Here is a 46,793-nt window from a genome sequence, read left to right on the forward strand (position 1 = left end):
GGCCCAGGCGGCCGCCGCCCCGCTCCGACCGGCCCCCACCCGGGCCCGTCCCGGAGGGATCCGGGCGCGCGGCCGACCTCCCCAAGGTAGATGCGAAAACCATGACCCTCACCGTCATCATCATCGCCATCGTCGTCGTGCTGGCCGTGCTGCTGCTCCTGCTGCTGGGCATGCGCGCGCTCAACCTGGGATCGCGCGACGACGGCTACGAGGACGACTACGACTACGACGAGGACGGCGGGGACGACGCGGATCCGGGGGACGGCGGGGACGACGACCGCGGCGCCCCGCGGGGGCGCGGCCGCGGGCAGCGCCCGGCCGGGCGGGCGGAGCGGCGCCCCAGGCCCAAACCCCGGCGGGGCAAGCGCGAGGACGACTGGGACGACGACGAGGACGGCGGCTTCTGGTCGAGCCTGGGCGACGACGACGAACGCGGGGACCGGGGCGGCCGCGACGACCGGGACGAGCGGGACGAGCGCGGGGACGACCGGGCGCCCAGCGTGACGCAGTACGAGTACGAGGACGACTACGAGGACTACGAGGACGAACCGGTCGGCGCCCCCGGGGCCACCACGGTGCTGCCGCGCGCCACCGGCGCCTCGGACCCGTCCGCCGACCTCGCGGTGCTGGCCAGCCTGGGCCGCAACGACGACCTTCCGGCGCCCGACGACGGACGGGCCCTGCCGCCGCGCCCCGAGCGCGCCGAGCTGCCGCCGCCCGTCCGCGAGCCCGCCCCGTCCTCCCCCGCCGCGCCCGCGGCGCGGGAGGACGACCCCCTCAGCTCCAGTTCCTGGAACGTGCGGACCACCCCGTCCCCGGACTCCCCGTCCCTGGCCGACCGGCTGACCGCGCCCCGCACCGACCCGCTCGGCGCCCCCCTGGGCTCCGGCGGCCCGACGCGCGACCCGCTGGGCGCGCCGTCGGCGGGCGGCGCGGCCCCGGGCGGTGCGCCCTACACGCCGGCGCCGTCCTCCCCGTCCCCCTACGACGGCGGCACGGGCGGTCGCGGGCGCCTCGACGACCCGGACCCGTTGGGCGGCGGGTACCGCGCGCCCTCTTCCGGCTCCGACGTGGGATCGCCGATCTGGTCGAGCCTGGACACCGGCTCCCACCAGCGCCCGGCGGGCGGCTACGGCGCCGGCCCGGGCGTGTCCGGCGACCCGCTGGGCGGCGGCCTCCCCGCCCCGGGGCGGCCCGACCCGCTGGCGGGCCCGGGGGCGCACGGTCTCCCGGACCGCCCCTCCTACGACAGCGGCACGCACGCGCGATCGGACTACGGCGCGCCCCGGCGGCCCGAGTACGAGACCGGCGAACACGCCCGCCCCGCCTACGACACCGGGTCCTACACCCGCCCCGAATACGACACCGGCACCCACGGCCGACCCGAGTACGACAGCGGCGCCCACACCCGCCCCGCCTACCCCGGCCCCGCCTACGACACCGGAACCCACTCCTACGACACCGGCACGTCGCCCTACGACAGCGGCACGCACGCGCGGCCGGACTACGGCGCGCCCCGGCGGCCCGAGTACGAGACCGGCGAACACACCCGCCCCGCCTACGACACCGGGTCCTACACCCGCCCCGAATACGACACCGGCACCCACGGCCGACCCGAGTACGACAGCGGCGCCCACACCCGCCCCGCCTACCCCGGCCCCGCCTACGACACCGGCACGTCGCCCTACGACAGCGGCACGCACGCGCGGCCCTCGGGCAGTGAGCCGCTGTGGGGCGCGGGAGAGGGCCCCGGCCCCGTCACGCCGTCCGGCTATGGCGGCCCGGCCCCGGCGGGGCGGCCCGACCGGTTCGACGCGCCCTCCGGCGCACCCGGCTACGGCGGCGGGTACGGCGGCCCCCTCGGACCGGGCGCACCGGCCGGCACCCCCGGCGCCGACCCGCTGCTCGGCGGCCCAGGGGCGGGCCACGCCCCCTCCGGCCCGGCCCCCTCCTTCGGCGGCCGGCCGGGCGACGGCTACGACGGCATGCCCGGCGGCTACCCGCCGCGGCAGGCGGAGCCGGAGTACGACGGCTACCTCCCGCTGGAGGAGTGGCACCGCGGCGGAACGCCCGACCCCTACCGGGGCGCGCCGCCCTACGACCGCCGCGAGCAGGAGCACCGGGGCTACGACGAGGGCCACGGCGACGGCCGCTTCCGGTGACCGGGCACCGAACGTGACCGGTGCGCCCGGCCCCCGCTGAGGGCGGGCCGGGGGACGATCAGGGGTTCACAACGCCGAGGTGGCGGGTTCACGCCCGCCACCTCGGTTTTTGTTCTGTCCGGATTCGCGACCGCCTCATGTGAACACGGGAAAATGGTTACCGAAACCACAACAGCCCGTAACACAGAGCCACTCCCATTGACTACAGTTGGTGACTGACACGGCACCCTTCGAGACATCTCGAAGGCCGGACGCCGTGCGCGCCCCCCGGTCCGGACGCCTCAAGTCCCCGTGCGCCTACGCATCGTCCGCCCGTACAGAACAGGAGCCGCCTTGCGCAACGACGCCCAGGGAACACCGCCCGCACCGCCCGCCGACCAGGAGCCCGCCCCACGGTCCGACCGCAGGGGGATCGCGGCCGACGTCGGCGCCTCCCTCGTCGTCTTCCTCGTCGCCGTCCCCCTGGCCCTCGGCATCGCCGTCGCCGCCGGGGCGCCGCTCACCGCCGGGATCATCGCCGCCGCCGTCGGGGGCATCGTCGCGGGCCTCGTCGGCGGCTCCGCCGTCCAGGTCAGCGGTCCCTCCGTCGGCCTGACCATCATCGTGGCCGACCTCATCGCCACGTACGGGTGGCAGGTCACCTGCCTCATCACCCTGCTGGCCGGGCTCGTCCAGCTCGCCCTGGGCGCCTTCCGGATCGCCCGCGCGGCCCTGGCCGTCTCCCCCGCGGTCGTCCACGGCATGCTCGCCGGCGTCGGGATCACCATCGCCCTGGCCCAGCTGCACGTCGTCCTGGGCGGCGAACCGCAGAGCTCGGCCCTGGCCAACCTCACCGACCTGCCCGACCAGATCGTCCACAACCACACGCCGGCCGTCGCGGTCGGCGTCGTGACCATCGCCGTGATGTTCTGCTGGGCCCGGCTGCCCGGGTTCGGGCGGTTCCGGCCCGCCCTCGTCCCGGCCGCGCTGGTCGCGGTCGGCGCCGCCACGCTCATCGCCACCCTGGGGCGCTGGGAGGTCGAGACGATCTCCCTCACGGACTCCCTCTCCCAGGGCTGGATCGGCCCCGCGCTCCCCGCCGCGGGCCAGTGGAACGGCGTCATGCTCGCCGTGGTCACCGTCGCCATGGTGGCCAGCGTCGAGACCCTGCTCTCCGCCATCGCCGTGGACCGGCTGCACAGCGGCCGCCGGGTGATGCTCAACCGCGAGCTGTGCGGCCAGGGCGCCGCCAACGCCGTCAGCGGGGCCCTGGGCGGGCTGCCCATCGCCGGGGGGATGGTGCGCAGCACCGCGGGTGTGCGGGCGGGCGGCCACAGCCCACTGTTCACCATCCTGCACGGGGTGTGGGTCCTGGTGTTCGTCGCCCTGTTCGCGCACGTGGTCGAGCTGATCCCGATGGCGGCGCTGGCGGCGCTGCTGGTGTTCATCGGCGTGCAGATGGTCTCCGTGGCCCACCTGCGCGACCTGCGCCGCCACCACGAGGCCGGGGTGTACCTGGTGACCCTGTCCGGCGTGGTGCTGCTGGGGCTGCTGGAAGGGGTGTTCCTGGGGTTCGCGCTGGCCATGGTCGTGTCCCTGCGCCGCCTGACCCGGCTCACCGTCACCACCGAGGAGCGCGGCGGCCGCGTCCACATCACCGTGCACGGGTCCCTGACGTTCCTGGGGGTGCCCCGGCTCGCGCACGTGCTGCGCACCGTCCCGGCCGGCGCCGCCGTGGACCTGGACCTGCACGTGGACTTCATGGACCACGCGGCGTTCGAGGCCATCCACGCCTGGCGCGTGGACCACGAGCGCACCGGCGGCTCGGTCGACATCGACGAGGTGCACGAACGCTGGTACGAGCGCAGCACCCTGCGGTCGGCCCCGGCCGCCAAGACCGCGCCGCGGGGCCTGGCCCGCTGGTGGGCGCCCTGGGGGATGCGAGGCGGCGCCGGGCCCGAGGAGGTGAACCCCCTCGGGCTGCTCGCGGCGGGGGCGCGCGAGTACCACGCCAGCACCGCCGACCGGATGCGGTCGGTCATGAGCCGGCTGTCCCACGGGCAGAACCCCACCGCCCTGTTCATCACCTGCGCCGACTCGCGCGTGGTGCCCAACCTCATCACGGCCAGCGGCCCGGGCGACCTGTTCACGGTGCGCAACGTCGGCAACCTGGTGCCGCCCCCGGACAGCCCCGGCGACGACTCGGTGGGCGCCGCCGTCGAGTACGCGGTCGCGCTGCTGCGGGTGCCCTCGATCGTCGTGTGCGGGCACTCCCACTGCGGGGCGATGAAGGCACTGCTGGAGGGCGCCCACCTGGACCCCGACTCCACCGACACCTCGCACATGCGCCGCTGGCTCTCCCACGGTTCCGCCGGCCTGGTCCGGGCGGGCGAACGCGCCGGGGAGCTGGCGGGGCTGCCCACCGCGGAGGCGCTGCGCCGCCTGGCCCAGGCCAACGTCCGCCAGCAGCTCGCCCACCTCATGCTGCACCCCCTGGTGCGCGAACGGGTGGAGTCCGGGGAGCTGGAGCTGACCGGGATGTACTACGACCTGGAGACGGCCCGGGTGCACCTGCTGGACGCCGCGACCGGGGAGTTCACCCCGGTCCAGGGTGTGCACGACGTGGCCGACCCGGTGCCGCGGCCGCGCCCTGCGGACGACCCGGGTCAGCCGCTGGAGGAGTCTTCGGGCGCGTCGTCGCGCCCGTCCTCCTGAACCCCTGAGGCCTGGTAGGTGGCGAGCAGCACGATCGCCACGATCGCCAGGAACGGCAGGCCGAAGAGGACCACCCAGAAGAGGGTCGAGTCGAACAAGAGTCACCCATTCCGTGGACGCCGTCGCCCGCGGCCACCGGCCCCGGCGGTCGCGGGTGCCCGCCGCCGCGGTCGCGGTGGCGGAGCGCTCCGCCCAATCTATCGGTGCCCCCGCCCGTCGACCATCACCACGGGGATGTACACACCTGTCCCCGTGCGCACCGGCGGCCGGAGGCCCGCGGGGACGGGGGCGGACACGTCCGGCCCGCGCCGCGCGGCGCGGGCCGGAGGGCCGGAAGGAGGGGAGTCGGCCGGTAAGCCGGATTCAACCAGCCGCTTCCCGCTGACCTGCCCCGACACCCGAAGAAGCCGCGCCACCTGCACCAACAGGTTGCGCGGCTTCTCACTGTTCCCCGCCGTTCCCCGCCCCACTCCGGAACACAGCCGGAACAGAGCAGGAAGAATTACATATAAGCATTCTTCCATTAGCACTACCTGGGAGGCTTTAAGTTGCCAAAAAACCAGTCCGCCACTTCAATAGCGCTATCGTATAACTGCAAGGCCCTGCGGTCATTAAGACCCTCATTTAGCCCGTGCGCTATTTTATGCCTCCTGTCGACCAAGAGATGCATTTCACGAAGAAGATGCTGATCGTCTTTTTCAAGGTGCCCGCGAAGACTCTCCTCAAAGCTCCCCCCAAGTCTCCCAACCAGGCCAAGCATGTTGTCGGGAGAGGGGTTTCTACTCCGCGCCATCCAAGAATGCGCAAACTCTCTAACAGGACCCCCAGAGCAAGCATCGATATAAGCCTTCACGGTCTCGTGAACCACCTGCTCCAAATAGCCACAAGTCCGCACCACAAAAAACCTGACAAGCCATACCGACTCATCGACACTTCGCTCCCTCGGCCTCTCCCTGATAGATTCGGCAAGTTGATCAATGGAGGCCCTGAGACTTGACAAAACATAAGGAGGCCACGAATTTGCCACTAACTCACCTAAATCTCAAAAAATGCAGCACTAGCCAACTCTATCCTTCGCTTTACATACTCTTCAGTAGCAGTGGATCCAGAAATCGTAACTGCCGCATTCCGATTTTCCCTAAAGTTCTCTAGCGCACGATAGACATCTTCATCGCTCGGCTCGGGAGAGTTTTCAAGCCGCCTTAGGAGTCCAACGTATATAGCTTCAGTCAAAGCAGCGTTCACCTGGGAGCTTTGATACCGGAGAGCCGCCCTACCGGGACCCCTGAGGAGAGTTTCCGATATTTTTCGGAACCTGGATTTAATATCCCCCTCCTCAATGCCCTCCATATTCCTGTGCTTCCCCAAAAATTCATTCAGGAACTTTTTCTGGGGCCTAAAATAGCCATCGATATTGATGTACAAGGCAATAATTCTAAGAATCAACTCCTGGTCGCGAAGACGCGGCGACCGGGCACCATAAAGCCCCCTCCAGGCCGGGAGCTGATTGAGATCCTCCAAGAAATCAACAAGCATGCCCGGGTAGAGCGCTATTCTGATTTCATGGGGCGTCAACTGAGTCCCGCCAGAATTTAGCCTCTCGAAGACTTGATAGATCGCCTCAAGAGATTCCTGGGTCCCATCGGTTTTGACAATCGTCGCCTGAATGAAAGTATTGTCCATTTGACGCCTCTGTTCAGGCCTGAGCGTCTTGTATTTAAGACCCTTGAACTCCGCGGCAACATTATCGAGAACAAATTCCCTTCCCGCGTGAACTCCTTCGTAAAAGGCAGCCATCGTGCGCAGCCGTTGCTGACCATCAAGAACAAGATAGCGCCGGTCTGTTTGCTCAACAAGCATGATTCCAGGAATTGGATAGCCCATCAACAGAGATTCAATGAAGCGATCCATCTGGGGCCTCCTCCAAACAAATCCCCTCTGAAAACCCGCAGTTTCCAAACTGGGGTCTCCATGGCCAAAAGTCGGGATTACAATATCTCCCCTACCAAGCCTTCTAACAAGGCCCTCGACATCGAAATCGGTTCCCGTATAGGTCACCGGCTTAGCCTCAGCCTCAGCCTCAGTAAGTTCAACTTCTTCTTCCGAGGTGAGCACGAATCCATCCAGCTCAAGCTGCTCTTCGCTCATAAGAGACAACATATCGCAGCAAGTAGAACAACGAAAGAAGTCTGCGACCACTAGTTCACCAAGGAGGCGAGTCTTAGACGCCAACTGAGCCCATACTGCATCAGCTGATGCTTCGGTGTGGGGCACATCAGAGGAAGCTCAAGCACTCCGGCTTCTGGGTGCGTGGTTTTAGAGTGGAAGTTTCGCGAGTCATGCGACTGCACACCGTCTGGTGATCTGCCTGATGGCTCTTGCAGGTTCTGGACTGTTGTAGCCCCTGGTTCGCTTCCCCTAGTGAACGAACGCCGTGCCCTACTCCTTGGGCTCGGCGGGGCGCGCTGGGGGCGCGCCGCGCGGAACGCAGGCGGAAGCGCCCCCGGGCGCGCCTACCGCCGGACACCCGTCAGGGTGTCCCGCAACCGCGCAACGCGCACTCCTGGTTGCCCGCGTACTCCAACACGCAGCACTCGCCCTCTCCGAGGAAACCCCTCCCGGGCCGCGATGCTCCCACGCCACCCCCGGCCCCGGCCTGCCCCGCGTCCTCTCCCCTCGCGCCCACTGCCCCGACACTCCTGATCGCCCCCGACCCCCGCGGCTTCCCGCGTGCCGGCCAAATCTCCGTGTTCGTCACCTCAGCGCTTCAACCCGCCCGGGTCGAGTCTGCAAAGGAACCAGGCCCTCCCACCCCCCTGCCACCCCGTTCCCGACGCCTCCCCTTGGCCCCTCTTCCCGTCACCCTTCGTCCGCGCCCCGCGCGACCGCGCTGCCCAGGGGCCACAAGATGGAGCGCCCCACTGTCCGAACGATCTTGTGGCCCCTGGGCAGTGTGGTAGGTCCCTGACCGGACGACGGGTGGCAGGAAGAGGGCCCACCACCACAGACCACCCCGCCGTTCCCCGCCTTACCCCCACTTCCTGGATCCCCGAGTCCCCGCCGGAGGCACTCCCACCACCCGCCCGCACTCGGCCGGGAACCCTGGCCCCTGCCTGCCCCGGCCCGAAGGGGCGGGCTTGAAGACGTAAGGAAACTTCTCATCACCCCGACTCCGAGCATGCAAAAGCCCGGAAGACCCTCACGTCCTCCGGGCTCTGTCGGCTCAGACCAGATTCGTTCCGTCATGACACCGGATGAACGGTCCGTCGTCACGCAAGGCATCCAGCACACGCACCAACCGCGCTTCCGGCATCCGTTCACGGGCTTCCTCGATACTGATCCATCCGGCAACTACGGCCTCATCCGACGGATGCGGTTCCCCCGACTCGGCTGTGCACTCGATGGCCAGACTGACCACACCGAGCGGCATGTTCTTATAGATCCCGATCAACCGCCCCGGCTTCACCTTCACGCCGGTCTCCTCGAAGACTTCGCGCACGACTCCGTCCCGCGGGTCCTCGTGAAGTTCGAGAACTCCCCCGGGCGGTACCCATCGCCCGTCGTCTTCGCGCTTGATCGCGAGAACGCGCCCCTCGCCGTTGAACACCACACCGGTGACGCTGACCGAGTGCCTGGGAGTCTCAGCCATCCTGGTTCTCCTCCCACTCGTACACGAGGGACCAGGCGTAAGCGTCCAAGACGTTGACCGTCGCTTCGACCGGGACGTCTTCTGCGTCAATGGCAGTCCGGGTCACCTCTACAACCGGGAAACCGCCCTCGACTCCGAGGAATTCGCTCTCCTGCTGCGTGGGCCTGCGCACCGTGATCTCCTCGGAGAACCGGACCGGCCGGTGCCCCCGCTCCGCCAAGCGCTCGTACATCACCGTGGGGCGGGCGTCCGGGAAGGCGATGTCGATGCTCCCCGCAACCCTCATCGGGATGTGCGAGGTGGCCAACTGGACCGGGCGTCCGGAAGCGGTCATGTGCCGCTGTCTCACCAAGACCTCTTCGCCCGCGGCAAGCCCGAGCACCCGCGCGATGTCGGCGCCGGAGGGCTCGACTTCGCACTTCACGAGTCGGGCGCTGGGCTCGCGGCCGAGCTTCTTCATCTCCTCCGCGAAGGTGCTCCCCGTGCTCTTGCCTCGCTCGAAGGGGATGCGTCGCACCCGCTGCGCGCGCTTCTTGGAACTGACGAAGGTGCCCTTGCCCTGGCGCCCGTAGATGTCGCCGGCCGTCTTGAGCATCTGGATGGCGCTCTTGATGACGGTCGATGACACGTCGTACTCAGCTGCGATCTCAGCGAAGGAGGGCAGCTTGTCTCCGGGCTTCAAGTCCCCGCGCTCGATCTTGGCGCGGATGTCCTCGGCGATACGCCGGTAGAAGACCTCGTCCTCAGCGAACTTCATGTTCCTCCAGTTCAGTATGCGCGGGACAGCTTTCGCATGTAGGCGTCGTAAGCGTGGACCTCACCGCCCTTACGTACCTGCACAACGAGCTTGCGGACTCCTTCTGAACTCCCGGCAAGCGGGGCGCATCCCCGCGTGCGCGGGGAGTACACCGCCTGACCTGGAGCTTAGTGCACTTAGCCCACCAAGGTTCTTCCGACTCTGCGTGATCGCTTGCCAACCCGCTCCAACTTGGTGTACAAAGTAGCCACAACTTAGAACACCAAGTACACCAAGGAGATTCCAAGATGCGCAATATCCCCGTCGACACCTCGCAGATGACGTTCATCGCGGCCGGGTCGCCGCGTCCGAAGCTGAAGGACCGCACCACCGGCGAGATCAAGTACAACGCCGACGGCTCCCCGATGTGGCAGCTCAAGGTGCTGGCGCAGGTGGAGGACAACGACGCCGAGACGGTGCTGATCAGCTTCCCGGCCGCGCACGCGATCACCGCCCGCCTGGGCACGCCGCTGACGGTGCAGGGGCTCAGCGCCATGGCGTGGGAGGCCAACGGCCGCCACGGGGTGGCGTTCTCGGCCTCCTCGGTCTCTCCGATCGAGATGCGCAAGGGCTGACCTGCGGTGGCCCTCTGCAAGACCCGTGAGGGTTCGGGGAGGTCCGGCACATGCCGAACTTCCGCCTGACCCTGTGCCCCACCTGCAAAGGCAAAGGAGAAAAGGAATGAAGCGATCGACCACGGGGCCGGTACACGCGCTGGCCCGCCTGCGGCTGGAAGACCGGCCCGGAGACGAGCTGCGGAATCTGCTGGCCTACCTGTCCGGGTTCGCGCCCGAGGCCGTGCACCACGCTATCGACGAGATCGAGGGGGCCGGTAGATGTTGCCGGAGATCCTGTGGGCGGTGCCCCCGGCCGCTGCCGCGGTGCCGCTGTCGGCCGCCGCCTGGCACCACTGGTCGCCCACCACGTGGTCTTACGGTCCGGGCCTCGTGGGCTCGGGACTGCGTGTGTACCTGACCTGGGAGCGGGTCGCGCAGGGGTGCGGCCTCTCGCACACCCGCCACAAGGTGAAGGTCAAGGGCGGGGTGCGCCGCGTGAACGTGGAGAAGAAGCCCAAGCTTCGCCGGTTCCGCCCGACCGCGTACGGATTCCGGGTCCGTGCCCGCCTGCACGACGGACAGACCCCGGACGACTACCGTGACGCGCTCGTCCGGCTGGCGCACGCCTGGCGGGTGGACTCCGTGCGCATCCGCACCTCCGGCCCCGGGTGGGTGGAACTGGTGGCGGCCCGAACGGACCCGTTGAACACGGTGACCGAGGCCCCGCCGCTGGGAGCGGAGGGCTGGGAGCTGTTGAAGGTCCGGATGGGCACGCTGGAGACCGGCGACCCGTGGGTGATCGACTTCCGGCAGGTGCCGCACTGGCTGATCATGGGCGCGACCCAGTCGGGCAAGTCCACGGACATCAACGCCCTGGTGTACGGGCTGGCCCCGCAGCCTGTGGCACTGGTGGGGCTGGACCTCAAGGGCGGTGTGGAGCTGACCCCCTACGCCGATCGGATGTCCCGGCTGGCGACGACCCGGCCGGAGTGCACCGACCTGCTCAGTGGGCTGATGGACATCCTCACCGACCGGATGACCCTGTGCCGTGAGGCGGGGGTACGCAACATCTGGCAGCTCCCCGAAGCGGTGCGGCCGATGCCGATCGTGATCCTGGTCGATGAGGTCGCGGAGCTGTACCTGATGGCGGACAAGTCCGAGAAGGACGAGATCGCCCGCACCTCGACTCTGCTGCTGCGCAACGCCCAGCTCGGCCGCGCCTTCGGCCTGTATCTGGTGGTGGCCGGTCAGCGGGTCGGCTCGGACCTGGGGCCGGGCGTGACGGCGCTGCGCTCGCAGATCACCGGCCGGATCTGCCACCGGGTCAACGACGCCGAGACGGCCAAGATGGCGCTCGGTGACCTGGCCCCGGACTCGCTGTCGGCCGCGATGAAGATCCCCGCCGAGATGCCCGGCGTAGCGGTGACCGTCGGGGCGGACGGCCGGTGGTACCGGGGCCGCTCGGACCTGACCACGGAGGAGATGGCCAAGGAGGCCGCCGCCGCATACGCCGACCTCACACCGCCTTGGGAGCTGCTGGTCTCGGGCGGGATCAAGGAGAAGGAAACCGTCCCGGCCGCAGAGATCGACTGGGACCGACTGGAAGAGGAGATGTCCTGATGACCTGCGAGTTCTGCTCCAAGAAGGCGACGACCCGCGCGATGTCGGGCGGACAGTCGTCCTGGGTGTGCAACGAGCACTACGCCGACATGGAGGCCAACTTCGACGGGGACCTGCGCGGGTTCCGCTCCTGGCTGGGGTGAGCGGTCGTGAAGTACTGGTGCGCCCGGTGCACGAACACGGCCTACACCAAGACCGCCGGCACCGGCGAATGGGTCTGCGAGGCCCATTACAGCGAGATCGAGAGGGGGTGGTGATGCGGTGAAGCGCTTGCTGTCGGTGTCGGCGGACTGGGGTCCGATCCTGGTCCTGGCTACCATCGCCGCCGCCGGATCGTTCACCCACATCCGGGACCTGGCGGAGAAGTCCGGCCAACACGGATGGATGGCGTGGGCAGTGGCCGTGTCCATCGACCTCACCTGTGTCATGGCCGCCCGTGAGCGCCAGCGCGACGCTGCCCGGGATGTCACCGGGCTGACGTGGCCGACCGTGGTCCTGGTCGGGGCGGTGGTGCTGACTCTGGCTGCGAACCTGGCGACGGCTCAGCCCACGGTGTGGGGGTGGATCGTGGCCGCGGTGCCGGCCGCCGCGTTCCTTGTGGCGGTGTCCATGCTGGAGCGCCGCGCAGCCCACACCACCCCCGCGTCCCAGACGGAATCCGCGCCCTCGGAGCCTGCTCCGGCACCCCCGGCCCCGCCGGTGTCGGTGTCGCAGGAGCGGGAGGAGTACACGGTGCGGGAGGTGCACTGGAGCCACACTCCGGCCCCGGCTGAGGCCGTGGCTCCGGTGGCGTCCCCCGCTCCCGGACCGGCTTCCGTGCCAGCACCCGTGTCGGCCCCGGCCGCTGTGGAGCAGGGGCACCCGCTGGCCTCCTACGCCTCCCAGCTCGCAGCCGACTACCGCATCACCCACGGCAGGGAGATCACGGTGACCGCGCTGCGGTCCCGGCTGGGGGTCTCCGAAGAGGTCGCGGCGTCGCTGCGACAGCAGATCACCGAAGGGAGCTGACATGGGCGCCAAGACGTGGGAGTGCCTGGACTGCGACGGGCAGGGCCGTCGCCTGATCAAGAAGAGGCCGCTGTTCCGCCGGTACGGGCCGTGCGACACCTGCGATGGGACCGGCCGCGTCGAGGCGGTGGCCCCGTGAAGGAATGCCGCACCTGCAACGGCGAAGGCGTCCGGGTGGCCGCTTCCACGACCTATCGGGAGCTGGTCGGTCAGCAGAGCTTCTGCCTGGACTGCATGGGCACCGGCAAGGCCCCCACTGACGAGAACTGACACGAGGAAAGGGCGAACACCATGGCGAAGCGCGAGTACGAGACCTGCACCATCTGCAACGGCACGGGCCGGGTCCTGGTCGAGAAGCTGGGAATCCTCGGAGGGCGCCGGTACGGGACCTGCGGGAAGTGCGACGGCTCCGGCAAGACGGTCGTGTTCCGGTACCCCCGCTGATGCAGGACAGCCGCCTGTGCGCCACCTGCTACGGCCTCGGCGTCCTGAGCGAGGGCGACACCTGCAAGGCCTGCCAAGGCCATGGTCACCGCTGATGAATCACCGGACGGGCTGCTTCCACACACCGACCGTCCACCGCCGCACCTGACCAACGAACCCAACAGGAACCCGAAAGGAGGAGGCCGCTATGGGCTGCTGGGACAACCCCGCCAAGAAGGGCGACGACACCACGACCAAGATCACCGTGGGCAAGCCGACCCGCTGACCCGCTCGGCTCCCGGGGGCGTGGGGCTGCTTCCACACACCACCCGCTCCCGGGGCCACCTGCCCGAATCACACGATCACGGCCAAGGAAGGAACGCTCATGGGATGGCGGCTGGAGACCTGCGAAAACTGCGGAGAACTGGTCAGCTACAGCGGCCCGCTCGACTCGGTGCCCGCCCGCTGCTTCAAGTGCCCCGACACCCCGAACTGACACCCGCCCGGCCGTCCGGTTGATGGCCATGCCGCCCTACGGGGCGGTGTGGGGACCAACCGGGTCCACTGAACACGAGAGGAATCCCGCCATGGAGTGCCCGGACTGCGGAACCACTGATGTCCGCTACAGCAAGGCAGACGGGGTCTGGTTGTGCTTCCACTGCGAGAGCGCGTGGACCTGACCGGACACCCCGGGGTGCGGCGCTGCTTCCACACACCGACCGCACCCCGGGTTCACCTGTCCAACGAACCCAACAGGAACGAAGGAGGCGTCACCAGCCTATGACATGCCCGAAGTGCCGTGGTGGCGATATCACCGAGTACAGCTATGACGGCGGCAAGACCGTGACCGGCTACGAGTGCCGCGACTGCGAGCACACATGGTGACCCCCGGCCGCACGATCCGGGTCCGCCTCGAAGGCGCCCCCGGCGACATCGCCGCACTGGCCGACCGCATCACCGGCCTACCCGGTATGCGCGCCGTCCGACGTACCGGCCTGTACCCGAACCGCGGGGACTCCCGAGTCCGCCTCTATCTGGACCTGGCTCCCGCCGACCTCTGAACCTTCGGCCCCGGAGCGGTGCTGCTTCCACACACCCGCCGCCTCGGGGCCTTTCCTCACCTGCCCACAAGGAAGGCTCTGCTTCGCCATGCCCGAACCCGAACCGCTCGCCAACCTGCTCGGCCCCGCCCTGGAACGCATCACCGCCGCCGACGAGAACCACCTTGACCGGTGGATCCAGCGAGCCCGCGCCCTGCGGGGCTGCTCCTGCCCCGTCCGCCTGACCGGTGAGACGGTCAAGGTCGATGACGCCACCGGAGAAGTCCTCTCCCACTACAGCACCGCCACCGAACCGGCCAACGAGCTGCTGATGCGCTGCAAGAACCGCCGCGCCTCGCGCTGCCCCTCATGCTCGGAGGAGTACCGGGCCGATACCTTCCATCTGGTCCGGGCCGGGCTCGTCGGCGGGGACAAGGGCGTCCCGGCCTCGGTCGGCGTCCACCCCCGGGTGTTCGTCACGCTGACTGCCCCGTCCTTCGGGGCCGTCCACCGGGGGCCGGGTAAAGACGGTCGTACCCGCGTGTGCCACCCCCGTCGGAAGGGGGCCGCGTGCTTCAAACACCACCGCGCTGGTGACCCGCTCATCGGGCAACCGCTCGATCACACCGCCTACGACTACCTCGGGCACGTGCTCTGGCACGCGCACACCGGGGAGCTGTGGCGGCGCTTCACCCTGTACCTGCGCAACCACCTCGCCTCGGCCGCCGGGCTGTCACGCACCGAGTTCAACCGGCGGGTCCGGGTGTCCTTCGCCAAGGTGGCCGAGTTCCAGGTCCGGGGCGCGGTCCACTTCCACGCGGTCATCCGCCTCGACGGCTACACCCGCGACCCCGGCGAGTGGCCGCCCCCGCCGGTGTGGGCGGGTCTGGACATGCTCACCGCCGCCGTGGCCTCGGCCGCCCGGACGGTGTCGGTCGCCTCCCCGGTGGTGAACGGCCGCATGTGGGATCTGGCCTGGGGTGAACAGGTGGACGTGCGCCCGATCGAGAACTTCGGCCCCGGCGAAGGGCTGAGCGAGGCAGCGGTGGCGGCCTACATCGCCAAGTACGCCACCAAGGCGGCAGAGGACACCGGCACCCCGGACCGGCGCATCCACGACATCGACCAGGTGGACATGTCGCAGGTGCGCCCGCACATCGGGCGGCTCATCTACACCTGCTGGCGGTTGGGCAATGCCCGCCTGTACCCCCAGCTCGAAGACCTCAAGCTGCGCACGTGGGCGCACATGCTGGGCTTCCGGGGCCACTTCTCCACCAAGTCCCGCCGCTACTCGACGACCCTGGGCAAGCTCCGGCAGGTCCGGGCCGACTTCGCCGCCGGCCGCCCCTGGGACATGGACGCCTTCACCCCGATCGCCCCGGCCGGGCAGGAGACCACGCTGACGCTGACGCTGACGAACTGGAACTATCTCGGGCAGGGCCTCACCCTCGGGGAACTCGCCCTGGCGTCGATGGTGGCCGGTATGGGCCGCGACCGGGACGGGGGCACGCGATGAAGACCCTGGAACGGCTGTGGACCCCGGAGGAGACCGCCTCCTACCTCGGCGTCCCCCTCAAGACCCTGTACCAGTGGCGCTACCGGCGCACCGGTCCCCCGTCGCACCGGGTCGGCCGCCATGTCCGCTACGAGCCGACCGAGGTCCGCGCCTGGGTCCTGGAACAGGGCTGAGGTGACTGATGGGGCGTGTACGCGACCTGTGGTGGCGCAGGGTCAAGCACCCCGACGGGACGGTGACCAAGGAGAAGACGACCCGGCACGGTAGCGGGAAACGCTACCTCGCGGTGTGGGCGGACCCGACCGGGGAGGAGGTGTCCCGGGCGTTCCCGCGCAAGATCGACGCCGAGAACCACGTGGCGCTGATGGAGGCCGACCGGCTGCGCGGGTCCTACGTGGACCCCCGGGCGGGGAAGGTGTCCCTGCGGGAGTACGCAGAGACCCGTTGGCTGCCCCAGCTCGTCCACGTGGCCGAGAGCACCCGGGAGACCTACGAACGGCATCTGCGGCACCGCGTCTACCCGGCCTTCGGGGGCCGCGAGATCGGGAGCATCACCCGGGCCGACGCCAAGTCCTTCGTGGCCAAGCTCAACGGCGACCCCGGCCTGTCGGCCAGTACGGTGCACATCGCCTTCGCGACCCTGCGCATCGTCATGCAGGCCGCCGTCGATGACGAGGTCATCACCTCCAACCCGTGCTCCCGGATCAAGCTGCCCCGCCTGGGTGACCGGGTCATCGACCCGCTCCCGGTGGAAGCGGTCCGGGACATGGCCGACGCCATCACCCCGCGCTACCGGATCGCGGTCTTCCTCGGCGCGGGTGCCGGCCTTCGCCGCGGGGAGGCCCTGGGGCTCACGCTCCCCCGGGTGGTGTTCGCCAAGCGGCACTTGGACATCCGCATGCAGGCACAGAAGGGCAGGCTTGTGGAGCTGAAGACGAAGTACTCCCGGCGCATCGTGCCCGTCGATGACCTGGTGCTCGAAGAGATCGAGCGGCACATGGAGCTGTACGAACCGGCCCCCGGGGACGTGCTGATCAGCAACACGTGGAAGGCCGTGGCCAAGCCCTCGGCGTTCAACTCGGCGTGGTCCCGGGCGGTCAAGAAGGTCGGCCTGCCCGAGGGCACCCGCTTCCACGACCTGCGACACTTCTACGCCTCGGCGCTCATCGCCGCCGGGGTGAACCCCAAGGCCATTCAGCGCCGGATGGGCCACGCCTCCATCACGGAGACGTTCGATACCTACGGGCACCTGTTCCCCGACCACGAGGAACTCGGGCGGGGAGCGATCGACCTGCTCCTGCGCTCCCCCGGCTGATCCGGAATCCGGAACAGGGCCGGAACACGGTCGGCTCCCCCGGCCTGCACCGCAGGTCAAAAGGCTGAAAGGAGGGGAGTCGGCCGGTAAGCCGGATTCTGTCGGTCCGCGAACGGACCGGGCGGTCATCCATCTGGGATCGCCGTTGCCGACGACCTCGGTGCGGTCTACCCGCGGACTCGGGCGGGCCGCCCTCGAACATCCGCGCGGGGATCCTGGGATCCCCTTTTTGACCTTGCTCCGGGTGGGGTTTACCGAGCCGGCCGGATCGCTCCGGCCGCTGGTGGTCTCTTACACCACCGTTTCACCCTTACCACCGCGAGCGGTGGCGGTCTGCTTTCTGTGGCACTGTCCCGCGGGTCGCCCCGGGTCGGTGTTACCGACCACCCTGCCCTGTGGAGTCCGGACTTTCCTCGGATCCGCGCACCCGGCGCGGTCCGCGACCGCCTGGCCGACTCCCCTCGACCACGAAGTCTACCGCCGGTGGCCCGGGCCCGGGCCACCGGCGGTTCAGGCCAGGTGGGAGGTGTCGTTGAACGCGCGCATCACCATGGGGCCGTCGGCGTAGACGTCCACCTCGGTGAGGCTCGCGGTGTCCAGGTGCATCCGGTACAGGGCCTGCACCGGCGCCAGCAGGGCCTGCTGGACCAGCGTCTTGATCGGGGTGACGTGGGTGACGACCAGGACGGTGCGTCCCCGGTACCGCTCCACCAGGGCGTCGCGGGCCGCACCGACGCGCAGCGACACCGCGGCGAAGGCCTCGCCGCCGGGCGGGGCGGCCCGCGGGTCGGACACCCACCGGTCGACCGCCACCGGGTCGTGCTCGCGCGCCTCGGCGAAGGTCATCCCCTCCCAGGCGCCGAAGTCGGTCTCCACGAACCCGTCGTCGACCTCGACCGGGAGCCCCAGGGCCTCGGCGGCGTACTCGGCGGTGCCCCGGGTCCGCAGCAGCGGCGAGGAGACGATGGCGTCGACCCCGCGGCCGGCCAGCCGCCGGGCCGCCGCCGCGGCCTGGGCGCGCCCCGCCTCGGTGAGCGGGACGTCGCCCCGGCCGGCGAAGCGGCGCTCCACCGACAGCGGGGTCTGGCCGTGGCGCAGCAGCAGCAACCGGGTCGGCGAGGTGTCGGGGGCACCCCACCCGGTGCTCACTGGGCCTCCGGCTCCGCAACACGGACCAGGATGCGGCGGCACTCCTCGCAGCGCACCACGTCGTCGGGGGCGGCGGCGCGGATCTCGCCGATCTCGGCCGGGCTCAGCACCAGCTTGCAGCCCTCGCAGCGGCCGTGGCGCAGCGGTGCGGCCGCGACGCCGCCGTACTGGACGCGCAGCTTGTCGTACAGCGACAGCAGCGCTTCGGGGACCTCCTCGGACACCCGCTGCCGGTTCTCGACGACGCGGGCCCGGTCGAGCCCGATCCCGGCGACGGCGGTGTCGCGGCGGGCGACCACCGTCGTGTAGTCGACGCGGGCCTGCTCGGCGGCGGCCGTCAGCCGGACCACCTCCGCCGACAGGGTCTCGACCTGCTCCATCGCCGCCAGGACGACCTCCTCCAGCTCGCCCTGGCGGCGGCCCAGCGAGGCGATCTCGGACTGGAGGTTCTGCAGCTCCTTGCCGCTGGTGATGCGCCCCGACTCCAGGCGCTCGGTGTCGCGGGCGGCGCGGGCGCGCACCTGGTCGACGTCGCTCTCGGCCTTGCGCTGGGCGCGCTCGGCGTCCGACAGGCGGGTCTGGGCGGCGATCAGCTCGCCGTCGAGGCGGTCGGCGAGCTCGGCGAGCCGGGTCGCCTCGGCGACCTCGGGCAGGGTCGCGGCGCGGTGGTCCAGGCGCTGGACCTCCAGGTCCAGTTCCTGGAGGTCGAGCAGTCTGGCCTGAGCGGCGGGTTCGGCTTTCACTTGTTTCTCCTGGGGTGGTCGGAAAAGGCTGGTACGCCGTCCGCGCTCTCAACTCTGTGCAGTTCGATGACACCGTGCAGTTCGATCGGGATGCCCGGCGGCGTGCGGATGTCAGGCCGACGGGAACGCCTGTGACCAGGCGTCCGTCACCGTGGTGGACACACGGGCCTCCACGTTAGCCCCATCGGGGCCCAGGCGCCGAACGAGGGAGTCGGCCAGGGCCGCGGCCCCGTCCGCCAGCCACGGCCACTCACTTGCGAAGTGGGGCGTGTCGACGAGCGCGGGCGCGCCGGGCCGCTCTGCGAACTCCGAGGCGGGGTGGTGGCGCAGGTCGGAGGTGACGAAGGCGTCGACCCCTGCGGCGAGGGCGGCGTCGAGCAGGGAGTCCCCCGCGCCGCCCGACACCGCGACGGTGGTGACGATGCGGTCCGGGTCTCCGGTGGCGCGGACGCCGGGCGCGGTGGCGGGCAGGCCCGCGGCGACCCGGGCGGCGAAGTCGCGCAGCGTCATCGGGGTGTCCAGGGCTCCGACGCGGCCGATGCCGCGGCGGCCGTCGGGGTCGGTGGTGTCGGGCTCCAGGGGGCGCAGCGGGCCGGTGAGCCCGACCGCGCGGGCCAGCGCGTCGGACACCCCCGGGGCGGCGGTGTCGGCGTTGGTGTGAGCGGTGTACAGGGCGATCCCGGCGCGGATGAGCCGGTGCACGATACGCCCCTTGGGGGTGTCGGCGGCGACGCTGTGCACGCCCCGCAGCATGAGCGGGTGGTGGGTGACGATCAGGTCCGCCCCCCAGGTGACCGCCTCGTCGACGACGGCCTCGACGGGGTCGACGGCGAACAGGACCTTGGCGACCCGGTCCGCGGGGTCGCCCACCACCAGTCCCACCCGGTCCCAGGAGGCGGCCCAGGAGGTCGGGTAGACGTCCTCGAAGGCGGCGGTGACGTCGGCCAGCGCGGGGTGTTCGTTCTGCGTGCTCACGGGCACGAGAGTAGCGCCCCTCCGGCCCGGCGCAGGTGCCCGGCGATCTCGGCGGTGACCTGTTCCACGGTGACCCGGGCGTCCAGGCACAGCACGGCCGCGGTGTACTGCGCGACCAGGTGCGGGGAGTCGGCGCTGACGCGGACCCGGCACCGGTCCTCGCCGTCGGGTTCGATGCGCCCGGGGAACGGCCCGTACAGGCGGCCGCGCACCTCCCGCGCGGGCAGGTCCACGGCCAGGTGCACGGTGTGGGCGTAGGTCGCCTCGGCGAACCCGCCGAGCAGGTGGCCGGCCGGGTCGGGCAGGTCGCGCGGGGCGAACCGGCCGTGGGCGGCCCGGACGCCCCCGACCCGGTCCACCCGGAAGGTCCGCCAGCCGTCCCGGTCCAGGTCGTGGGCGATGAGGTACCAGTGGCCGCCGTGCGAGACCAGGTGGTGCGGCTCCACCCGCCGCTCGCCGGGCTCCCCCGACCGGGGCCGGTAGGCGAAGGCGGTGACGACCCGGTCGCGGCAGTGCGCGGCGAGCCGCCCCAGGGTCGCCGGGTCGGTGTCGTCCCGCCCGGCCGGCACGGCGGAGGCGCTGCCGCGGACCGCCGCCAGGCGGGGGCGCAGCCGGGCGGGCAGGATCCGCTCCAGTTTGGCCAGGGCGCTCAGCGCGCCCTCCCGGGCGCCGTCGGCGCTGACCAGCGCGAGCGCTAGGGATACGGCCTCCTCGTCGTCCAGCAGCAGCGGGGGCAGGCCGTGCCCCGAGGCGAGCCGGTACCCGCCCGCGACACCGGGGACCCCCTCGACCCGGTAGTCGAGGCCGCGCAGCCGGTCGACGTCGCGGCGCAGGGTGCGGGCGCTGACGCCGAGCCGGTCGGCGAGGTCGGCCCCGCTCCATTCGCGGCGGGCCTGGAGCAGGGACAGCAGGCGCAGGAGCCGTTGCGGCAGCCCCGCCCGGACGGATTCGCTCATGTCCCCCAGAATGCCGTCCATTGCGGCCGTGATGTGGCCGCATGGGCTCCTACGGTGGCCGGGACCGCACGGGAACGACTTCCGGAGGGCTCCATGACGGATGCGACGAACACCACGAACACGACGAACACGGTGGGCACCGCGGGCACCGCGGCGCGCGACCTGGCCGCCCGGCTGAGGGGGGCCGTGCACGCCCCCGGATCTCCCGGCCACGAACGGGCGGGCACCGGAGTCCAGCTCCTGAACCCCCACCGGCCGGCCGCCGTGGTCGAGGCGGCCGGCGCCGACGACGTGCGCGCGGCCGTGGCGTGGGCGGCCGGGCACGGCCTCCCGGTGGCCGTCCAGGCCACCGGACACGGCCGCGGCACCGGCCTGGCGGGCGGGGTGCTCGTCGCCACGCACCGGATGGACGGGGTGCGGGTGGACCCCGCCCGCCGCACCGCCCGGATCGGGGCGGGCGCCACCTGGCGGCGGGTGATCGGGGCCGCGGCGCCCCACGGGCTGGCGCCGCTGTCGGGCAGCGCCCCGTCCGTGGGCGCGGTGGGCTACACCCTGGGCGGCGGCGTGGGGCTGCTCGCCCGCCGGTACGGGTTCGCCGCCGACCACGTGCGCCGCGTCGACCTGGTCACGGCCGACGGCACGGCCCGGACGGTGACCGCCGACACCGACCCCGAGCTCTTCTGGGCCCTGCGCGGCGGGGGCGGGGACCTGGGGATCGTGACCGCGATGGAGGTCGACCTGTTCCCGGTGGAGCGCCTGTACGGCGGCGGGCTGCTCTTCGACCTGGGCGGGGACCCCGCCCGGGTCCTGGGCGCCTGGTGGGACTGGGCCCGGGACCTGCCCGAGGAGATGACCTCGGGGGTGTCCCTGATCGCCTACCCCGACCTGCCCGGACTCCCCCCGCACCTGCGGGGGCGCCACCTGGCCCGGGTGGCGGTCTCCTGGTCGGGCCCCGTCGACGCGGGCCCCCTCCTGGTGGAACCCCTGCGGTCCGCCGGTCCGCTGCTGGAGGACACCACGGGGGTCCTCCCCTACACCCGCTCGGGGGAGGTGTTCGCCGACCCCGACGAACCGGCGGCCTTCCGCGGCGAGGGCCTGCTCCTGGACGACCTGCCGGTGGAGGACGCCGCCGCTGCCGCCGTGCGGGCGGCGGAGGCCCCCTTCATGTCCGTCATGTCGCTGCGCCACCTGGGCGGTGCCCTGTCCCGCCCGCCCCGGGTCCCCGGCGCCGTCGGCCACCGCGGCGCCACCGCCGCCCTTACCCTGCTGACCCTGGACGGGTCGCGGGACACGCCCGCCATGGCCGACCTGCGCGCGTCGACCACCCGGGCGCTGGCCGGCCGCACCCTGGGGCGCTCGCTGACCCTGTCCTTCGGGGAGATGGACCCCGGCCTCGTCCGCACCGCCTTCTCCCCAGCGGACCACGCCCGCCTGGTCGGGCTGCGCGGGCGGCTCGACCCGCGGGGCCTGGTCCACTCCCACCGGCCGCTGCGGTGACCGCCCGTCCCCGTGGGTGAGCGGGGCCACCGGCCGTCCGGGACAGGGGCCGCGGGAAACGCTCTAGGCTGGTCGGAGCATGAGTACAACGCAGCGCACCCGCTCCCCGCGGCCCCCGTCCCCGGTCGGCGCACACGTCCCGGTCGCCGGCGGCATGGCCGACAAGGGCCTGGCCTACGCGGCCGAGATCGACGCCGAGACCGTCCAGGTGTTCGTGTCCAACCCGCGCGGCTGGGCGACCAACGGGGGCGACCCGGCCCAGGACGCGCGGATGCGCGAACGGGCCGGAGCCGGGCTGCCGGTGTTCGTCCACGCGCCCTACCTGATCAACCCGGGCACCCCCGACGAGCAGGTCGCCGAGAAGTCGGTGGCCTCCCTGGAGCACGCGCTGCGCCGGTCCGCCGAGATCGGGGCGCTGGGCGTGGTCGTGCACACCGGCTCGGCGGTGTCGGGCGGCCGGGAGGCAGGGCTGGCCCGCATGCGGGAACGGCTGCTGCCGCTGCTGGAGCGCCTGGGCGAGGACGTCCCTCCGGTGCTGCTGGAGCCGATGGCCGGGCAGGGCCAGGTACTGTGCGCGACCGTGGACGACCTGGTGCCCTACTTCGAGGCGCTGGAGTGGCACCCGAACGCGGGCGTGTGCCTGGACACCGCCCACCTGTTCGCCGCCGGGCACGACATCTCCACCCGGGAGGGGATGCGCACCGCGCTGGACCGGTTCGGCGAGGTGGTGGGCGCCGACCGGCTGCGGGTGATCCACGGCAACGACTCCAAGGCCCCGTGCGGCAGCAACAGGGACCGGCACGAGAACATCGGGGCCGGGTTCATCGGCGCCGACGCGTTCGGGGAGCTGTTCGTCCACCCGGTGAGCGCGGGGGTGCCGATCGTGGTCGAGACCCCCGGCCCGGCCGGGCCGCACGCCGCCGACGTGGCGGCCCTCAAGAAGCTCCGCGACGGCTAGGAGCCCCCGTCCCGCTCCGGCCGCTCCCGCAGCGGCGGCAGCACGGGGAAGATGTTGACCTGCACCTCGACGCTCTCGGTGTCGGGGTGGTCCCCGGGGGTGCGGCCCTCGAAACGGCGCCCGTAGTCGCGCAGGAAGCCGTACAGCGCCGCGGCGAACTCCCGCGCCTCCTCCGGCGTCATCCGCGCGTGCGACAGGGAGTCGGTCGCCGCGTCCTTCCAGCGGCGCACGTCCGGGTCGTCCGGCCGTTCGCCCACCAGTTCCCGCCAGTCCCGGAAGTGCTCCTCGCGCTGGTGGTAGTAGCGGCCCAGGACCGCCTCGGCGGCCGCCCGGGTGCGCGGGTCGGCGAGGAACTCGTGGCCCTTCATGTTCCAGCCGCCGGGCCGGATGCGCCACCACCGCTCCCGGCCCCCGGAGCGGCCGGGGGCGGCGTCGATGAACCCGAACCGGGACAGCTGGCGCAGGTGGTAGCTGGTGGCGCCGCTGCTCTCCCCCAGGCGCCGGCCCAGGATGGTGGCGGTGGCGGGGCCGTTGCGGGTCAGCTCCTCCAGGAGGCGTCCGCGCAGCGGGTGGGCCAGGCCGCGCAGGGCGCTCGCGTCCACCTGCAGCTGCTCGCCCTCCTCGGGGAAGGCGTCCTCGTCGTCGGTCCGGGGTGCGTCGGGCATGGGTTCACCGTAGCGGTCGAACGCGTGCCGCACCGTCCCCCTCAACGGTCGGCCCCGGCCAGGCGGGCGGCGGCCTCGTCGCACAGCCGGGCGCACTCGGCGATGGTGCGCCGGAAGACCAGGACCGTGGCGACCATGAGCAGGCCGCCGGCCAGGTAGGGCAGCGCGAGGTCGATCCGGCCCAGCAGCCCGCCGACGAACGCGCCCGCCGGGGCCGTGCCCCACCCGACCGTGCGGAAGGCCGCGGAGACCCGGCCGCGCAGGTGGTCGGGGACGACGGTCTGGAAGAACACCGATCCGGCGATGTTGGAGGTGGTCATGGACACGCCGACCAGCGCCCAGGCCGCGGCTGCCGGAACGGCGTGGGTGGTGAACGCCATGGCGGCCAGCCCCAGCCCCATGCCCAGGTAGCCGGCCGTCATCACGGTCCGGCGCCCGACGGCGAGCACCAGCCGGGCGGCCACCGCCGCCCCGAGGATCCCGCCGACCGCGACGGCGGCCAGGAACACGCCGTAGAGGGCCGCCGGGACCTCCAGCACCTGCCGGACGTGCAGCACCATCACGGCGGTGCCCATCTGGATGCCGGCCATGGTCCCGGCGTTGGTGAACATCATGCGGCGGATGAGGCGGTCGCCGAACGCGTGGCCCAGCCCCTCGCGCAGGGAGGCCAGCACCCCCGGCCCCGGGGCCGGCCCGTCCGCGGCCGCGTCGCCGTCGAGGTCCGGGCGCCGGCGCAGCAGCCGGACGACGGTGAACACGAGCACGGCGCACAGGGCGTAGGAGAGGGCGACCCCGGCCACCGGCAGCAGGGCCGCGACCGCGAACAGCAGCCCGGCGACCGGTTTGGCCAGGCAGTCCTGGGCCACCAGGTGCATGCCCTCCTGCCTGCCGTTGGCCCGGTCCAGCAGCCGCCCCGGCACCAGCCGGGCCACGCTGATCCGGGCGGCCGGGTCCGAGACGGTCTCACAGGTGATCACCACGAACAGGACCGCGTACAGGACCCACATCTCGACGCGGCCCGAGGCGACGACCGCGGCCAGTACCGCGACGGCCGCGGCGGCGACCGCGTTGGCCGCCGCCATGGCGCGCAGGCGGTCGACCCGGTCCAGCAGCACCCCGGCGAAGGGGGCGACCAGCAGCCAGGGCAGGAACCGGACGACCAGCAGCCCGGCGACGGCCAGCGGGTCGTGGGTGAGGGTCGCGGCGATCAGCGGCAGCGCGGTGGCGAGCATGCCGTCGCCGAGGTTGGTCAGCCCGGAGGCGGCCAGCAGGCGGTGGAAGGCGCCGCCGAGGCGGTCGGCGCGGGCGGGTGTCCCGGGGTGTGGGGAGGTCATCGCGGCTCCTTTCGGGGATACCGCGAACCTATCCCAAAGATTTCTTTGCAAAGGTATGTGTGCAAATATTTCTTGGCCGTACTCTCCGTGGTCACGGCGACACACCCTCCCGGGGAACCCGCGCGGGGGCCCGGTCGTCCCACAGGACGATGGGTCACAATGGGACGAGGGCCCCGCGCGCGGGGCCGCGGGTCGAGAGAAGGGGTGGCGGCGAATGGATCCGTTCTCCATGGTGTTCGGTGCGGCGATCGCTCTGGGCGGCTTCGTCGTCGGCCGCGTCGTCACGAGACGCCAGGCCCGGGAGGCCGTCGCCGAGCAGCGCAAACAGGAGCAGGCCCGGGCCCTGAACCCCGGCGACCGCGCCCCCCAGCCCCTGTGCGGCTGCGGCCACCACCTCGTCTTCCACGACCAGCAGACCAAGAAGTGCCAGACCCAGGTGGTCATCCCCGGCCGCTGGACCGGCTCGCAGAGCTCCACCTACCGCCAGTGCATGTGCCAGGGCTACCGCGGCCCGGTCCCCCTGGACGAGTACTACGCCCCGGACTACCTCGGCGGAGAGGGCTGACCGCCCGGCTCCGGCGCCCCGCCCCCGTCGACACCCCGTCCCCGCCCCGGACCCCGCCGCGCGCATCGTCCGCCTTCGCCCCGAACCGTCCGCTCCCGGGCCCGGCGGCCCGCGCCGCCGGTGGGCGCGGCCGAAATGACAATGTCCGCCCGCGACAGCAGAATGGGCCCGCACCGAACACCCGACGAGTGGACACACACCAGTGACGACCCCTGCGACACCCACGATCGACCAGCGCATCGCCGAGGAGCTCGGCGTCGGCGCACACCAGGTCAAGGCCGCCGTCGACCTCCTCGACGGCGGGTCGACCGTGCCCTTCATCGCCCGCTACCGCAAGGAGGCCACCGGCGCCCTGGACGACGCCCAGCTGCGCGCCCTGGAAGAGCGCCTGCGCTACCTGCGGGAGCTCGACGAACGCAAGGCCGCCGTCCTGGAGTCGATCCGGTCCCAGGGCAAGCTGACCGAGGACCTGGAGCGGAGCATCCTGGAGGCCGACTCCAAGGCCCGCGTGGAGGACATCTACCTCCCCTACAAGCCCAAGCGCCGCACCAAGGCCCAGATCGCCCGCGAGGCCGGGCTCGAACCACTGGCCGAGGCGCTGATCGGCGACCCGGGCCTGGACCCGCAGGAGACCGCCGCCGCCTACGTCGACGCCGACAGGGGCGTCGCCGACACCAAGGCCGCCCTCGACGGCGCCCGCTCCATCCTCGTGGAGCGCTTCGCCGAGGACGCCGACCTCACCGGCCTGCTGCGCGAGCGCCTGTGGGAGAAGGGCCGCCTGGTCTCCGCCGTCCGCGAGGGCAAGGAGGAGTCCGGCGCCAAGTTCTCCGACTACTTCGACTTCTCCGAGCCCCTCACCGCCCTGCCCTCCCACCGGGTCCTGGCCATGTACCGGGGCGAGAAGGAGGAGGTCCTCACCCTCACCCTGGAGCCCGAGGAGGCCCCGGCCGAGAACCCCGACGGCACCGTCCCCCGGAGCAGCTACGAGAACGCCATCGCCCACCACTTCGGCATCGTGGACCGCGGCCGCCCCGCCGACCGCTGGCTCCAGGAGACCGTCCGCTGGGCCTGGCGCACCCGCATCCTGGTCCGGCTCGACATCGACGTCCGGATGCGCCTGTGGCAGCGGGCCGAGGACGACGGCGTGAACGTGTTCGCCGCCAACCTGCGCGACCTGCTGCTGGCCGCCCCCGCCGGCACCCGCGCCACCCTGGGCCTGGACCCGGGCCTGCGCACCGGCGTGAAGGTCGCCGTCTGCGACCCCACCGGCAAGGTCGTCGCCACCGACACGGTCTACCCGCACGCGCCCCGCCACGACTGGGACGGCTCCATCGACCGGCTGGCCAGGCTGTGCAGAGCCCACGGGGTCGACCTGGTCGCCATCGGCAACGGCACCGCCTCCCGCGAGACCGACCGCCTGGCCGCCGACCTGCTCAAGCGCCACCCCGAGCTGTCCCTGACCAAGGTGATGGTCTCGGAGGCGGGCGCCTCGGTGTACTCGGCCTCCGCCTACGCCTCCGAGGAGCTGCCCGACCTGGACGTGTCGCTGCGCGGCGCCGCCTCCATCGCCCGCCGGCTGCAGGACCCGCTGGCCGAGCTGGTCAAGATCGACCCCAAGTCGATCGGCGTCGGCCAGTACCAGCACGACCTGGCCGAGGCCAAGCTGTCGCGCTCCCTGGACGCCGTGGTCGAGGACTGTGTGAACGGCGTCGGCGTGGACGTCAACACCGCCTCCGTGCCGCTGCTGACCCGGGTGTCGGGCATCACCTCCACCCTGGCCCGCAACATCGTCTCCCACCGCGACGCCAACGGCCCCTTCCGCACCCGCGAGCAGCTCAAATCGGTGCCGCGCCTGGGCCCCAAGGCGTTCGAGCAGTGCGCGGGCTTCCTGCGGGTGCCCGGCGGCGACGACCCGCTGGACGCCTCCGCCGTGCACCCCGAGGCCTACCCGGTGGTGCGCCGCATCCTGGACCGGACCGGGGTCGACCTGCCCTCGCTCATCGGCAACAAGGACGTGCTGGCCAAGGTGCGCCCGCAGGAGTTCGTGGACGATACCTTCGGCCTGCCGACGGTCACCGACATCCTCGCCGAGCTGGACAAGCCCGGCCGCGACCCGCGTCCGGCGTTCACCACCGCCACCTTCAAGGAGGGCGTGGAGACGCTGGGCGACCTGGCCCCGGGGATGATCCTGGAGGGCGTGGTCACCAACGTGGCGGCGTTCGGCGCGTTCGTCGACGTGGGCGTCCACCAGGACGGCCTGGTGCACGTGTCGGCGATGTCGGACAGGTTCGTGCAGGACCCGCGCGAGGTCGTCAAGCCCGGCGACATCGTGAAGGTCAAGGTGCAGGACGTCGACATCCCGCGCAAGCGGATCTCGCTGACCATGCGCCTCACCGACGACGCCCCGGCGGGCGGCGGGCGGGACCGCCGCGGGGACCGGAACGAGCGCGGTGGCGGCGGCCAGGGCGACCGGCGCCGCGGCGACCGCGGCGGCAGTCGGGGCGGCAACCGCGGAGGCAACGCGGGCGGCGGCGGCCGCGGCGGGCAGCAGGCCGCCCCGCAGGGGGCGATGGCCGACGCGCTGCGCCGCGCCGGGCTCGGCCGCTAGGCCGCGCCTTTCGGACCTCCGCCGCGGACGCGTTCGCGCCGGTGCCCCGCCCTCACCCCCGGCCCGGGGCGGGGGCGGGGATCCTCGGCCCCGCGCCGACGTCCTCGCCCTTCCGCCGAGCGGCGGAGGGTCCACGGCCGCGGGCCTCCCCTGAGGGCGTCCCCTCCGGGCCCCTGCGGCACGGGAGGGCGTCCGGGGCGCCTACCGGGAGACGATGGCCACGTCCGCCCACACCTCGCGGGCCGGGGCGACCGGCGCCGGGTGCAGGGCGTCGGGGGTGTTCCACTCCTTGACCGGCGTGGCCCCGGCGGTGACGGCGGGCCAGCCCGGGTCGCCGGTGGCCGCGAAGTCGCGCCAGGCGGCGACCATCCGCGCCGACAGGGCGTGGTGCTCCTCCCCCGGCCCGCCCTCGAACAGGAACGCCCCGAAGTCGCCGTCCAGGTTGCCGAACGCGAACGGCAGGTCCAGGGCGTGGCAGGCGCCCAGGCGGCCGTCCATCACCGTGCTCTCGGCGGCGAACCGGAAGAGGAACGCGCGGCCCCCGGCCCGGGCGTGCGCCTCGGCGAAGCGGACGGTGTACTCGCAGAACAGGGCGTCCCCCTGGATCACGTTGAAGAGCTCGCGCACGGGCGCGCCGGGGTGGGCGGCCCGGTAGACCTCCAGGGCGTCCCCGCGCAGCCCCAGCCTGGACACGAGCCGGTGCAGGACCTCCTCCCGGTCGATCCGCGTCTCTCCGCCGAGCTCCGTGAACAGCCGGAACTCGTGCGCGTTGTGCCCGACGAGCAGGTCGACCCCGGCCCCCGCGCCGCCGGCGGCCGCGGCCAGCGGCTCCTCCGGCAGCTCCGGCCCGCCGACCACGGGCGCGAAGCAGGTGAAGGTCTTGAAGCCGGCGGAGGGCGCGGCCTCCAGGACCGCGTCGACCGCGTCCAGCACCTTCTCCGGAGACAGTGCGGCCAGGCTCTCGGCCTCGTACGGCACCCCGGCGGCCGCGGCGACGCGCTCGCCGACGGACCGGGCCGTCGCGGTGGTGAGCGTGTCACCGGGCACGCTGTGGGCGACGGCGCGGCGGAAGAGGCCCCGCGCGCCGGGTGAGGCCATCAGGCACACCACCGACCCGGCCCCGGCCGACTCCCCGGCGACGGTGACGTTGCCGGGGTCGCCGCCGAAGCCCTCGATGTTGTCGCGGACCCAGCGCAGTGCGGCGGCCTGGTCCAGCAGGCCGCGGTTGTCGGGGCGGCCGGGGACGTGGCCGAATCCCTCGAAGCCGACCCGGTAGTTGACGCCGACCACGACCAGGCCGCTCTCGGCCAGCCGGGTGCCGTCGTAGGCGGGCTCGGAGGAGGCGCCGACGATGTAGGCGCCGCCGTGGATCCACACCAGGACGGGGGCGCGGTCGCCGGGCCGGGCGGAGCTCCAGACGCTGAGGGTGAGGCAGTCGCCGGACATCTCGGGCGACCAGGCGGCCGCGCCGACGAGGTGGGGGCGCTGGGGGGCGGGCGGCCCGAACGCCGTGCAGTCCCGGACCCCGTCCCAGGGAACGGGGGGCGCGGGGGCGGCGAACCGGTGCTCGCCGAAGGGCGCGGCCGCGTAGGGGATGCTCCGGTGGACGATGACGGTCCCGTCCTCGGAGCGGGGCGAGGCCGTGCCGCGGACCCGGCCGCCGGTCGTCGTCACCATGTTCTCGGTCACTGCCGCACTCTCCTCTTCCCTCTTCTTGTGGCCCACACCACACCTAACAGCGTTAGGTAACTTGGCGCAAGCCCCCCGGCCTCCGGGGAGGACATCCGGGCGACCGGCGGGTAACATACCACCCGGTCGGTATGACACGGACGAACGGAGACCCGCCATGCGCGCCATTCAGATCACGGAGTTCGGCGGACCCGAGGTCCTCACCCTCACCGAACTCCCCGACCCCGAGCCGGGACCGCGCGAGCTGCTGGTCGAGGTGACCCGGGCCGGGATCAACTACGCGGACACCCACCAGGCCGAGAACAGCTACCTGGCGCCGGCCACCCTCCCGATGGTGCCGGGCTCGGAGGTGGCCGGACGCACCGCCGACGGCCGCCGGATCGTCGCCCTGACCACCGGCGGCGGCTACGCGGAGAAGGCCGTGGTCGACCCGAACACGGCCTACGACATCCCCGAGGGCGTCACCGACGAGGCCGCCCTGGCCCTCGTCGTCCAGGGCGCCACCGCGTGGGTCCTGCTGCGCAAGAGCGCCCGCATGCAGCCCGGCGAGTCCGTGGTGGTGCACGCCGCCGCGGGCGGAGTGGGCACCCTGGCCGTGCAGCTGGCCCGGCTGTTCGGCGCGGGCCGGGTGATCGCCGTGGCGAGCAGCGCGGACAAGCGCGACCTGGCCCTGGACCTGGGCGCGGACGCCGTCGTGGACTCCGCGGCCCCGGACATGACGGCGGCGCTGATCGAGGCCAACGGCGGCCGCCGGGTGGACGTCGTGCTGGACATGGTGGGCGGCCGGGTCACCGACGAGAGCGTGCGCGCCCTGGCCCCGTTCGGGCGGCTGGCCTTCTACGGCATGGCCTCGCGAGAGCTCCCCTCCCCGGTCAAGCTGCCCAACCTGATGCGGTTCTCCACGACGGTGGCCGGGATGTGGCTGCCGCACGTGTGGATGCTGCCGGGGGACGTCATGGGCCAGGCGATGGCGGAGATGTTCACGCTGGTGGCCGACGGGGACCTGAGGACGGTCACCGGCGGGGTCCACCCGCTGGCGCAGGCCCGGGAAGCGCACGAGGCACTGCGTTCGCGGGGCACGATCGGCAAGCTCCTGCTCGACCCCACCGCCTGAATCCGGCACCGCCGCGATCCATAGTGGCCGGAATCGACACCTTGACAACGTAGATCATGAAATGTCCGAATCACCGCGCCGGAACGGCGGGGCCCGCGTCCCCGGACACGGGCCCCCGCGCTCACCTCTCGGAGGCCCCGTACACCAGGTCCGCGTAGTCGGGGTGGCGCTGGATCCACCCCTTGACGAACGGGCACAGCGGGAGCACGTCCAGGTCGCGGCCGCGCACGTCGTCCAGGGCGCCGCGGACCAGCGCGCCGCCCAGTCCCCGGCCCTCGTGGGCCGGGTCGATCTCGGTGTGGGTGAAGGTGATGAGCCCGTCGGTGAGGATGTACTCGGCGAAGCCGGCCACCTCGCCGTCGACACGGATCTCGTAGCGCTTGTTCTCGGGGGCGTCGGCCACCTCGGTCGCCATGGCGGGAGCCTTTCGTGTATCGCTGCCGCGGTCCCGCTCGGACCGCAGGGGCCATTGTGCCGTCCCCGCGTCCCGCGCGCCCCTTGCGGCGCGCTTCCCGTGGGCATAGAGTCCACAGGAGCATACCGACCAGTCGGTCTAAGGAGAATGTGATGACTTCCCGGTTCGGCGGCCGAACCGCCATCGTCACCGGTGCCAGCCGCGGCATCGGCCTGGCCATCGCACGGCGCCTCGTCGACGACGGCGCCCGCGTGTGCATCACCGCGCGCAAGCCCGAGCCCCTCCAGGAGGCCGTCGAGTCCCTGGGCGGCCCCGAGCACGCCATCGGCGTCGCGGGCCGCGCCGACGACCCCGAGCACCAGGACGCGGCCATCGCCGCCACCCTGGAGGCCTTCGGCGGCGTCGACATGTTCGTCAACAACACCGGCATCAACCCGGTGTACGGCCGCATGGTCGACCTCGACCTCGACGCCGCCCGCAAGATCTTCGAGGTCAACGCCCTCTCCGCGATCTCCTGGGTGCAGAAGGCGTACAAGGCGTGGATGGCCGAGCACGGCGGCGCCATCGTCAACGTCTCCTCCATCGCCGGGCTCAAGCCCGCCCCGGGGATCGGCTTCTACGGCGCCACCAAGGCCATGCTCATCCACATCACCGAGGAGCTCGCCGTGGAGCTGGCCCCCGCGGTGCGGGTGAACGGCGTGGCCCCGGCCGTCGTCAAGACCAGGTTCGCCGCCGCCCTCTACGAGGGCCGCGAGGAGAAGGTCGCCGCCCAGTACCCCATGGACCGCCTGGGCGACCCCGGGGACGTCGCGGCCGCCGTGGCCTTCCTGCTCTCCGACGACGCGTCCTGGGTCACCGGACGCACCCTCGTCCTGGACGGCGGCCTCACCCTGACCGGAGGCGTGTGATGGACCTCAACGGGATCGGCGCCGTCGTCACCGGCGCCGGGAACGGCATCGGCGCCGCCCTGGCCCGCCGGCTGGCCTCCGCCGGCGCGCGGGTCGTCGTCAACGACCTCGACGCGAACGCCGCCTCCGCCGTGGCCGCCGAGATCGGCGGGGTGGCCGTCCCCGGCGACGCCGCCGGCGAGGCCGGGGTCACCTCCCTGATCGCCGAGGCCGCGGCCCACCTGGGCGGCATCGACCTGTACGTCGCCAACGCCGGTGTGGGCGTCGGCGGCGGCCCCGAGGCCCCCGAGGCGGACTGGGACCTGGCCTGGCAGGTCAACGTGATGGCGCACGTGCGCGCCGCACGCGAGCTGCTGCCCGGATGGCTGGAGCGCGGCCGCGGGCACTTCATCGGCACCGTGTCGGCGGCCGGCCTGCTCACCATGCTGGGCAGCGCCCCGTACTCGGTGACCAAGCACGCCGCCCTCTCCTTCGGCGAGTGGATGTCGGCGACCTACGGGGACCGCGGCGTCACCGTCCAGTGCGTGTGCCCGCTGGGCGTGCGCACCGACCTGCTGGAGGGGAGCGGGCCGCAGGGCAAGGCGATCCTGGCCGGGGACGCGATCACCCCCGAAGAGGTCGCCGACGCCGTCCTGGAGGGGATGGCCGACGGCCGCTTCCTGATCCTGCCCCACCCGCAGGTCGCCGACTACTACGCGGGCCGCGCCGCCGACCCCGACCGCTGGCTGGCGGGGATGCGGCGGCTGCAGGCCAAGGTGTTCGACAACGAGGGAACGCATGACTGAGGAACTGCCCGGGCTCGACCTGCCGAGGCTGCGCGCGCACCTGGACCTGGCCGCGCCCGGGCTGGTCGGCGGGCCGCTGACGGGACGGGTGATCACGGGCGGCAAGTCCAACCTCACCTACCTGGTCACCGACGGCGCCGGTTCCTGGGTGGTGCGCCGCCCCCCGCTGGGCCACGTGCTCGCCACCGCGCACGACATGGCACGCGAGTACCGGGTGATGACGGCGCTGCGCGACACCGCCGTCCCGGTGCCGCGCACCCACCTGCTGTGCGAGGACACCGGGGTGCTGGGCGCCCCGTTCTACGTCATGGAGCACGTGGCGGGGACCCCGATGCGCACCCGCGACCAGATCGCCCCGCTGGGCCCCGAGGGGACCCGCGCGGTCGCCGAGGCGCTCATCACCACGCTGGGCGACCTGCACGCGGTGGACCCCGCAGAGGTCGGCCTGGGCGACTTCGGCCGCCCCGAGGGGTTCCTGGAGCGGCAGGTGCGGCGCTGGCGCAAGCAGCTGGACGCCTCCCGCAGCCGCGACATCCCCGGCATCGACGAGCTGCACGAGAAGCTGGCCCGGACGCTGCCCGAGCAGTCGGCCCCCGCGATCGTGCACGGCGACTACCGGCTCGACAACGTGCTGGTCACCGGGGAGGGCGGCATCTCCGCCGTCCTGGACTGGGAGATGGCCACCCTGGGCGACCCGCTGGTCGACCTGGGCCTGATGCTCGTCTACCAGGAGCGCCCCGTGGACGCGGGGGTGCCGCAGGCGACCTCGGCGGAGGGCTACCCCTCGGCCGAGGAGCTGGTGGCGCTGTACGCGCGCTCCACCGGCCGGGACGTGTCCCGGCTGGGCTGGTACGTGGCCTTCGGCTGCTTCAAGCTCGCGGTGATCGCCGAGGGCATCCACTTCCGCCACACGCAGGGACTGACCGTGGGCGCCGGCTTCGACCGTATCGGCGAGGTGGTCGCCCCCCTGGTGGCCGCCGCCCACTCCATGCTCAAGGAGGACTGAACGATGGACTTCGCCTTCGACGGGGAGACCGAGGAGCTGCGCGAACGGCTGCTCGCCTTCATGGACGAGCACGTGTACCCGGCCGAGCCGCTGCTGAGTGAGCAGCTGGCCGCGCGGGAGGACCCCTGGTCCACCGCACCGGTGGTGCGCGTGCTCCAGGAGAAGGCCCGCGAACGCGGCCTGTGGAACCTCTTCCTGGCCGGGCACCCCGAGCACGGCGGGCTGAGCAACCTCGCCTACGCGCCGCTGGCCGAGATCACCGGGCGCAGCCCCCGGCTGGGCCCGATCGCGCTCAACTGCGCCGCCCCCGACACCGGGAACATGGAGGTGCTGACCATGTTCGGCACCCCCGAGCAGAAGAAGCGGTGGCTGGAACCGCTGCTCAACGCCGAGATCCGCTCGGCGTTCGCGATGACCGAGCCCGCGGTGGCCTCCTCCGACGCCACCAACATCGGCACGAGCATCGTCCGCGACGGCGACGAGTACGTCATCAACGGGCGCAAGTGGTTCATCACCGGCGCGCTCAACCCCGAGTGCGCGGTCTTCATCGTCATGGGCAAGACCGACCCGGACGCCGAGCGGCACCGCCAGCAGAGCATGGTCCTGGTCCCCCGCGACACCCCCGGGCTGACGGTCGTGCGCGGCATGACGGTGTACGGCTACACCGACGGCGACCACGGCGGGCACGCCGAGGTGGTCTTCGAGGACGTGCGGGTGCCGGCGGAGAACCTCATCGGCGGCGAGGGCGAGGGCTTCGCGATCGCCCAGGCCCGCCTGGGGCCGGGCCGCATCCACCACTGCATGCGGCTGATCGGCATGGCCGAGCGGGCCCTGGAGCTGACCTGCCGCCGGGTGCTGGAGCGCACCGCGTTCGGGCGCCCGCTGGCCGTCCAGGGCGTGGTGCGCGAGTGGATCGCCGAGTCGCGGGTGGAGATCGAGCAGCTGCGGCTGCTGGTGCTCAAGACGGCCTGGCTGATGGACACGGTGGGCAACAAGGGCGCGCACACCGAGATCCAGGCGATCAAGATCGCCACCCCGCGCACGGTGGAGCGGATCCTGGACCGGGCCGTCCAGGCGCACGGCGCCGCCGGGGTGAGCCAGGACCTGCCGCTGGCCGGGTGGCTGGCCGGGGCGCGCTCGCTGCGGCTCGCGGACGGGCCCGACGAGGTGCACCTGCGCTCGCTGGGCCGCGCCGAGCTGCGCAAGTACGCCTGACCGCCGCGTCCGGCCGCGGAACACCGCCAGGGGCCGGGGGGATCCCCCCCGGCCCCGGCCCGTATCCGGGCTACTTCTCCGGGCGCAGCCCCGCGACGAGCAGGTCGGCGAAGTGGCGGCCCACGTCCTCGCCGGTGAGCGCGCCGCCCGGGTGGTACCAGGTGCTCAGGTGGTGGACCGAGCCGAAGTAGTAGTTGACCACCAGGTCGGCGGAGACGTCGGCGCGGAAGACGCCCTCCTCCTGGCCCTCCCGGACCATGTCGCGGAAGATCTCGTGGTAGCGGCGGCGCTCGCTGCGCACCTCCCGCTGCTTCTCCTCGCTGAGCTGGTGCATGGAGCGGAAGAAGATGACGGTGTCGTCGAGGTTGGCGATGCTGGTGACGATGACGTCGGCCGCGGCCGCGTGCACACGCTCGGCGACCGGGGCGTCGAGCCGGGAGATGCGGACCAGGTGCTCGGTCTGCATGCGCAGCACCCGGGCGTAGACCTCGTAGAGCAGGTCGTCCTTGGAGCCGAAGTAGTGGTACATGGCGCCCTTGGTGACCCCGGCGGAGACCACGATCTCCTGGACGGAGGTGCCCTCGTAGCCGCGTTCGGCGAACAGCCGGGTCGCGGCCTCCAGCAGGCGCTCGGGCACCGATCCGCGTCCGGTCCCCGCCTCGGCCGTGCGCCGCGCCATCGCCATGTCCCGTCCCATCCCGCCGCCGCCGTCGGCGGCGGCGCACCCGTTCGTACGTCCGGTCCAGCATACCGACCGGCTGGTATCAGCGCACGTGCACCGGAGGCCGCCCGGATCACTCCGCGCGCACGTCGACCGCCCGCCCGTCGGGGTCGGTGAACGTGTACCGGCCCGGCGCCAGGGCGGGGTCGGTGCGGTGCGCCGGGACCGCGAACCCCAGGCGCAGCGCGCCGGTGGCGCGCTCCCCCGTGGCCGGGTACAGCTCCAGCACCAGGCCGCCCGCCAGGACCGCCGCGTGGTGCTCGGGGCCGGAGCCGTGGCGCTCGCGGACGAAGCGCAGGCCCAGCCCCTGGTAGAAGGCCCGGCACTCGTCCGGCCGCGGGCTGTACAGGACGATCAGGGTCCCCCGGCTCTCGGCGCCCTCCAGGACGGCGCGGGCCCGCGCGTACCTGGTGCGCAGCCGCTCCGCCTGCTCGGCGGGCAGGGCCGCCAGCCGGGCCTCGTCGGAGTTGTGCGCGTTGTCGGCCAGCTTGACCAGGCGGCCCAGCGGGTCGGCGGCGGCGCGGGCGATGAGCTCGTCGTAGGTCTCGCCGGGGCGGCGGCTGACCGCGAGCACGGCGCGCACGACCTCCTCGGGGCAGCCGCGGGCGCGCAGGTCGTCGGCGGTGAGGTCGGTGTCCTCCAGCACGTCGTGCAGGACCCCGGCCACCTGGGCGCGCTCGCCGTGGGCGGCCAGCAGGTCGCGGACCGCGTAGACGTGCTCCACATAGGGGCGGCCGGCCTTGTCGACCTGTCCGGCGTGCGCACGGGCGGCCAGCTCCGAGGCCTGCTCCAGGGTGAGGGCCATGGTGTCGCCTCCGCTGGGTGGGACGGGGGTGGGGTGACACCAGGGTAGGCGGCGCGGCGGGCTCAGCGGTCCAGGAAGTTCGCGGCGTACTCCTCGCCGGGCGGGACCTCGGTGATGACGTCCACGAGGATCCCGCCGGGGTCGGCCACGATGAAGTGCCGCTGCCCGAACTCCTCGGTGCGGATCGCCAGTTCGGGGCGCAGGCCGCCGCGCACCACCAGGCGCTCCCACTCGGCGTCGACGTCGGCCACCTCGAAGTTCAGCAGGATCCCGCGGGCGGGCTCCCGGAAGCCCTCGGGGACGGTGGGGTGGGCGGGGTCCAGCAGGGCCAGCTCGACCTCGGGCGGGCCGGGCCGGCGCAGGCTGACGTACCAGTCGGCGGCGAAGGTCTCCTCGAAGCCGAACCAGGTGACGTAGAAGTCGCGGGACTCGGGGAGGCGGGCGGTGCCCAGGACCGGATAGAAGGAGTTCAGCTTCATGGCACTTCCTTTCACATACCAGCGGTATGCGAAATAGACTATTCGCGTACCGTCGGTATGTCAAAGATCGGAGGACCGCACCATGCCCGAGGCCACCGGGGTCCGCGCACGGCAGCGCGAACAGACCCGCCGCACCCTGCTCCGCGAGGGCCGCCGCCTGTTCGCCGAACACGGCTACGCCGAGGTCGGCCTCAACGGGGTCGTGGCCGCGGCGAAGGTGACCAAGGGCGCGCTCTACCACCACTTCGACGGCAAGGCCGCGCTGTTCCGGGCGGTGCTGGAGGGGGTCCAGGAGGAGGTCGCCGCCGCCGTCGCCACCGCCGCCGACGCCGAGCCCGACCCCTGGGACCGGCTCACCGCCGGGTGCCGGGCCTTCCTCGCCGCCGCGACCGCGCCCGACGTCCGCCGGATCATGCTGGTCGACGGCCCGGCCGTGCTGGGCTGGAGCGCCTGGCGGGAGATGGACGAGGCCAACTCGGCCCGCCACCTCACCGAGGCGCTGACCGAGTTGGTGGCGGCGGGGGTCCTGCCGCCCCGCCCGGTGGAGCCCGCGGCGCACCTGCTCTCCGGGGCGATGAACGAGGCCGCGCTGTGGCTGGCCGACCGCAGCGGCCCGGACGACCTGGACGCGGTGTGGGCGGCGCTGGAGCCCATGCTGGAGTCGCTGCGCGCGGGCCGCGGCCCGGGACCGCGGCCCGGACGGTGACCGATAGGGTCGTGCCCATGCCGGAAGAGCGGGAGAACCAGGCGGAGCAGGGGTTCCGGGACGATTTCGTCCAACGCTTCGCGGACCACTGGAACGCCCAGGGCGGACCCCGCTCGGAGGGGCGCATCCTGGGCTACCTGCTGGTCGCCGACGACGAGGCGGTCAGCGCCGAGCAGATCGCCGAGGGGGCCGGGGTGAGCCGCGGCTCGGTGTCGGAGGCGGTGCGCCGGCTGCGCAAGGCCGGGTTCGTGGACCTGGTCGAGACGCCCGGCGAGCGGACCCGCCGCGTCACCGTGGACGAGGACGTCTGGGGCGGGTTCCTGCGCAACGAGCGCGCCTACCTCCAGCGGCAGAAGGCGCTGGCGGCCGACGCCCTGGAGCGGCTGCCGGGGCTCAGGCCCCACGCCCGCGCCCGGCTGCGGAACATGCACGACTACATGACCTGGCTCGACGACCACCACGACGCGCTCCTCGCCCAGTGGGAGGAGTACAAGGCCGCCCGGGAGGGGTAGTCCGGGCGGCCCGGACGGGTGGTCAGGACCGCTCGTGCGGGATCACCAGCGGGGTCCGGGTGCGCGGGTCGGGCACCACGTCGCAGGACAGCCCGAACACCTCCCGCACCCGGTCGGCCGTGATGACCTCGTCGGGCGGGCCGTCGGCGACCACGCTCCCCCGGTCCATGAGCACCAGGCGGGTGGCGAACCGCGCCGCCTGGGCCAGGTCGTGCAGCACCGCGACCACGGTGCGGCCGCGCCGGTGCAGGTCGGCGAACAGCTCCAACAGGTCGTACTGGTGGGCGATGTCCAGGTAGGTGGTCGGCTCGTCCAGCAGCAGCACCCCGGTGTCCTGGGCCAGGACCATCGCCACCCACGCCCGCTGGCGCTGGCCGCCCGAGAGCGAGCCCACCCGGGTGTCGGCGAGGTCGGAGAGCCCGGTCAGCTCCAGGGCGCGTTCCACCGCCTCGTCGTCGGCCGGGCTCCACTGCCGCAGCAGCGTGTGGTGCGGGAACCGGCCGCGGGCGGCCAGCCCGCGCACCGTGATGCCCTCGGGCGCGGTGGGGCTCTGCGGCAGCATCGCCATCCGGCGGGCGACCGCCTTGGCGCGCTGGGAGCGGATGTCGGTGCCGTGCAGCAGCACCCGGCCCGAGACCGGCCTGTTGATCCGCCCCAGGGCCTTGAGCAGGGTGGACTTGCCGCACCCGTTGGGGCCGACGATCACCGTGAACTCGCCGTCGGCGATGCTCAGGTCCAGGCCGCGCACGACCGGCTCGGCCCCGTACCCCAGGGTGAGGTCCTCGGCGGACAGTACCGGGCTCATAGGACTCCCTTTCGCCATTCGCGGATGAGCAGGTGGCCCAGGTAGACGCCGCCCAGGGCCATGGTGAAGAGGCCGACCGGCAGGCCGTCGCCGACGGGCGACTGCTGGACGCCCAGGTCCGCGGCGGCCAGCAGGAGGGCGCCGGTGGCCGCGGACAGGACCAGGTGGGGCCCGGCCGCCCCGGTGAGGCGGCGGGCGATCTGCGGCGCGGTCAGCGCCACGAACGCGATCGGCCCGGCCACCGCCACGGCGGCCGCCGACAGCACCACCGACAAGCCGATGGCCAGGGTGCGGGTGCGGGCCGCGGAGGCGCCCAGGGCGTCGGAGAGCTCGTCGCCCATCTCGTTGACGGCCACGGGGCCGGCCAGGTACACCAGCAGCGGCGCCGCGAGCAGGAGCGCTCCCCAGATGGTCGCGGCGTGGCCCCAGTCGCGGGCGCCCAGGCTGCCGTTGACGTAGGCCGACAGCACGTTCGCCTGGTCCCGGGCCATGACCGACACCACGAAGTGGGTGAAGGCCTGGGCCATGGCGGCCACGCCGATCCCGGCGACGATGAGCCGCCCGGGGTGGCGCAGCCCGGTCCCGGTGCTCAGCGCCACGAGGGCCATCGCCAGGACCGCCCCGGCCAGCGCGCCCAGCGGGATCGGGACGGTTCCGGGCAGCAGCAGGGCGGCGCAGGCCGCCCCCGCCCCCGCGCCCGCGCCGAGCCCGATGACGTCGGGGCTGCCCAGCGGGTTGCGGGTGACCGACTGGAAGAGCGCGCCGGACAGGCCCAGTGCGGCGCCGGTGCCCAGGGCGACCGTCAGCCGGGGGCCGCGCAGGCGCTCGAACACGAACGCCTCGGCGCCCTCTCCCCCGCCGGCGACCACGGTGGGGATCCGGGTCAGCGGGATGCCGAGCCGCCCCAGGGAGAGCGTGGCGGCCGCGACGGCGAGCACCGCGAGCACCAGCAGCACCCCCCACAGCAGGGAGCGGGGGTGGACGGGCAGGGCCACGGCCCGGCCCAGGCGCAGCACCGGGTCGCGGCGGGTGGCGGCCGGGGCCTGCGGGGCGGGTCCGGTGAGGGTTCGGTTCATGAGGTCGTCCGCATCTTCCGGACCGCGTACAGCAGCACGGGCGCGCCGACGAACGCGGTGACCACACCGACCATGAGCTCGATGGGCCGCACCACGGTGCGGCCCGCCACGTCGGCGAGCAGCAGCAGGACCGGGCCGACCAGGAGCGCGAAGGGCACCTGGAGCCGGAAGTCGACGCCGACCAGGGCCCGCACCACGTGCGGGACGGCCAGGCCGACGAACGCGATGGGCCCGGCCGCGGCGGTGGCCCCGGCGGCGAGCAGCACGCCCGCCACGAGCCCGGCCGAGCGGGTCCAGGCCGTGTTGGCCCCGGTGGCGGTGGCCGCCTCCTCGCCCAGGGCCAGGGCGTTGAGGCCGCCCATGGTGAGCACGGCGAGCAGCACCCCGGCGCCGACGACCGGGAGCACCGCGACGATCACGTCGAAGCCGCGCCCGGCCAGGGAGCCCACCACCCAGTAGCGGTAGCTGTCGAAGGTGTCGGGCATGCTCAGCGCGATCGCCTGGACGTAGGCCATGAGCACGGCGGAGACCACGGCTCCGGCCAGGACCAGGCGGACCAGGCCCGCGTCGCCGCCGCGGCTGCCGACGGCGTAGGCGGCCAGGCCCGCCGCCAGCGCTCCGGGCAGCGCCCACCACACGGTGCCGGTGACCGAGGTCGGCCCGAACAGCGCGGTGGCGGTGACCACGGCGGCGGCCGCACCGGCGTTGACGCCGAGCAGCCCGGGGTCGGCCAGGGGGTTGCGGGTGACGCCCTGCATGAGGGTGCCCGCCAGGGCCAGGGCCGCGCCGACCAGGACGCCCAGGACGGTCCGGGGGACGCGGCTGTGCACCACTGTGGTGATGTAGGGGTCGGCATCACCGGTGAGCACCCGCCACACGTCGGGGAGCGGTGTGGGCTTGCCGCCCGCGACGAGGCTGAGCAGGATCGCCCCGGCCAGCGCGGCGACGCCCGCGCCGAGCATGAGCACGGCGCGGGCGGGGCCGGTCCGGGGCGGCGTCGTGCGTGTTCTCACAATCGCCTTACCGGTGCGTGTCAGCCGTCGAGGTTCGCGGCGGCCTCTTCGATGAGGGGCACGTAGCGCTCCAGCGTCCAGGGGACGGTGAGCGGGTTGATGATGGAGGAGGCCGTGACGAAGGGCTGGTCCTCGGGGGCGACGACGGAGCCGCGCTCGACGGCGGGGATCGCCTGGTAGAGCTCCTGGGCCTCGATCTCCTCGCGGTTCTCGGGGCTGCTGTAGAAGGTGAAGACCAGGTCGCTGTCGGCGAGCTTGTCGGCGTTCTCCAGGCCGATGACGGCGGAGTCGGTGCCCTCGGTCTCGGGGAAGGTCTCGACGACCGGGTCGACCTGCAGGCCCAGGCCGCGGACCATGGCGACGCGCTGCTCGTCGGGCAGGAAGACGCCGAGGGTGCCGGGGCCGGTGTTGTACACGTAGGAGAAGGTCAGGTCCGCGAACTCCGGGTTGGCGGCGGCGGCCTCCTCGAACTGCGTCTCGATGCCCTCGATGAGCTCGCCGGCCTCCTCGGGCTTGCCCAGGGCCTGCCCGATGATCTCGATCTGCTGGTCCCAGTCGGTGCTCCAGGGCAGGTCGGGGTAGGCGACCGTGGGGGCGATGTCGGTGAGGACGTCGTACTGCTCCTGGGTGACACCGGACCAGGGGGCGAGGATGACGTCGGGCTCCAGCTCGATGATGGCCTCGAAGTCGATGTCGTCGGCCCCGGCGAACTGGGTGGGCGGCTCGGCTCCGGCCTCGGTCACGGCCTCGTGGATCCAGGGGAGGTAGCCGGTCTCGTCGCTGCCCCACTCGTAGCTCTCGATGCCGACGGGGACGGTGCCCAGGGCGATGGCGGTCTCCGCGGAGCCCTGGCCCAGGGTGACGACCCGCTCGGGCTGGGCGGGGATCTCGGCGGTGCCCAGGGCGCTCTCGATGCTGACGGGGAAGGCGCCGTCGGCCGATTCCGCGGCGGGGGCCTCCTCCTCGGCGGCGGGGGTCCCGCAGGCGGCGAGGCCCAGGGTCAGCAGGGCCGCGATTCCGATGCCGCCGGCGCGGCGCAGGGTGGAGTCCATGTGCACAGGTGCTTTCTCGGTGAGGATCGGCCGCGCTTTGGGCAGGCGACCGCTGCGCACGGGTCGGGAGACCCGGGGGAGGCGCAAAGGGGCGAAGCGGGATGATCCCGGCAAACGAAGGTTAGTCTAACCTCACCTGGTCCGCATTTCAAAAAAGTTGAAATCACCCGGCGGGCGGCCACCGCAGGTCACCGGCGCGCACACCGGGTTCAGCGCGACAGCAGCACGCGCGACTCCCAGGGCCGCAGCGGCGCGAACACCCCCTCCGCCGCCGGGTGGGTGCCCAGCAGGAGCTCCGGACCGGGGCCCGCGACGGCCGGGTCGGCGTCCACCGCCACCGTGTCGGCACTCCAGTTGGCGAGCACCGTCAGCACCGTGCCGTCCAGCGTCCGGGTGTAGGCGTACAGGGCCGGGTGCTCGGGCAGCAGCGGGGTGTAGGACCCGTGGACGACCACCGGGTGCTCCTTGCGCAGCGCGATGAGCCGCCGGTAGTGGTGGAACACCGAGTCGGGGTCGGCCAGCGCCGCCTCGGCGTTGACCTCCGTGTGGTCGGGGTTGACCGCGATCCACGGGGTGCCGGTGGTGAACCCGGCGTTCGGCGAGGCGTCCCACTGCATCGGGGTGCGCGCGTTGTCCCGGCTCATCCGGGCGATCCCCGCCATCACCCGCGACTCGTCGGCCCCCGCGGCCATCGCGTGGAGGTAGTGGTTGTGGGTCTCCACGTCGCGGTACTCGGAGATGTCGGAGAAGCCGGCGTTGGCCATCCCCAGCTCCTCGCCCTGGTAGACGTACGGGGTCCCCTTCATCATGTGGAGCGTGGTGGCCAGGGTCTTGGCCGAGGCCGTCCGGTGCTCGCCGTCGTCGCCGAACCGGGACACCGCCCGGGGCTGGTCGTGGTTGTTCAGGTAGAGGCTGTTCCACCCCCGGTCGGCCAGCCCGAGCTGCCAGCGGTCCAGGGAGTCCTTGAGGCGGCGCAGGTCCAGCGGCACCCGGTCGAACTTGCCGCCGGGCCCGTGGTCGAGGTCCACGTGCTCGAACTGGAACACCATGGACACCTCCCCGTCCACCGGGTCGGTGTGCGCCCGGGCCTGCTCCACGCTCACCCCGGGCATCTCCCCCACCGTGAGCACGTCCCGCCCGGCGAAGGCGGCGTCGCGCAGCTCGCCGAGGAACTCGCGCAGCCGCGGCCCGTTGATGGAGTACTCCGCGAACAGGCCGTACCCGCCCCCGGGGGGCACGGGGCCGTCGGGCAGCCCGGGGACCTTGGACACGAAGTTGACGACGTCCATCCGGAACCCGTCGGCGCCCCGGTCCAGCCACCAGCGGGCGATGTCGTGCACCTGCTCGCGGACCTTGGGGTTCTCCCAGTTCAGGTCGGGCTGGTTGCGGGTGAACAGGTGCAGGAAGTACTCGCCGGTGGCGTCGTCGCGGGTCCAGGCCGGGCCGGAGAAGACGGAGCCCCAGTTGTTGGGCGGGCCGTCGCCGCGGCCCGGGCGCCAGAAGTAGAAGTCGCGGTAGGGGGAGTCCCGCGACGCCCGGGAGTCGGCGAACCAGGGGTGCTCGTCGCTGGTGTGGTTGACGACCAGGTCCATGATGAGCCGCATGCCGCGCTCGTGCAGGCCGTCGCGCAGCCGGTCCCAGTCGGCCAGGGTCCCGAACCGGGGGTGGATGCCGAGGTAGTCGCTGATGTCGTAGCCGTTGTCGGCCAGGGGCGAGGGGTACACCGGCGACAGCCACACCACGTCCACGCCGAGGGTGTGCAGGTAGTCGAGCCGGTCGATGACGCCGGGCAGGTCGCCCAGGCCGTCGCCGTCCGCGTCCTGGAAGCTGCTCGGGTAGATCTGGTACACGACGGCGGACTTCCACCAGGGGTCGGCGGGGGTCTGGGGCATCGGCGTCTCCGGGTTCGCAGGGGTCCTCGCCCCTGCTTCCTGCCCCGCCCCGCCCCCGGCCGAACCCCCGCCCGGCCCGGTAGGGTGGCAGCGCCCGCGGACCGGGCGTACCGCGGTGGAGCGAGCGCGAGGGGTGGCACATGTGTCTGCACGGAACCGGTGAGACCGTCCGGGCCAGGACGGCCGGGGAAGCCGCCGCCACCGCCTCCGCGGGGGGACGGCCCCCGGCGGAGCCCCCCGCGTGGCCGCGGGGGTACCGGCACGTCGCCGACCTCAGCCACGTGATCACCCCGTCCCTGCCGGGGTGGGACGACGAGAAGCCGCGCCGGGAGACGGTCTCCGGGCCCGCCCCCGACGGCGAGTTCGGGTTCTACGTGCAGCGGTGGACGCTGGGCGAGCACACCGGCACCCACCTGGACGCGCCCGGCCACGTGATCGGCGGGGGCAGGATGGTGCCGGACATCCGCCCCGAGGAACTGGTGGCGCCCGCCGCGGTGATCGACATCTCCGCCCGGGCCGCCGAGGACCCCGACACCTCCGTGACGGTGGACGACGTGCTGGCGTTCGAGCGCGCGCACGGGGAGATCCCGCGCGGTGCAGCGGTGCTCATGCACTCGGGGTGGAGCGCCCGCTGGGAGCGGGGCGACGCCGCGGTGCGCGGTACGGACGGGGACGGGTCGTGGCACTTCCCCGGGTTCTCGGCGGAGGCCTGCGACTTCCTGATCTCCCGGCGGGGCATCGTCGGCACCGGGGTGGACACGCTCAGCACCGACCCGGCCGTGTCCGCGGGGTTCGAGGCCCACGAGGTGGTGGGCCGGGCCGACCGGTGGGGCCTGGAGGCGCTGCGGGGCCTGGACCGGCTGCCGCCCGCGGGCGCCCTGCTCACCGTCGGCGTGCTGCCGGGCGCGGACGCCTCCGGCGGGCCCAGCCGGGTCCTGGCCCTGTGGTGAGCGGGTGGCTCACGCCTGAGGGGTCCGGTCCGCTCCGGGCCCGTCGGGGGTCCACTCCAGCAGCACGATGGTGGCGTCGTCGGTGAAGCTGCCGCGCTGGTGGTCGTGGATGGCGTGGATGAGCCGCCGCAGCGTCTCGGGGGCGGGCTCCTCGGCGGAGGTGGCGCGGATGATGAAGTCGGCGAACCGTTCCAGGCCGAACATGCGGCCCTGCCCGTCGTGGGCCTCGGTCACCCCGTCGGTGTAGAGCAGGATCTGGTCCCCGGGTTCGAGCCGGAGCTCGTGGACGGTGCGCGCGGTGCCCGCGCCGATCTCGACCAGCCCCAGGGGGAGCTCGGAGTCGCGTTCCAGGGCGCCCGGGGCCAGCCGCCCCTTGCGGATGAGCAGCGGGGCGGGGTGGGCGCAGTTGACCCACGAGAACAGGCCGTTGCCCAGGTTCAGGGTGGCGAAGACGCCCGTGCAGAAGCGTTCGGGCAGCCAGGCGGTGAGCGCCTCCTCCACCTCGGCGGTGAGCTCCCTCAGCCCCGCGCCGTTGCGGCGGGCGCTGCGGGCGCCGGCCATGGCCACGGACGCGGTCAGGCCGGAGGCGAGGTCGTGGCCCATCGCGTCGAGGATGGCCACGTGCAGGACGTCCTTGGTGATGGAGTGGTCGAAGGCGTCGCCGCCCAGCTCGTAGGCGGGTTCCAGGACGGCGGTGGAGATGCCGCGGGCGGTGCCCAGGGTGCGGGGCGGCAGGAAGGCGCGCAGCATCTCGGTGCGCAGGTGCACCGGGCGGGTGCGGGTGTGGCGGGCGTAGGTGTCGCTGTAGGCGCGTTTGGACGTGATGACCAGGCCCAGCAGGGAGGCCAGGGTCTGGCAGCGGCGCAGGGTGGGCTCGTCCAGGAAGGAGGCGCACACGCACAGGACGCCCATGCGGTCGACGCCGTCGCGCAGCGGCAGCCACAGCTCCAGCCGGCCACCGGCCTCGATCAGGCGCAGGGTCTCGGAGCGGTAGGCGCTGCCCGCGGTGGTGCCGTCCACGGCGAGGGGCTCGCCCTCGGTGAGCGGGACCAGCAGGCGCTGCTGGATGTCGACCACGTAGACGATGATCCGGTCCAGGCCGATGGCCGCGGCGTAGGACTCGACCGCCTCCAGGACCTCCAGCGGCCCCCGGTCGTGCACCGACCGGACCAGCTCGTCGAACAGGTACTCGCCCTCCGGGTCCGTCAGAGCCATGCGCACCACCCCCTTGCGCCATCTCACACCACGAACGCGGCGAAGGGGCGGTGGCGGGCCTGCGTGTCCCCGGACCGGGGCGCGGGGCGAGGCGTCAGGCGGACTTCTTGCGGTGCTCGGGCTCGATCTGCGCCCGCGGCACGATCGTCGGATTCACGTTGTCGATCACCGTCTCCCGCGAAATGATCACCCGACCCACATCCTC

General features: G+C 72.6%; 46 protein-coding genes and 1 other RNA gene. 24 read left to right on the top strand and 23 right to left on the bottom strand.

Going from position 1 to position 46,793, the window contains the following annotated elements:
• Nucleotides 1-101: 101 nt before the first annotated feature.
• Both ABZ249_RS22645 and ABZ249_RS22650 read left to right on the top strand, forming a co-directional pair.
• On the top strand, nucleotides 102-2,162 hold the full coding sequence (locus ABZ249_RS22645; RefSeq protein ID WP_355266235.1) for a hypothetical protein: 2,061 nt from the start codon (nucleotides 102-104) through the stop codon (nucleotides 2,160-2,162).
• A 333-nt stretch (nucleotides 2,163-2,495) separates the two neighbouring features.
• On the top strand, nucleotides 2,496-4,856 hold the full coding sequence (locus ABZ249_RS22650; protein ID WP_355266238.1) for a SulP family inorganic anion transporter: 2,361 nt from the start codon (nucleotides 2,496-2,498) through the stop codon (nucleotides 4,854-4,856).
• On the opposite strand, the gene ABZ249_RS22655 is transcribed toward ABZ249_RS22650, so the two are convergent.
• The 5 genes from ABZ249_RS22655 to ABZ249_RS22675 form a co-directional block, all read right to left on the bottom strand.
• The gene (locus ABZ249_RS22655) at nucleotides 4,808-4,954 is read right to left on the bottom strand and encodes a hypothetical protein (RefSeq protein ID WP_220560152.1); all 147 of its coding nucleotides are present in this window, start codon (nucleotides 4,952-4,954) and stop codon (nucleotides 4,808-4,810) included. The two genes, ABZ249_RS22650 and ABZ249_RS22655, sit on opposite strands and share 49 nt — an antisense overlap.
• Before the next feature lie 431 nt (nucleotides 4,955-5,385).
• Nucleotides 5,386-5,883, bottom strand: coding sequence for a HEPN domain-containing protein (locus ABZ249_RS22660; RefSeq protein WP_355266241.1), 498 nt, complete (start codon nucleotides 5,881-5,883; stop codon nucleotides 5,386-5,388).
• 8 nt (nucleotides 5,884-5,891) lie between these two features.
• Entirely contained in the window at nucleotides 5,892-7,004 is a 1,113-nt protein-coding gene (locus ABZ249_RS22665) for a DUF262 domain-containing protein (RefSeq protein ID WP_355266244.1), read from the bottom strand.
• A gap of 1,075 nt (nucleotides 7,005-8,079) precedes the next feature.
• Complete coding sequence (locus ABZ249_RS22670) at nucleotides 8,080-8,505, bottom strand: NUDIX domain-containing protein (protein ID WP_355266247.1); 426 nt, start codon at nucleotides 8,503-8,505, stop codon at nucleotides 8,080-8,082.
• The gene (locus ABZ249_RS22675) at nucleotides 8,498-9,262 is read right to left on the bottom strand and encodes a GntR family transcriptional regulator (RefSeq protein WP_355266250.1); all 765 of its coding nucleotides are present in this window, start codon (nucleotides 9,260-9,262) and stop codon (nucleotides 8,498-8,500) included. Before ABZ249_RS22675 ends, ABZ249_RS22670 begins: the two co-directional genes overlap by 8 nt.
• A 287-nt stretch (nucleotides 9,263-9,549) precedes the next feature.
• Here ABZ249_RS22675 and ABZ249_RS22680 point away from each other — a divergent pair, with 287 nt between their 5' ends.
• From ABZ249_RS22680 to ABZ249_RS22725, 10 genes are all read left to right on the top strand, one after another.
• Nucleotides 9,550-9,876, top strand: coding sequence for a hypothetical protein (locus ABZ249_RS22680; RefSeq protein WP_355266253.1), 327 nt, complete (start codon nucleotides 9,550-9,552; stop codon nucleotides 9,874-9,876).
• 261 nt (nucleotides 9,877-10,137) lie between these two features.
• Nucleotides 10,138-11,478: an FtsK/SpoIIIE domain-containing protein gene (locus ABZ249_RS22685; protein ID WP_355266256.1), complete on the top strand. Its 1,341-nt coding sequence runs from the start codon at nucleotides 10,138-10,140 to the stop codon at nucleotides 11,476-11,478.
• On the top strand, nucleotides 11,478-11,621 hold the full coding sequence (locus ABZ249_RS22690; RefSeq protein ID WP_355266259.1) for a hypothetical protein: 144 nt from the start codon (nucleotides 11,478-11,480) through the stop codon (nucleotides 11,619-11,621). Before ABZ249_RS22685 ends, ABZ249_RS22690 begins: the two co-directional genes overlap by 1 nt.
• Before the next feature lie 118 nt (nucleotides 11,622-11,739).
• Nucleotides 11,740-12,486: a DUF2637 domain-containing protein gene (locus ABZ249_RS22695; protein ID WP_355266262.1), complete on the top strand. Its 747-nt coding sequence runs from the start codon at nucleotides 11,740-11,742 to the stop codon at nucleotides 12,484-12,486.
• 1 nt (nucleotide 12,487) lies between these two features.
• Nucleotides 12,488-12,625: a molecular chaperone DnaJ gene (locus ABZ249_RS22700; RefSeq protein WP_355266265.1), complete on the top strand. Its 138-nt coding sequence runs from the start codon at nucleotides 12,488-12,490 to the stop codon at nucleotides 12,623-12,625.
• Nucleotides 12,626-12,777: 152 nt separating this feature from the next.
• Complete coding sequence (locus ABZ249_RS22705; RefSeq protein ID WP_355266268.1) at nucleotides 12,778-12,930, top strand: molecular chaperone DnaJ; 153 nt, start codon at nucleotides 12,778-12,780, stop codon at nucleotides 12,928-12,930.
• 857 nt (nucleotides 12,931-13,787) lie between these two features.
• The gene (locus tag ABZ249_RS22710) at nucleotides 13,788-13,970 is read left to right on the top strand and encodes a hypothetical protein (protein WP_355266271.1); all 183 of its coding nucleotides are present in this window, start codon (nucleotides 13,788-13,790) and stop codon (nucleotides 13,968-13,970) included.
• A gap of 88 nt (nucleotides 13,971-14,058) precedes the next feature.
• The gene (locus ABZ249_RS22715; RefSeq protein ID WP_355266273.1) at nucleotides 14,059-15,465 is read left to right on the top strand and encodes a replication initiator; all 1,407 of its coding nucleotides are present in this window, start codon (nucleotides 14,059-14,061) and stop codon (nucleotides 15,463-15,465) included.
• Nucleotides 15,462-15,638 carry a helix-turn-helix domain-containing protein gene (locus ABZ249_RS22720; RefSeq protein WP_355266276.1) on the top strand — a complete coding sequence of 59 codons (177 nt, stop codon included), beginning with the start codon at nucleotides 15,462-15,464 and terminating at the stop codon, nucleotides 15,636-15,638. Before ABZ249_RS22715 ends, ABZ249_RS22720 begins: the two co-directional genes overlap by 4 nt.
• An 8-nt stretch (nucleotides 15,639-15,646) precedes the next feature.
• A complete protein-coding gene (locus ABZ249_RS22725; RefSeq protein ID WP_355266279.1) occupies nucleotides 15,647-16,780 on the top strand; it encodes a site-specific integrase in 1,134 nt (377 codons plus the stop codon).
• A 71-nt stretch (nucleotides 16,781-16,851) separates the two neighbouring features.
• Here the strand turns inward: ABZ249_RS22725 and rnpB are convergent.
• The 5 genes from rnpB to ABZ249_RS22750 all read right to left on the bottom strand — a co-directional run bounded on the left by rnpB (nucleotide 16,852) and on the right by ABZ249_RS22750 (nucleotide 20,603).
• Nucleotides 16,852-17,239: RNase P RNA component class A (gene rnpB / locus ABZ249_RS22730), an RNA gene on the bottom strand.
• A gap of 51 nt (nucleotides 17,240-17,290) precedes the next feature.
• Complete coding sequence (locus ABZ249_RS22735) at nucleotides 17,291-17,929, bottom strand: histidine phosphatase family protein (RefSeq protein ID WP_355266282.1); 639 nt, start codon at nucleotides 17,927-17,929, stop codon at nucleotides 17,291-17,293.
• On the bottom strand, nucleotides 17,926-18,672 hold the full coding sequence (locus tag ABZ249_RS22740) for a C4-type zinc ribbon domain-containing protein (RefSeq protein WP_355266285.1): 747 nt from the start codon (nucleotides 18,670-18,672) through the stop codon (nucleotides 17,926-17,928). The genes ABZ249_RS22735 and ABZ249_RS22740 overlap by 4 nt, the downstream gene beginning before the upstream one ends.
• A gap of 111 nt (nucleotides 18,673-18,783) precedes the next feature.
• Complete coding sequence (locus ABZ249_RS22745; RefSeq protein ID WP_355266288.1) at nucleotides 18,784-19,653, bottom strand: Nif3-like dinuclear metal center hexameric protein; 870 nt, start codon at nucleotides 19,651-19,653, stop codon at nucleotides 18,784-18,786.
• Nucleotides 19,644-20,603, bottom strand: coding sequence for a YafY family protein (locus ABZ249_RS22750; RefSeq protein WP_355266291.1), 960 nt, complete (start codon nucleotides 20,601-20,603; stop codon nucleotides 19,644-19,646). Before ABZ249_RS22750 ends, ABZ249_RS22745 begins: the two co-directional genes overlap by 10 nt.
• Before the next feature lie 93 nt (nucleotides 20,604-20,696).
• On the opposite strand from ABZ249_RS22750, the gene ABZ249_RS22755 reads away from it, so the two are divergent.
• A complete protein-coding gene (locus ABZ249_RS22755) occupies nucleotides 20,697-22,100 on the top strand; it encodes an FAD-binding oxidoreductase (RefSeq protein ID WP_355266294.1) in 1,404 nt (467 codons plus the stop codon).
• Between the two features lie 79 nt (nucleotides 22,101-22,179).
• Nucleotides 22,180-23,058, top strand: a complete 879-nt coding sequence (locus ABZ249_RS22760; RefSeq protein WP_355266297.1) for a deoxyribonuclease IV — start codon at nucleotides 22,180-22,182, stop codon at nucleotides 23,056-23,058.
• On the opposite strand, the gene ABZ249_RS22765 is transcribed toward ABZ249_RS22760, so the two are convergent.
• Both ABZ249_RS22765 and ABZ249_RS22770 read right to left on the bottom strand, forming a co-directional pair.
• Entirely contained in the window at nucleotides 23,055-23,723 is a 669-nt protein-coding gene (locus ABZ249_RS22765; RefSeq protein WP_355266300.1) for a helix-turn-helix domain-containing protein, read from the bottom strand. The genes ABZ249_RS22760 and ABZ249_RS22765 overlap by 4 nt on opposite strands.
• A 41-nt stretch (nucleotides 23,724-23,764) precedes the next feature.
• Nucleotides 23,765-25,057: an MFS transporter gene (locus ABZ249_RS22770; RefSeq protein ID WP_355266303.1), complete on the bottom strand. Its 1,293-nt coding sequence runs from the start codon at nucleotides 25,055-25,057 to the stop codon at nucleotides 23,765-23,767.
• Nucleotides 25,058-25,271: 214 nt separating this feature from the next.
• Here ABZ249_RS22770 and ABZ249_RS22775 point away from each other — a divergent pair, with 214 nt between their 5' ends.
• Together ABZ249_RS22775 and ABZ249_RS22780 are read left to right on the top strand one after the other, a co-directional pair.
• On the top strand, nucleotides 25,272-25,622 hold the full coding sequence (locus tag ABZ249_RS22775; protein ID WP_220560142.1) for a hypothetical protein: 351 nt from the start codon (nucleotides 25,272-25,274) through the stop codon (nucleotides 25,620-25,622).
• Between the two features lie 202 nt (nucleotides 25,623-25,824).
• Nucleotides 25,825-28,230, top strand: coding sequence for a Tex family protein (locus ABZ249_RS22780; RefSeq protein WP_355266306.1), 2,406 nt, complete (start codon nucleotides 25,825-25,827; stop codon nucleotides 28,228-28,230).
• 201 nt (nucleotides 28,231-28,431) lie between these two features.
• On the opposite strand, the gene ABZ249_RS22785 is transcribed toward ABZ249_RS22780, so the two are convergent.
• Nucleotides 28,432-29,907 carry a carboxylesterase family protein gene (locus tag ABZ249_RS22785; RefSeq protein WP_355266356.1) on the bottom strand — a complete coding sequence of 492 codons (1,476 nt, stop codon included), beginning with the start codon at nucleotides 29,905-29,907 and terminating at the stop codon, nucleotides 28,432-28,434.
• Nucleotides 29,908-30,076: 169 nt separating this feature from the next.
• On the opposite strand from ABZ249_RS22785, the gene ABZ249_RS22790 reads away from it, so the two are divergent.
• A complete protein-coding gene (locus ABZ249_RS22790) occupies nucleotides 30,077-31,033 on the top strand; it encodes an NADPH:quinone oxidoreductase family protein (RefSeq protein WP_220560141.1) in 957 nt (318 codons plus the stop codon).
• 121 nt (nucleotides 31,034-31,154) lie between these two features.
• Here ABZ249_RS22790 and ABZ249_RS22795 read toward each other — a convergent pair whose 3' ends face one another.
• Nucleotides 31,155-31,448 (bottom strand): GNAT family N-acetyltransferase, encoded by a 294-nt coding sequence (locus ABZ249_RS22795; protein ID WP_355266309.1) that lies wholly within the window; start codon nucleotides 31,446-31,448, stop codon nucleotides 31,155-31,157.
• A gap of 152 nt (nucleotides 31,449-31,600) precedes the next feature.
• Between ABZ249_RS22795 and ABZ249_RS22800 the strand changes: the two genes are divergently transcribed.
• Genes ABZ249_RS22800 through ABZ249_RS22815 form a run of 4 tightly spaced genes read left to right on the top strand, consistent with a single transcriptional unit; the run spans nucleotide 31,601 to nucleotide 35,362 of the window.
• A complete protein-coding gene (locus ABZ249_RS22800; protein ID WP_355266312.1) occupies nucleotides 31,601-32,356 on the top strand; it encodes an SDR family oxidoreductase in 756 nt (251 codons plus the stop codon).
• Nucleotides 32,356-33,141 carry an SDR family oxidoreductase gene (locus tag ABZ249_RS22805; protein WP_220560138.1) on the top strand — a complete coding sequence of 262 codons (786 nt, stop codon included), beginning with the start codon at nucleotides 32,356-32,358 and terminating at the stop codon, nucleotides 33,139-33,141. Before ABZ249_RS22800 ends, ABZ249_RS22805 begins: the two co-directional genes overlap by 1 nt.
• A complete protein-coding gene (locus ABZ249_RS22810) occupies nucleotides 33,134-34,147 on the top strand; it encodes a phosphotransferase family protein (protein ID WP_355266313.1) in 1,014 nt (337 codons plus the stop codon). Before ABZ249_RS22805 ends, ABZ249_RS22810 begins: the two co-directional genes overlap by 8 nt.
• 3 nt (nucleotides 34,148-34,150) lie before the next feature.
• Nucleotides 34,151-35,362, top strand: coding sequence for an acyl-CoA dehydrogenase family protein (locus tag ABZ249_RS22815; protein WP_355266315.1), 1,212 nt, complete (start codon nucleotides 34,151-34,153; stop codon nucleotides 35,360-35,362).
• 70 nt (nucleotides 35,363-35,432) lie between these two features.
• Here the strand turns inward: ABZ249_RS22815 and ABZ249_RS22820 are convergent, their stop codons facing one another.
• The 3 genes from ABZ249_RS22820 to ABZ249_RS22830 form a co-directional block, all read right to left on the bottom strand.
• The gene (locus ABZ249_RS22820; protein WP_355266318.1) at nucleotides 35,433-36,047 is read right to left on the bottom strand and encodes a TetR/AcrR family transcriptional regulator; all 615 of its coding nucleotides are present in this window, start codon (nucleotides 36,045-36,047) and stop codon (nucleotides 35,433-35,435) included.
• Nucleotides 36,048-36,156: 109 nt separating this feature from the next.
• On the bottom strand, nucleotides 36,157-36,888 hold the full coding sequence (locus ABZ249_RS22825) for an HD domain-containing protein (protein ID WP_355266321.1): 732 nt from the start codon (nucleotides 36,886-36,888) through the stop codon (nucleotides 36,157-36,159).
• Nucleotides 36,889-36,950: 62 nt separating this feature from the next.
• On the bottom strand, nucleotides 36,951-37,367 hold the full coding sequence (locus ABZ249_RS22830; protein WP_220560132.1) for a VOC family protein: 417 nt from the start codon (nucleotides 37,365-37,367) through the stop codon (nucleotides 36,951-36,953).
• Nucleotides 37,368-37,449: 82 nt separating this feature from the next.
• Between ABZ249_RS22830 and ABZ249_RS22835 the strand changes: the two genes are divergently transcribed.
• Both ABZ249_RS22835 and ABZ249_RS22840 read left to right on the top strand, forming a co-directional pair.
• Nucleotides 37,450-38,073, top strand: coding sequence for a TetR/AcrR family transcriptional regulator (locus ABZ249_RS22835; protein ID WP_355266324.1), 624 nt, complete (start codon nucleotides 37,450-37,452; stop codon nucleotides 38,071-38,073).
• Nucleotides 38,074-38,090: 17 nt separating this feature from the next.
• Complete coding sequence (locus tag ABZ249_RS22840) at nucleotides 38,091-38,585, top strand: MarR family transcriptional regulator (protein WP_220560130.1); 495 nt, start codon at nucleotides 38,091-38,093, stop codon at nucleotides 38,583-38,585.
• Between the two features lie 22 nt (nucleotides 38,586-38,607).
• On the opposite strand, the gene ABZ249_RS22845 is transcribed toward ABZ249_RS22840, so the two are convergent.
• From ABZ249_RS22845 to ABZ249_RS22865, 5 genes are all read right to left on the bottom strand, one after another.
• Entirely contained in the window at nucleotides 38,608-39,390 is a 783-nt protein-coding gene (locus ABZ249_RS22845; RefSeq protein WP_355266327.1) for an ABC transporter ATP-binding protein, read from the bottom strand.
• Nucleotides 39,387-40,466: an iron chelate uptake ABC transporter family permease subunit gene (locus ABZ249_RS22850; RefSeq protein ID WP_355266330.1), complete on the bottom strand. Its 1,080-nt coding sequence runs from the start codon at nucleotides 40,464-40,466 to the stop codon at nucleotides 39,387-39,389. The genes ABZ249_RS22845 and ABZ249_RS22850 overlap by 4 nt, the downstream gene beginning before the upstream one ends.
• Nucleotides 40,463-41,428 (bottom strand): iron chelate uptake ABC transporter family permease subunit, encoded by a 966-nt coding sequence (locus tag ABZ249_RS22855; RefSeq protein WP_355266359.1) that lies wholly within the window; start codon nucleotides 41,426-41,428, stop codon nucleotides 40,463-40,465. Before ABZ249_RS22855 ends, ABZ249_RS22850 begins: the two co-directional genes overlap by 4 nt.
• A 71-nt stretch (nucleotides 41,429-41,499) precedes the next feature.
• Nucleotides 41,500-42,531, bottom strand: coding sequence for an iron-siderophore ABC transporter substrate-binding protein (locus ABZ249_RS22860; protein WP_355266362.1), 1,032 nt, complete (start codon nucleotides 42,529-42,531; stop codon nucleotides 41,500-41,502).
• Between the two features lie 209 nt (nucleotides 42,532-42,740).
• The gene (locus ABZ249_RS22865) at nucleotides 42,741-44,423 is read right to left on the bottom strand and encodes an alpha-glucosidase (protein ID WP_355266333.1); all 1,683 of its coding nucleotides are present in this window, start codon (nucleotides 44,421-44,423) and stop codon (nucleotides 42,741-42,743) included.
• Between the two features lie 140 nt (nucleotides 44,424-44,563).
• Between ABZ249_RS22865 and ABZ249_RS22870 the strand changes: the two genes are divergently transcribed.
• Complete coding sequence (locus ABZ249_RS22870; RefSeq protein ID WP_355266336.1) at nucleotides 44,564-45,373, top strand: cyclase family protein; 810 nt, start codon at nucleotides 44,564-44,566, stop codon at nucleotides 45,371-45,373.
• Between the two features lie 9 nt (nucleotides 45,374-45,382).
• Here ABZ249_RS22870 and ABZ249_RS22875 read toward each other — a convergent pair whose 3' ends face one another.
• On the bottom strand, nucleotides 45,383-46,588 hold the full coding sequence (locus ABZ249_RS22875) for a PP2C family protein-serine/threonine phosphatase (RefSeq protein ID WP_355266339.1): 1,206 nt from the start codon (nucleotides 46,586-46,588) through the stop codon (nucleotides 45,383-45,385).
• Between the last annotated feature and the right edge of the window lie 205 nt (nucleotides 46,589-46,793).

The sequence above is a fragment of the Nocardiopsis sp. NPDC006139 genome (assembly GCF_040614155.1).
In the GTDB taxonomy this organism is placed as follows: Bacteria; Actinomycetota; Actinomycetes; order Streptosporangiales; family Streptosporangiaceae; genus Nocardiopsis; species Nocardiopsis changdeensis.

Bases quoted from the DNA above. Each gene is read 5' to 3' on its own strand.
- ABZ249_RS22755 (WP_355266294.1), top strand. From the start codon at position 20,697: ATGACGGATGCGACGAACACCACGAACACGACGAACACGGTGGGCACC.
- ABZ249_RS22790 (WP_220560141.1), top strand. From the start codon at position 30,077: ATGCGCGCCATTCAGATCACGGAGTTCGGCGGACCCGAGGTCCTCACC.
- ABZ249_RS22785 (WP_355266356.1), bottom strand. From the start codon at position 29,907: ATGGTGACGACGACCGGCGGCCGGGTCCGCGGCACGGCCTCGCCCCGC.
- ABZ249_RS22715 (WP_355266273.1), top strand. From the start codon at position 14,059: ATGCCCGAACCCGAACCGCTCGCCAACCTGCTCGGCCCCGCCCTGGAA.
- ABZ249_RS22860 (WP_355266362.1), bottom strand. From the start codon at position 42,531: ATGGACTCCACCCTGCGCCGCGCCGGCGGCATCGGAATCGCGGCCCTG.
- ABZ249_RS22870 (WP_355266336.1), top strand. From the start codon at position 44,564: ATGTGTCTGCACGGAACCGGTGAGACCGTCCGGGCCAGGACGGCCGGG.
- ABZ249_RS22645 (WP_355266235.1), top strand. From the start codon at position 102: ATGACCCTCACCGTCATCATCATCGCCATCGTCGTCGTGCTGGCCGTG.
- ABZ249_RS22825 (WP_355266321.1), bottom strand. From the start codon at position 36,888: ATGGCCCTCACCCTGGAGCAGGCCTCGGAGCTGGCCGCCCGTGCGCAC.
- ABZ249_RS22875 (WP_355266339.1), bottom strand. From the start codon at position 46,588: ATGGCTCTGACGGACCCGGAGGGCGAGTACCTGTTCGACGAGCTGGTC.
- ABZ249_RS22700 (WP_355266265.1), top strand. From the start codon at position 12,488: ATGGGCGCCAAGACGTGGGAGTGCCTGGACTGCGACGGGCAGGGCCGT.
- ABZ249_RS22795 (WP_355266309.1), bottom strand. From the start codon at position 31,448: ATGGCGACCGAGGTGGCCGACGCCCCCGAGAACAAGCGCTACGAGATC.
- ABZ249_RS22815 (WP_355266315.1), top strand. From the start codon at position 34,151: ATGGACTTCGCCTTCGACGGGGAGACCGAGGAGCTGCGCGAACGGCTG.
- ABZ249_RS22830 (WP_220560132.1), bottom strand. From the start codon at position 37,367: ATGAAGCTGAACTCCTTCTATCCGGTCCTGGGCACCGCCCGCCTCCCC.
- ABZ249_RS22805 (WP_220560138.1), top strand. From the start codon at position 32,356: ATGGACCTCAACGGGATCGGCGCCGTCGTCACCGGCGCCGGGAACGGC.
- ABZ249_RS22705 (WP_355266268.1), top strand. From the start codon at position 12,778: ATGGCGAAGCGCGAGTACGAGACCTGCACCATCTGCAACGGCACGGGC.
- ABZ249_RS22670 (WP_355266247.1), bottom strand. From the start codon at position 8,505: ATGGCTGAGACTCCCAGGCACTCGGTCAGCGTCACCGGTGTGGTGTTC.
- ABZ249_RS22675 (WP_355266250.1), bottom strand. From the start codon at position 9,262: ATGAAGTTCGCTGAGGACGAGGTCTTCTACCGGCGTATCGCCGAGGAC.
- ABZ249_RS22775 (WP_220560142.1), top strand. From the start codon at position 25,272: ATGGATCCGTTCTCCATGGTGTTCGGTGCGGCGATCGCTCTGGGCGGC.
- ABZ249_RS22710 (WP_355266271.1), top strand. From the start codon at position 13,788: ATGGTGACCCCCGGCCGCACGATCCGGGTCCGCCTCGAAGGCGCCCCC.
- ABZ249_RS22770 (WP_355266303.1), bottom strand. From the start codon at position 25,057: ATGACCTCCCCACACCCCGGGACACCCGCCCGCGCCGACCGCCTCGGC.
- ABZ249_RS22845 (WP_355266327.1), bottom strand. From the start codon at position 39,390: ATGAGCCCGGTACTGTCCGCCGAGGACCTCACCCTGGGGTACGGGGCC.
- ABZ249_RS22855 (WP_355266359.1), bottom strand. From the start codon at position 41,428: ATGCTCGGCGCGGGCGTCGCCGCGCTGGCCGGGGCGATCCTGCTCAGC.
- ABZ249_RS22690 (WP_355266259.1), top strand. From the start codon at position 11,478: ATGACCTGCGAGTTCTGCTCCAAGAAGGCGACGACCCGCGCGATGTCG.
- ABZ249_RS22680 (WP_355266253.1), top strand. From the start codon at position 9,550: ATGCGCAATATCCCCGTCGACACCTCGCAGATGACGTTCATCGCGGCC.
- ABZ249_RS22685 (WP_355266256.1), top strand. From the start codon at position 10,138: ATGTTGCCGGAGATCCTGTGGGCGGTGCCCCCGGCCGCTGCCGCGGTG.
- ABZ249_RS22765 (WP_355266300.1), bottom strand. From the start codon at position 23,723: ATGCCCGACGCACCCCGGACCGACGACGAGGACGCCTTCCCCGAGGAG.
- ABZ249_RS22840 (WP_220560130.1), top strand. From the start codon at position 38,091: ATGCCGGAAGAGCGGGAGAACCAGGCGGAGCAGGGGTTCCGGGACGAT.
- ABZ249_RS22665 (WP_355266244.1), bottom strand. From the start codon at position 7,004: ATGAGCGAAGAGCAGCTTGAGCTGGATGGATTCGTGCTCACCTCGGAA.
- ABZ249_RS22865 (WP_355266333.1), bottom strand. From the start codon at position 44,423: ATGCCCCAGACCCCCGCCGACCCCTGGTGGAAGTCCGCCGTCGTGTAC.
- ABZ249_RS22850 (WP_355266330.1), bottom strand. From the start codon at position 40,466: ATGAACCGAACCCTCACCGGACCCGCCCCGCAGGCCCCGGCCGCCACC.
- ABZ249_RS22725 (WP_355266279.1), top strand. From the start codon at position 15,647: ATGGGGCGTGTACGCGACCTGTGGTGGCGCAGGGTCAAGCACCCCGAC.
- ABZ249_RS22810 (WP_355266313.1), top strand. From the start codon at position 33,134: ATGACTGAGGAACTGCCCGGGCTCGACCTGCCGAGGCTGCGCGCGCAC.
- ABZ249_RS22760 (WP_355266297.1), top strand. From the start codon at position 22,180: ATGAGTACAACGCAGCGCACCCGCTCCCCGCGGCCCCCGTCCCCGGTC.
- ABZ249_RS22820 (WP_355266318.1), bottom strand. From the start codon at position 36,047: ATGGCGATGGCGCGGCGCACGGCCGAGGCGGGGACCGGACGCGGATCG.
- ABZ249_RS22720 (WP_355266276.1), top strand. From the start codon at position 15,462: ATGAAGACCCTGGAACGGCTGTGGACCCCGGAGGAGACCGCCTCCTAC.
- ABZ249_RS22800 (WP_355266312.1), top strand. From the start codon at position 31,601: ATGACTTCCCGGTTCGGCGGCCGAACCGCCATCGTCACCGGTGCCAGC.
- ABZ249_RS22835 (WP_355266324.1), top strand. From the start codon at position 37,450: ATGCCCGAGGCCACCGGGGTCCGCGCACGGCAGCGCGAACAGACCCGC.
- ABZ249_RS22750 (WP_355266291.1), bottom strand. From the start codon at position 20,603: ATGAGCGAATCCGTCCGGGCGGGGCTGCCGCAACGGCTCCTGCGCCTG.